The sequence below is a fragment of the Streptomyces sp. NPDC056373 genome (assembly GCF_042262425.1).
Taxonomy (GTDB): domain Bacteria; phylum Actinomycetota; class Actinomycetes; order Streptomycetales; family Streptomycetaceae; genus Streptomyces.
Genome location: NZ_JBHJPX010000006.1, coordinates 111,796 through 158,397, shown reverse-complemented (window position 1 = coordinate 158,397; position 46,602 = coordinate 111,796). Strand labels below are relative to the sequence as shown.

At 71.1% G+C, this 46,602-nt stretch carries 46 protein-coding genes and 1 pseudogene (1 of these 47 only partly in view); 17 read left to right on the top strand and 30 right to left on the bottom strand.

The window, feature by feature from the left end:
• Positions 1 to 191 precede the first annotated feature (191 nt).
• A complete protein-coding gene (locus ACFCXS_RS14345) occupies positions 192 to 875 on the top strand; it encodes a hypothetical protein (protein WP_376643547.1) in 684 nt (227 codons plus the stop codon).
• A 44-nt stretch (positions 876 to 919) separates the two neighbouring features.
• Positions 920 to 1,369, top strand: a pseudogene (locus ACFCXS_RS14340) (MarR family winged helix-turn-helix transcriptional regulator); the annotation flags it as partial.
• Positions 1,370 to 1,587: 218 nt separating this feature from the next.
• On the opposite strand, the gene ACFCXS_RS14335 reads toward ACFCXS_RS14340, so the two are convergent.
• Complete coding sequence (locus ACFCXS_RS14335; protein WP_376643546.1) at positions 1,588 to 2,793, bottom strand: MFS transporter; 1,206 nt, start codon at positions 2,791 to 2,793, stop codon at positions 1,588 to 1,590.
• Positions 2,794 to 2,926: 133 nt separating this feature from the next.
• Between ACFCXS_RS14335 and ACFCXS_RS14330 the strand changes: the two genes are divergently transcribed.
• From ACFCXS_RS14330 to ACFCXS_RS14320, 3 genes are all read left to right on the top strand, one after another.
• On the top strand, positions 2,927 to 3,919 hold the full coding sequence (locus ACFCXS_RS14330) for an ArsR family transcriptional regulator (RefSeq protein WP_376643545.1): 993 nt from the start codon (positions 2,927 to 2,929) through the stop codon (positions 3,917 to 3,919).
• A 9-nt stretch (positions 3,920 to 3,928) separates the two neighbouring features.
• On the top strand, positions 3,929 to 4,432 hold the full coding sequence (locus ACFCXS_RS14325) for a glutathione peroxidase (protein WP_376643544.1): 504 nt from the start codon (positions 3,929 to 3,931) through the stop codon (positions 4,430 to 4,432).
• Positions 4,433 to 4,509: 77 nt separating this feature from the next.
• Positions 4,510 to 5,394, top strand: coding sequence for a MerR family transcriptional regulator (locus ACFCXS_RS14320; RefSeq protein WP_376643543.1), 885 nt, complete (start codon positions 4,510 to 4,512; stop codon positions 5,392 to 5,394).
• A gap of 107 nt (positions 5,395 to 5,501) precedes the next feature.
• Here ACFCXS_RS14320 and ACFCXS_RS14315 read toward each other — a convergent pair whose 3' ends face one another.
• The 3 genes from ACFCXS_RS14315 to ACFCXS_RS14305 all read right to left on the bottom strand — a co-directional run bounded on the left by ACFCXS_RS14315 (position 5,502) and on the right by ACFCXS_RS14305 (position 7,754).
• Positions 5,502 to 5,693 (bottom strand): DUF397 domain-containing protein, encoded by a 192-nt coding sequence (locus ACFCXS_RS14315; RefSeq protein WP_376643542.1) that lies wholly within the window; start codon positions 5,691 to 5,693, stop codon positions 5,502 to 5,504.
• 197 nt (positions 5,694 to 5,890) lie between these two features.
• Positions 5,891 to 6,748, bottom strand: coding sequence for a helix-turn-helix transcriptional regulator (locus tag ACFCXS_RS14310; RefSeq protein ID WP_358952697.1), 858 nt, complete (start codon positions 6,746 to 6,748; stop codon positions 5,891 to 5,893).
• A 250-nt stretch (positions 6,749 to 6,998) separates the two neighbouring features.
• Positions 6,999 to 7,754, bottom strand: coding sequence for a GPP34 family phosphoprotein (locus tag ACFCXS_RS14305; protein ID WP_376643541.1), 756 nt, complete (start codon positions 7,752 to 7,754; stop codon positions 6,999 to 7,001).
• Positions 7,755 to 7,990: 236 nt separating this feature from the next.
• Between ACFCXS_RS14305 and ACFCXS_RS14300 the strand changes: the two genes are divergently transcribed.
• Together ACFCXS_RS14300 and ACFCXS_RS14295 are read left to right on the top strand one after the other, a co-directional pair.
• On the top strand, positions 7,991 to 11,107 hold the full coding sequence (locus ACFCXS_RS14300; protein WP_376643540.1) for a D-alanyl-D-alanine carboxypeptidase: 3,117 nt from the start codon (positions 7,991 to 7,993) through the stop codon (positions 11,105 to 11,107).
• 162 nt (positions 11,108 to 11,269) lie between these two features.
• Positions 11,270 to 13,330: an MFS transporter gene (locus tag ACFCXS_RS14295; protein ID WP_376643539.1), complete on the top strand. Its 2,061-nt coding sequence runs from the start codon at positions 11,270 to 11,272 to the stop codon at positions 13,328 to 13,330.
• A 3-nt stretch (positions 13,331 to 13,333) separates the two neighbouring features.
• Here ACFCXS_RS14295 and ACFCXS_RS14290 read toward each other — a convergent pair whose 3' ends face one another.
• A complete protein-coding gene (locus ACFCXS_RS14290; RefSeq protein WP_376643538.1) occupies positions 13,334 to 14,173 on the bottom strand; it encodes a hypothetical protein in 840 nt (279 codons plus the stop codon).
• A gap of 85 nt (positions 14,174 to 14,258) precedes the next feature.
• Between ACFCXS_RS14290 and ACFCXS_RS14285 the strand changes: the two genes are divergently transcribed.
• Together ACFCXS_RS14285 and ACFCXS_RS14280 are read left to right on the top strand one after the other, a co-directional pair.
• Positions 14,259 to 15,044: an SDR family oxidoreductase gene (locus ACFCXS_RS14285; RefSeq protein WP_376643537.1), complete on the top strand. Its 786-nt coding sequence runs from the start codon at positions 14,259 to 14,261 to the stop codon at positions 15,042 to 15,044.
• A gap of 126 nt (positions 15,045 to 15,170) precedes the next feature.
• Positions 15,171 to 16,739, top strand: coding sequence for a sodium:solute symporter family protein (locus tag ACFCXS_RS14280; protein WP_376643536.1), 1,569 nt, complete (start codon positions 15,171 to 15,173; stop codon positions 16,737 to 16,739).
• Positions 16,740 to 16,743: 4 nt separating this feature from the next.
• Here ACFCXS_RS14280 and ACFCXS_RS14275 read toward each other — a convergent pair whose 3' ends face one another.
• The 5 genes from ACFCXS_RS14275 to ACFCXS_RS14255 all read right to left on the bottom strand — a co-directional run bounded on the left by ACFCXS_RS14275 (position 16,744) and on the right by ACFCXS_RS14255 (position 20,368).
• Entirely contained in the window at positions 16,744 to 17,859 is a 1,116-nt protein-coding gene (locus tag ACFCXS_RS14275; RefSeq protein ID WP_376643535.1) for an ADP-ribosylglycohydrolase family protein, read from the bottom strand.
• Between the two features lie 280 nt (positions 17,860 to 18,139).
• A complete protein-coding gene (locus ACFCXS_RS14270; protein WP_376643534.1) occupies positions 18,140 to 18,277 on the bottom strand; it encodes a hypothetical protein in 138 nt (45 codons plus the stop codon).
• Positions 18,278 to 18,394: 117 nt separating this feature from the next.
• Positions 18,395 to 18,742 carry a DUF6247 family protein gene (locus ACFCXS_RS14265; RefSeq protein ID WP_376643533.1) on the bottom strand — a complete coding sequence of 116 codons (348 nt, stop codon included), beginning with the start codon at positions 18,740 to 18,742 and terminating at the stop codon, positions 18,395 to 18,397.
• Between the two features lie 101 nt (positions 18,743 to 18,843).
• Positions 18,844 to 19,665: a helix-turn-helix domain-containing protein gene (locus ACFCXS_RS14260; protein ID WP_376643532.1), complete on the bottom strand. Its 822-nt coding sequence runs from the start codon at positions 19,663 to 19,665 to the stop codon at positions 18,844 to 18,846.
• Positions 19,666 to 19,933: 268 nt separating this feature from the next.
• The gene (locus ACFCXS_RS14255) at positions 19,934 to 20,368 is read right to left on the bottom strand and encodes an ATP-binding protein (protein WP_376643531.1); all 435 of its coding nucleotides are present in this window, start codon (positions 20,366 to 20,368) and stop codon (positions 19,934 to 19,936) included.
• A 113-nt stretch (positions 20,369 to 20,481) separates the two neighbouring features.
• On the opposite strand from ACFCXS_RS14255, the gene ACFCXS_RS14250 reads away from it, so the two are divergent.
• A complete protein-coding gene (locus ACFCXS_RS14250) occupies positions 20,482 to 21,294 on the top strand; it encodes a helix-turn-helix transcriptional regulator (protein ID WP_376643530.1) in 813 nt (270 codons plus the stop codon).
• The gene (locus tag ACFCXS_RS14245) at positions 21,291 to 21,482 is read left to right on the top strand and encodes a DUF397 domain-containing protein (protein ID WP_376643529.1); all 192 of its coding nucleotides are present in this window, start codon (positions 21,291 to 21,293) and stop codon (positions 21,480 to 21,482) included. Before ACFCXS_RS14250 ends, ACFCXS_RS14245 begins: the two co-directional genes overlap by 4 nt.
• A 357-nt stretch (positions 21,483 to 21,839) precedes the next feature.
• Here ACFCXS_RS14245 and ACFCXS_RS14240 read toward each other — a convergent pair whose 3' ends face one another.
• The 9 genes from ACFCXS_RS14240 to ACFCXS_RS14200 all read right to left on the bottom strand — a co-directional run bounded on the left by ACFCXS_RS14240 (position 21,840) and on the right by ACFCXS_RS14200 (position 28,535).
• Complete coding sequence (locus ACFCXS_RS14240; RefSeq protein WP_376643528.1) at positions 21,840 to 22,220, bottom strand: thiol-disulfide oxidoreductase DCC family protein; 381 nt, start codon at positions 22,218 to 22,220, stop codon at positions 21,840 to 21,842.
• Entirely contained in the window at positions 22,217 to 23,056 is an 840-nt protein-coding gene (locus tag ACFCXS_RS14235; protein WP_356525230.1) for a serine hydrolase domain-containing protein, read from the bottom strand. The genes ACFCXS_RS14240 and ACFCXS_RS14235 overlap by 4 nt, the downstream gene beginning before the upstream one ends.
• Entirely contained in the window at positions 23,053 to 24,045 is a 993-nt protein-coding gene (locus tag ACFCXS_RS14230; protein ID WP_376643527.1) for an HTTM domain-containing protein, read from the bottom strand. Before ACFCXS_RS14230 ends, ACFCXS_RS14235 begins: the two co-directional genes overlap by 4 nt.
• 8 nt (positions 24,046 to 24,053) lie before the next feature.
• On the bottom strand, positions 24,054 to 24,695 hold the full coding sequence (locus tag ACFCXS_RS14225) for a DUF5819 family protein (RefSeq protein WP_356525233.1): 642 nt from the start codon (positions 24,693 to 24,695) through the stop codon (positions 24,054 to 24,056).
• Positions 24,692 to 25,033 (bottom strand): hypothetical protein, encoded by a 342-nt coding sequence (locus ACFCXS_RS14220; protein ID WP_351338842.1) that lies wholly within the window; start codon positions 25,031 to 25,033, stop codon positions 24,692 to 24,694. The genes ACFCXS_RS14225 and ACFCXS_RS14220 overlap by 4 nt, the downstream gene beginning before the upstream one ends.
• Before the next feature lie 20 nt (positions 25,034 to 25,053).
• Positions 25,054 to 25,338 carry a hypothetical protein gene (locus ACFCXS_RS14215; protein WP_351338839.1) on the bottom strand — a complete coding sequence of 95 codons (285 nt, stop codon included), beginning with the start codon at positions 25,336 to 25,338 and terminating at the stop codon, positions 25,054 to 25,056.
• Positions 25,339 to 25,402: 64 nt separating this feature from the next.
• Complete coding sequence (locus ACFCXS_RS14210; protein ID WP_376643526.1) at positions 25,403 to 25,690, bottom strand: helix-turn-helix transcriptional regulator; 288 nt, start codon at positions 25,688 to 25,690, stop codon at positions 25,403 to 25,405.
• 425 nt (positions 25,691 to 26,115) lie between these two features.
• On the bottom strand, positions 26,116 to 26,718 hold the full coding sequence (locus tag ACFCXS_RS14205; protein ID WP_376643834.1) for a tetratricopeptide repeat protein: 603 nt from the start codon (positions 26,716 to 26,718) through the stop codon (positions 26,116 to 26,118).
• A complete protein-coding gene (locus ACFCXS_RS14200) occupies positions 26,631 to 28,535 on the bottom strand; it encodes a hypothetical protein (protein ID WP_376643525.1) in 1,905 nt (634 codons plus the stop codon). The genes ACFCXS_RS14205 and ACFCXS_RS14200 overlap by 88 nt, the downstream gene beginning before the upstream one ends.
• 100 nt (positions 28,536 to 28,635) lie before the next feature.
• On the opposite strand from ACFCXS_RS14200, the gene ACFCXS_RS14195 reads away from it, so the two are divergent.
• Entirely contained in the window at positions 28,636 to 29,148 is a 513-nt protein-coding gene (locus ACFCXS_RS14195; RefSeq protein ID WP_376643524.1) for a DUF2165 domain-containing protein, read from the top strand.
• 25 nt (positions 29,149 to 29,173) lie between these two features.
• On the opposite strand, the gene ACFCXS_RS14190 is transcribed toward ACFCXS_RS14195, so the two are convergent.
• Positions 29,174 to 29,728: a hypothetical protein gene (locus ACFCXS_RS14190; protein ID WP_376643523.1), complete on the bottom strand. Its 555-nt coding sequence runs from the start codon at positions 29,726 to 29,728 to the stop codon at positions 29,174 to 29,176.
• A gap of 89 nt (positions 29,729 to 29,817) precedes the next feature.
• Positions 29,818 to 30,816: a glycosyltransferase family 2 protein gene (locus tag ACFCXS_RS14185; RefSeq protein WP_376643522.1), complete on the bottom strand. Its 999-nt coding sequence runs from the start codon at positions 30,814 to 30,816 to the stop codon at positions 29,818 to 29,820.
• A 138-nt stretch (positions 30,817 to 30,954) separates the two neighbouring features.
• On the opposite strand from ACFCXS_RS14185, the gene ACFCXS_RS14180 reads away from it, so the two are divergent.
• Both ACFCXS_RS14180 and ACFCXS_RS14175 read left to right on the top strand, forming a co-directional pair.
• Positions 30,955 to 31,425 (top strand): GtrA family protein, encoded by a 471-nt coding sequence (locus ACFCXS_RS14180; protein WP_376643521.1) that lies wholly within the window; start codon positions 30,955 to 30,957, stop codon positions 31,423 to 31,425.
• Between the two features lie 36 nt (positions 31,426 to 31,461).
• Positions 31,462 to 32,874: a hypothetical protein gene (locus ACFCXS_RS14175; protein ID WP_376643520.1), complete on the top strand. Its 1,413-nt coding sequence runs from the start codon at positions 31,462 to 31,464 to the stop codon at positions 32,872 to 32,874.
• Between the two features lie 3 nt (positions 32,875 to 32,877).
• Here ACFCXS_RS14175 and ACFCXS_RS14170 read toward each other — a convergent pair whose 3' ends face one another.
• The 3 genes from ACFCXS_RS14170 to ACFCXS_RS14160 all read right to left on the bottom strand — a co-directional run bounded on the left by ACFCXS_RS14170 (position 32,878) and on the right by ACFCXS_RS14160 (position 36,704).
• Positions 32,878 to 35,463: a bifunctional FO biosynthesis protein CofGH gene (locus ACFCXS_RS14170; RefSeq protein ID WP_376643519.1), complete on the bottom strand. Its 2,586-nt coding sequence runs from the start codon at positions 35,461 to 35,463 to the stop codon at positions 32,878 to 32,880.
• 44 nt (positions 35,464 to 35,507) lie between these two features.
• Positions 35,508 to 35,714: a hypothetical protein gene (locus tag ACFCXS_RS14165; RefSeq protein WP_376643518.1), complete on the bottom strand. Its 207-nt coding sequence runs from the start codon at positions 35,712 to 35,714 to the stop codon at positions 35,508 to 35,510.
• Positions 35,715 to 35,858: 144 nt separating this feature from the next.
• On the bottom strand, positions 35,859 to 36,704 hold the full coding sequence (locus ACFCXS_RS14160) for an LLM class F420-dependent oxidoreductase (protein WP_376643517.1): 846 nt from the start codon (positions 36,702 to 36,704) through the stop codon (positions 35,859 to 35,861).
• A gap of 218 nt (positions 36,705 to 36,922) precedes the next feature.
• On the opposite strand from ACFCXS_RS14160, the gene ACFCXS_RS14155 reads away from it, so the two are divergent.
• A complete protein-coding gene (locus tag ACFCXS_RS14155) occupies positions 36,923 to 38,446 on the top strand; it encodes a CehA/McbA family metallohydrolase (RefSeq protein WP_376643516.1) in 1,524 nt (507 codons plus the stop codon).
• Between the two features lie 175 nt (positions 38,447 to 38,621).
• Here ACFCXS_RS14155 and ACFCXS_RS14150 read toward each other — a convergent pair whose 3' ends face one another.
• The 4 genes from ACFCXS_RS14150 to ACFCXS_RS14135 form a co-directional block, all read right to left on the bottom strand.
• Entirely contained in the window at positions 38,622 to 40,073 is a 1,452-nt protein-coding gene (locus tag ACFCXS_RS14150) for an aldehyde dehydrogenase family protein (protein ID WP_376643515.1), read from the bottom strand.
• The gene (locus ACFCXS_RS14145; RefSeq protein WP_376643514.1) at positions 40,070 to 41,800 is read right to left on the bottom strand and encodes an amidohydrolase family protein; all 1,731 of its coding nucleotides are present in this window, start codon (positions 41,798 to 41,800) and stop codon (positions 40,070 to 40,072) included. Before ACFCXS_RS14145 ends, ACFCXS_RS14150 begins: the two co-directional genes overlap by 4 nt.
• Positions 41,801 to 41,888: 88 nt before the next feature.
• A complete protein-coding gene (locus tag ACFCXS_RS14140) occupies positions 41,889 to 43,007 on the bottom strand; it encodes an LLM class flavin-dependent oxidoreductase (protein WP_376643513.1) in 1,119 nt (372 codons plus the stop codon).
• A gap of 98 nt (positions 43,008 to 43,105) precedes the next feature.
• Complete coding sequence (locus tag ACFCXS_RS14135; RefSeq protein WP_376643512.1) at positions 43,106 to 43,876, bottom strand: SDR family NAD(P)-dependent oxidoreductase; 771 nt, start codon at positions 43,874 to 43,876, stop codon at positions 43,106 to 43,108.
• Between the two features lie 175 nt (positions 43,877 to 44,051).
• Here ACFCXS_RS14135 and ACFCXS_RS14130 point away from each other — a divergent pair, with 175 nt between their 5' ends.
• Positions 44,052 to 44,795 carry a hypothetical protein gene (locus ACFCXS_RS14130; RefSeq protein ID WP_376643511.1) on the top strand — a complete coding sequence of 248 codons (744 nt, stop codon included), beginning with the start codon at positions 44,052 to 44,054 and terminating at the stop codon, positions 44,793 to 44,795.
• Positions 44,796 to 44,845: 50 nt separating this feature from the next.
• Positions 44,846 to 45,637, top strand: coding sequence for a hypothetical protein (locus tag ACFCXS_RS14125; protein WP_376643510.1), 792 nt, complete (start codon positions 44,846 to 44,848; stop codon positions 45,635 to 45,637).
• Positions 45,638 to 45,657: 20 nt separating this feature from the next.
• Here ACFCXS_RS14125 and ACFCXS_RS14120 read toward each other — a convergent pair whose 3' ends face one another.
• Positions 45,658 to 46,296: a LuxR C-terminal-related transcriptional regulator gene (locus ACFCXS_RS14120; protein WP_376643509.1), complete on the bottom strand. Its 639-nt coding sequence runs from the start codon at positions 46,294 to 46,296 to the stop codon at positions 45,658 to 45,660.
• Positions 46,297 to 46,398: 102 nt separating this feature from the next.
• A protein-coding gene (locus tag ACFCXS_RS14115; RefSeq protein WP_376643508.1) for an LLM class F420-dependent oxidoreductase crosses the window boundary here: on the bottom strand, positions 46,399 to 46,602 show its 3' portion. It continues 702 nt past the right edge of the window; the window shows 204 of its 906 coding nt (coding positions 703-906); its start codon lies beyond the right edge, outside the window; its stop codon occupies positions 46,399 to 46,401.

Here is a 46,602-nt window from a genome sequence, read left to right as displayed (position 1 = left end):
ATCCAACGGCTCGGGGCCCGTCGTCTTCGGGTGCCGCGCCGTGGGGGCCGGGCGCGCAGTTCCCCGCGCCCCTGGGGTGGGGCCCGTCCCGGAGCGTCGACGCGGGCCCGGGGAGGGGCACGTGGTCTGGGGTGTCACTCGTCCGGGTCGGTTGTCTCAGGGGGGTTGTTCGGTCACGCGATAATCAGGGCATGGCCGCCTCTCTGCCCGTTCCCGAGCCTGTCGGTCGGCTGCTCGGTGATCTGCTGGCCGTGGGGGAGGGATACTCCCTCCTGCTCGCCGGGAGCTACGCGGTGCTGGCGCACGGGCTGGTGGAGCGGGCCGGGTGGGACCTGGACGTGGCCACCGGGGATCCGGCGGCGACGGAGGCCGTCGCGGACGCCGTGCGGACCGGGCTGGTCGGACGCGGCCGGCTCGTGCAGACCCTGGAGGCCGGGCCGCTGTCCGCGCAGTTCCTCGTGACCGACGCGCCGAGCGGCGCGGAGTGCGAGGTCACCCTGCGCAAGGAGGTGCTGTGGCGCCCACCCGTGGCGACGGAGCTCGGGCCGGCGCTCGCCCTCGACGACCTCGTCGGCACCCGCGTGCGGGACCTGGCCGACCGGGGACTCGCGCGCGACCTCGTCGACGTGCACGCCGCCTCGGCCCGCTGGAGCCACCCCGAACTCGAGGAGCTGGGCCGCCGCCACGCTCCCGACACGTTCGACCTCACCGACCTCCAGGCCCGGCTGACCGGCACGGACTGGCTCGACGACCGGGCCTTCACCGCCCACGGCGTCGACGCCGCCTCGGTCGCCGGGCTGCGCCTCTGGGCTCAGGAGTGGGCCGACGACATCGCCGAACGCCTCATCGAGGGCGAGGCCCCGGACGAGGAGTGACCCGCAGCCCCGCACGGTGACCTACCGGTCGGTACCCTGACCCGATGGGGAACGGGGCAGCCGGGCAGGTGGGGTTCGTCGCCGCGCTGGTGCGCACGGCGTTCCTGGTCGACGGTGTGTACGCGGAGGCCGGCCGGGCCTACGGACTGACGCCGCAGCAAGGGCAGTTGCTCTGCGTGCTGCTGGACCGGCCGTACGGGATGAGCGAGTTGGGCGAGACGCTCGGGCTGGCGAAGTCGAGTCTGACCGGGCTGGTGGACCGGACGGTACGGCGAGGGCTGGTACGGCGGGAGGCCGACCCGCGCGACGGACGGGCCGTGCGGGTGGGGCTGACGGACGAAGGCACCGCGCTCGCCCGGAAGTTCCACGCCGAGACCTGCCGTCGGGTGGAGGCCCTGCCGTCCGGGCTGAGCCGCGTCGAGCGGGACCGGCTGGCCGTCCTGCTGTCACGGGTCGTGGCGGACAACGAAGTCCCCGAGGTGTTCGCGGAGGTCACGAAGGTCACGGGACGCCCCGAGCCCGTCCCCGACGGCGGCCATCCGCAGCCGAGTCCCGGCGTCGACCAGCCCGAGCGGGTCCCTGGTGTCGACCGGCCGATCCCCGACGGCGGCCGTCCCGAGCCGATCCCCGACGGCGACCACCCCGAGCCGGTCCCCGACGGCGGTCGGCCCGAGCTGGTCCCGGGCGTCACGCAGCAGGCCCCCTGCGTCGACTAGCGGATCCCGTCACCGGTCGGACGGCAAACCTCCACCGCCCCGGGCTCAACCCGCCTCCCCGTGCTCATCAGCGACAACGTCACCCCCGCCGATCCCACGGCCATCACCGTCATCGCCGTTGCCGGGGAGGCCAGTTGGGCCACGGACCCGGCGAGCGCCGCCGCCACCCCCTGCATCGTGAGCATCCCCGCCGAGTGCAGCCCCAGGGCGTGCCCGGTGAGCGCGTCGGGAGTGAGGGCCACCAGTCGCTCCTGCTGCACGAGGCTCGCGCCGAACCCCACGGAGGCCAGCGTGACCGCGGCCGCCGCGAGCGGCGGCGCCGGGTGCAGGAGGAACGGCACGTACGGGACGGCCAGGAGCAGCAGGAGCGGGAAGCCCAGGCGGCGGCGAAGGCGCGCTGGGAGCACGCGGCCGACCAGCACGTCCCCGGCGAGCATGCCGAGCGCGGCGCAGGCGAAGAGGGTGCCGGCGGAGTCGGGGGCGTAGGAGACGTAGAGGGATTCGCAGCCGACGACCAGGCCGTTGGGGATCCACAGGGCCAGATAGACCTGGCGGCGGGGCGGGGAGGACCAGAGCAGGGCGTTGGCCCGCCAGGTCGCCGAGACCGAGGGGCGGCCCGTCGTGCGGGGCGGGCGGCGGGTGAGGCCGAGGCGGACGACGACGGCCGCCAGGAGGTACAGGGCGGCCGCCGCCAGCAGGGACAGCCGGGGGGACAGCAGGGCCACGAGGGCGCCGCCGGTGGCGTAACCGGCGATCTGCATCAGGCCGCTCATCATGTTGAACACCGAGCGGCCGAGCAGATAGCCGTCCTTGGAGAGGATCTCGTTGAGCAGGCCCCAGCGCACTCCCCCGCCCACGGACTCCACCAGGCCCTTGGCGAAGACGATCGCGAAGACCGTCCAGACGGGCAGGCCGGGCAGTGCCAGGGCGGCGGTGGCCGCGGCGAAGAGCAGAGGCAGGGCCGTCAGGGCCGTGCGCGGGGGCAGCCGGTCGGCGGCGGAGAGCAGGAGGGCCGCGCCCAGCACCTGTACCAGCGACGAGCCGAACATGCTCACCGCGGACAGCAGCGGCGACTCGGTCGCCCGGTACACCAGGACGCCCAGGGCGAGTCCGCCCATGGTCTGGGCGACCGTCTGTGCGGACGCGGCCAGGAAGAACGGGCTGAACTCGGGGGTGCGGAACAGATCGCGGTAGCTGCGCATACGCGGAGTCTTCGATGCCCCTGTCCGCGTGGTTATTGTTTCGCGCAGACGCGAAACCTGGCGGAGCGGGGACCAGCGAAAGGGGCTCGCGGAGCGGGGGCTCGCTGATCTGTCCGCGGAGAGGGGGCCGCTTGTGGGCTGGTGGCAGATCAATGCCGACACCCTGGCGGAGAGCCGGTTCGTGATCTCGCCGTTCGCCGAGACCTTCGCGAGTCTGCGCCTGCTGAACGCGGCCGAGGCGGCGCATCCCGGCGAACGGCGGTGGCTCGACGCCCATCTGCCGGACTACCGGCGGCGCCTCGCACGGGACCCGGTGACCGCGCAGCTGATCCGTGCCGGGATCGGGCGGGAGTGGACGGCCGACTTCCTCTCCCCCGCCCCGCGCGACGGGGAGACCTTCGAGCAGGGGGTGGCGCGGGTGCGGGCGGCGGACCCGGAGTCGGCCCGCGCCGACCTCACCGTCTCGCTGCGCGGCCCGGTCCCTGCCCGGCTGCACCGGGGCGACCTGCCGGAGCGCGCCGCGGACCTGCTGACGTACGTCTGGACGACAGCGGTGCTGCCGTACTGGCCCCAGCGCCGGCGCGTCCTGGAGGCCGATGTGGTCGCGCGGACCGCGCAGGTCAGCCGGGGCGGCTGGGCGAGCGCGCTGGACACGCTGCGACCGGGCACGCAGTGGCTGGGGGAGAACCGGCTCCAGGTCAACGCCCACGAGTACCCGCCGCGCGAGCTGTCCGGCGCGGAGCTGGTGTTCGTGCCCATCACGACGCAGCGCATCGGCTGGGTGGCGTGGGAGGGGTCGGACCGGTACGCGCTGGTCTACCCGTGCGCGGGGGCGCTCGCCGACCCCGGGGGCAGCCCCGTGCCCGCGAGCCTCGGCGTGCTGCTCGGCGCCGCCCGCGCCGGTGTGCTGGTCCGGCTCGGCTCGCCGCTGAGCACCAGCCAGCTGGTCGCCGTGACGGGGCAGGGGCTCGGCTCGGTCGGGCGGCACCTGCGGGTGCTGCTGGACGCCGGTCTGGTGGAGCGGCGGCGGGCGGGCCGGTCGGTGCTGTACTCGCGGACGGCGGCGGGGCAGGTGCTGGTGGAGGCCACCGAGGCCCGCAGCCGGCCCGGCACCGAGCGGAGCTAGGGTCTGCTCATGACGACTAGCAACGGTTCCTCTCCCCTCGACGTCGAGATCGGTGCGCTGCAGGGCGGTTCCGCCGACCTGTCCCAGTACGCGGGCAAGGCGGTGCTCGTGGTGAACGTCGCCTCCAAGTGCGGCCTGACCCCGCAGTACACGGGCCTCGAGAAGCTCCACGAGCAGTACGCGGCACGCGGCTTCACCGTCCTCGGCGTGCCCTGCAACCAGTTCCTCGGGCAGGAGCCCGGCAGCTCCGACGAGATCGCCGAGTTCTGCTCGGCCACGTACGGCGTGACGTTCCCGCTGACCGAGAAGGTCGAGGTGAACGGCGAGGGCCGGCACCCGCTGTACGACCGCCTGACCGGCTTCGCCGACGCCGAGGGCCACAGCGGGGACATCCGCTGGAACTTCGAGAAGTTCCTCATCGGCCGGGACGGCGGCGTCGTGGCCCGCTTCTCGCCGCAGACCGAGCCGGACTCGGCGGAGGTCGTGGCGGCGATCGAGGCCCAGCTGGCCTGAAAACGGTCCCGCGGCGCGTTGACCTTGCCCCTGGGGCAAGTCCGAGTGTCCTCGTCGTCGGGCGGAAGAGCCGCCCGGTGACGGAGGATGCCGTGGTGGACGGACCGGAAGCGCACCTGGAGCTGCTCACCATCGGGGCGTTCGCCGCGCGTGCCCGCCTGTCTCCGAAGGCCCTGCGGTTGTACGACCGGCTGGGCCTGCTGGCCCCGGCGCATGTCGACGAGGCGACCGGCTACCGCTACTACCGCGCCGGCCAGGTCGAACGGGCCCGGCTCGTGGCGATGCTGCGGCAGCTGGACATGCCGCTCGCCCGGATCGCCGAGGTGGTCGGGGCGGGCGACGGGCCCGCGGCGGCCGGGCTGCTCGGTGCCTACTGGGCGGACGTCGAGGCGCGGGTGGCGGGGCAGCGGACGCTCGCCGAGTACCTCCGTGGACGACTGTCGGGGAGGAGCTCCGAGATGTACGGGAAGTTCACGGTCGAGACGGTGGAGGTGCCCGCCCAGGTGGTGATCTCCGAGAAGCGGCACACGCTGGCGGACGAGCTGCCGACGTGGATCGGGGCGTCGCTGGGCCGGCTGGAGGAGGCGGCCCGGGAGTGCGGGGGCGTGGCCGGGGTGCCGTACGTCGCCTACCACGCCGAGGTCTCGATGGAGAGCGACGGTCCGGCCGAGGCGTGTGTGCCGGTGGCCGACGAGGCGGCTGCCAGGGCCTGGGCGGAGGGGCGGGGCCGGGCGTGGGAGACGGCGGTGCGGGTGGAGCCGGCCCGGCGGCTGGCGTACACCAGGATCACCAAGGCGCAGGTGGCGTACCCGCAGATCCTGGCCGCGTTCGAGGCGGTGGAGGAGTGGGTGGCGGCGCGGGGGCTGACGGTGACCGGCCCCTGCCGGGAGCTGTACTTCGCGGACTGGGAGGCGTCGGGATCCGGGGACCCGGTGTGTGACGTGGCGTTCCCGGTGAGCTGATCTCCCTCGGAGATCTCCGGGCACGAGCGGAGCCCTCTCGGCTAGGACGGCGATGCTGGTCGAGAGGGCTCTGTCGGTGGTGCTTGTGGTGCTGTCGATCGCGGGGGTCAGGCCTTGACCGAGTCCACGAAGGCGTTCCACGCGTCGGCGGGAAACGCGAGTTTGGGGCCCTCGGGGACCTTGGTGTCACCGAGCTCCAGGGCAGCGTCGACGGTCGACCTGACCATCACGCAGGCGCCGTTGTTGTTGGTGTAGGAGGAGGTCGTCCACGTCTCCGTGGCGCCCAGACGAATTGCCATGTTCGCTCCGTTGCGAGTTGCGTTTACGCCAACCCGTGCTGGTGGTTGGCGTGATCGACGCTACTCGCCACCCTCCTCGTTCGGCGCAGCCATTCACTCGACCGGATGGCATATTCCAGGGGAGTCTTCCAGTCAGACCTGTCAGGGGTGTAGCATCCCGCGCCCTGCCCGGCGGAAGGTCATCCTCCGGCTCTGTCTCAGCGCGCGTACTCCTTCGCCACGCGCTCGATGAGCTGCCGGGACTGGTCCACGTTCAGCGACTGGGCGCGCAGGTGCTCGTACATCACCGTGTACTTCTGCACGTCGAGCGGCTTCTCCAGGTACAGGTCGCTGGTGACGCCCTCGATGTAGACGACGCTCGAGTCGGCCGCGTCGGCGAACTCCAGGATCGAGTACTGGCCGTTGATGCCGGCGTGCGCGCCGACCTCGAAGGGCAGGACCTGCACGGTGATGTGGGGCAGCTGGGACATCTCGACGAGGTGCTCCAGCTGTTCGCGCATCACCGGCCGGCTGCCGACGATCCGGTGCAGGGACGCCTCGTCCAGCACCACCCACAGCCGCAGCGGTTCGGTGTCGGCGGTGATCCGCCCCTGCCGGCGCAGCCGCACCTCGACGCGCTTGTCGTTGTCCGCCTCCGACGCCTCGGGCGAACCGCCCCGGATGATGGCCTCGGCGTACGCACGGGTCTGCAACAGGCCGGTGATGATCTGGGGTTCGTAGACCCGCAGCGACTCGGCGTCCGTCTCCAGGCCGATGTAGACGCTGTAGGGGATGTCCCCGAAGGCGTGCCACCAGCCCTGCTGCCGGGAGTCCTTGGCCATCTGCATCAGCGAGTCGACGATGCGCTGGTCCTCGACCTCGTAGACCCCGCACAGGTCGCGGACGTCGCGCTGGCTGATGCTGCGCCGGCCGTTCTCCAGCCGACTGATCTTCGACTGCGACACCAGCAGCCGCTCGGCCACCTCTTCGGCCGTCATGCCCTTGAGCTCACGGAGCCTGCGGAGCTCCTGGCCCAGCCGGCGCCGCCTGACGGTGGGATTGACATTGGACGCCACGGGACGTGCACCTCCGGCTGCGTGCCTCTACTTTGCGTGTCTGCTGCTGAGCAGACTGCCACCAAGGTGCTTACTACCGCTGGGAAACGGTGGATATGCGACGGGTACACGCCAGTTCGGGCACGGCACGCCGAGCGGGGCGAAGAGAGTGTGCGCTCTCTTCGCCCCGCTCGGACAGCGGCTCCCGTGACCGGGTTCGTGGGTCCCGTGATGCGTGCCGGTCGTAGGTGTTGCGGGCGCGGCGGTCGGCTCAGTGGGCCACCGCGCGCGCCATGGTTCCGTGGCGCGGTTGCATCGGAACGCCGCGAGCGGGTTCCGATGCGGGCCTGGTTCCGCCGGCGGCCTGACGGCCGGGCGGGGCCGGGTTGCGGCGCGGCTGGGCCGCGACGCCGTTCTGGACGTCCATCACCGCGTGCGCGACGAGACCGCCCATGGGGTCGTGCCGGATCAGGTCCCTGAGCCGCGAGCGCGAGGAACGTCCCTCGTTGCCCGGGTACAGGTGCTTGCCGAGGCCGACCGCGTGAGCGAGGGCGGCGAGTGCCGCGGTCCGCGGGTCCGGCGGTACGCCGGTGCGGATCGCGGAGTCCAGACGGGACCTGATCTCCCGGCTGATCTCGGTGTCCGTCGCCTGGTAGCGAGTCGTCGGCAGCACTCCGCACATCTGGCCGGCCACGGCATGCACCATGCCGCACCGCTCCAGATGCGAGAGGTAGGTCTGGCGCAGCCCCAGTCGCGGCCCGCCAATCCAGTTCACTGCCCGCACGGGAGCGCCACGCCTTCGCAGCAACTCCAACGCGCAGTCCAACGTTGGGTCTCCAGTCGGCCGTGGTGCCACCACGGCGATACGATCCCCGTCTGGGGCTATCCGTCCGGCCAGCGCCAGCTCTACTAGCTGTGCTCCGGCCAGACCGAGGTCGAGCGACTGCGGCTGTGCGGTGGTACCCGTGGTCGGGTCCAGCGCCAGCAACAGAAGCTCCTCCGGAAGTGTTCTGCGGCTCCTGCCCATCCATGCCTCCCCGCGTGGATGAAAGACAGGGTGACCCCTCTCACATTGGTCTGTCGAGGGTGCGTGACCGGTTCGTAGTGGAACCAGTAGGTATGTCGTTCTCGTCTACCGGATGGGTTTGGCCCGCGCACAGGACACTGGTACATGGTTCGGACAGCGCCGGAGCGGTGTCACGGGCGGCGGTTCACGGTTCGGTACGCGCACGCGGGGAGCAGCGGCGCGAGGAGGAGGCATCGGTGGCGGGCGAGTCCCCCGACAGGTCGAAGCAGCGCGAGTCGTCGGCACGAAGGACGTCGGGGAGCGCGAGTCCGGTTCCGGAGGCCAGGAGCGAAGCCGCCGACCCGCGGCTCGCGGTGGCCCGGGACGCGGAGAAGTCCTCGGCACGAGGGGGCGCCGACACGGCGACCCGCGTGCTGTCCACGCGGACGGCTCAGGAGCCGAAGGACTCCGAGCGGCCCGAGAGCGACCCGGACGCGGGCGCCGAGGGTGCCGCGGACGCGGAGGGGGCCGTGAGCGACTCGGGCACCGAGGACGCGGCGGCCGACGCCGGGCGGGGCGCTTCCGGCTCCGCCGAGGGGGCCGGGGGCAGTGGGTCCTCCGACGGCGAGGGCGGTGACGGGCGGCTGCGGGACGCGGTGGCCGCGTGGGTCGCGTCGGCGGACGGCGAGCAGGAGGCTGCCGCCGAGGCCGACAAGGAGGCTCCTGAAGCCGAGCGCGCCGAGAAGGCCGGGAAGGCCGACGCGGACGCCCGGGACGGGCAGGGCGGGGTCAAGGACCCGGGACCGGACGCGGACGCGGACGACGAGAGCGACGGGGCAGCGGCAGGAGCGGCTTCCGAGGGCTCCGAGACGGACCGCGCCGATGCCGACGACGCCGAGGCGGACCGTTCCGCCACGGCGGACGGCGGGGACGCCGCGGACACGGAGGCGAAGCGGGACGAGCGGGCCGGCGACGCGGAGACGGCGCCGGCAGCGCCGGCAGCCGACACCGAGGACGACGCCGAGGACGACGGCACCGCCGAGGGCGAGTCCGGCACGGGCAAGGACCCGAAGGCCACCGGCGCCGCAGTGAGCGACAAGACCGCGCCCGGGGCCGACGAAGCCGACGACAGCGCTGCCGAGAGGGCCGACGACAAGGGCCGCGCGCCCGCGGACCCGCGTGTGTCCGCCGCCGCCGAGGCCGCGCCGGAAGCCGGTTCCGAGGCTGCCGACGCCGCGACGAAGGCCACCGCCAAGACCGACGCCGCCGAGGACGACACCCCGGCCGACAGCACCGCCAAGGGCAAGTCCGGCACGGGCAGGGCCCCCCGGTCCACCGGCAAGACCGCGAAGGCCGACGAAGCCGACGGTGCCGCGGCCAAGCCCGCCGGTGCCCCCGCCGACAAGCCCGGCACGAAGGAGACCGCGAAGGCCGACGAAACCGCCGGCACCGCCGCCAAGCCCGCCGGTGCCCCCGCCGACAAGCCCGGCACGAAGGAGACCGCGAAGGCCGACGAAGCCGACGGCACCGCCGACAAGCCCGCCGGTGCCCCCGCCGACAAGCCCGGCACGAAGGAGACCGCGAAGGCCGGCGAAACCGCTGGTGCCGCGGACAAGCCTGCCGGTGCCGCCACGAACAAGCCCGGCACGGACGGGACCGCGAAGGCCGGTGACGCCGACGCCGCGGGCGACGACGGTGACGCTCCCGCCGAGCCTCCCGTCGACCAGCCCACCGCCGTCTTCAAGGCCCTGCGGCCCCCGGTCGATCAGCCCACCACCATGCTGAAGCTCGGGGGCGCGGCCAAGGACCTCCCGAAGTCGGACCTGCCGAAGTCGGCCGCTCCGAAGACGGACGGCGCGAAGACGGACGGTCCGAAGCCGGCCGCCTCGAAGACGGACGGCGCGAAGACGGATGCCCCGGAGAAGGGCGCTCCGGAGAAGGCCGATCCGGAGCGGGACGCCGAGCGGACCAGTAAGTTCGTCGCGCTCAAGCACCTGGACGACCCGGCGACCAGGAAGCCGCCCGCCCCGCCGGAGGCCACCGCGCCCGTCCCCACCGTCGGCCCCGAGCGGACCACGCAGCAGCCGCTGCCGCCCAGGCCGCCGCTCGACCTGCTGGCCGAGCTGACGAACACCCCGCCGCCCCCGGACACCCCGCTCCGCACGGCGGCCCGGCGGGTGAAGATCTGGACGCCGCTGGTGCTGCTGCTGGTGGTCGTCTTCGCGGTCGTGCAGAGCGTGCGCCCGCTCCCCACGCCCACCCTGGAACTCACCGCCAAGGACAGCTACACCTTCGAGGGCGGCAAGGTCGACATCCCCTGGCCCGCCGACGGCCAGGCCGCGCTGGACGTCCAGGGCATCGGCACGTTCGGGTCCTCCGGCGAGCAGAAGCCCGTCCCGATCGCGAGTGTCGCCAAGGTCATGACCGCCTACCTCATCCTGCGCGAGCACCCGCTCAAGAGCGGTGAGGACGGCCCGAAGATCGACATCGACCAGACCGCCCAGGACCAGTCCGACGCCGGCCAGGAGTCCACCGTCGACGTCACCAAGGGCGACAAGATCACCGAGCGGGAGGCCCTGGAGAGCATCCTGATCGCGTCCGCGAACAACATCGCGCGACTGCTCGCCCGCTGGGACGCGGGGTCCGAGAAGGCGTTCGTGCAGAAGATGAACGACGCCGCCAAGGACCTCGGCATGAAGAACACGACGTACACCGACCCGTCGGGCCTGAACAACACGACCGTCTCCACGGCCGTGGACCAGGTGAAGCTCGCCCGGGCCGCCATGGAGCAGCCCGCGTTCCGTGAGGTCGCGGCGATGATGTCGTACGTCGACTACAAGGGCACCAAGCACGACAACTGGAACCGCCTGGTCGGCTCCAACAACGTCACCGGCATCAAGACCGGCACCACCACCTCGGCGCTCGGCAACCTCGTCTTCGCGGCCAAGAAGGACGTCGACGGCGAGACCCACCGCGTCATCGGCGCGGTCGTGCGCCAGCCCGCCGGCGGCCCGGACAACACGATCCTGGGCGCCGCCCTGTACGAGGGCGACAAGCTGATCCGGGCGGCGCAGGGCGCGCTGGAGTCGGCGACGATCCTGAAGAAGGGCGACGTCGTCGGGTACGCCGACGACGGTCTCGGCGGCCGCACGCCGGTCGCCGTCACCGAGGACGTCACGGCCGTCGGCTGGGCGGGCCTGTCGGTCAAGCTGACGTTCGCCGGGGACGACCTGCCGCACACGGCCAAGGCCGGCACGAAGGTGGGCACGCTCACCGTCGGTGACGGTACGACCAGCGCGGTGAAGGTCCCGGTCGCCCTCCAGAAGGATCTGGTCGAGCCGGGCTTCGGGGCCAAGCTCACGCGCATCGGCTGACCCGGGGCACGACCCGCACCACCGCACCCCGCCGGTAACGGCCCGTCCGGGCGCCGCCCGGCGGGGTGCGTGCTAGCGTCCCGAACCGGGACAGGTCGCCGCTCGCGGCGGCGCGGCGGCGGAAGCCGAGAACAGAAGACGGGACACGGGGAGTGCCTTCGAGTGGCCACTGCGGAGCCGACACGCGCAGACGACGCCGAACCGGGCTCGGTACCAGGCCCGCGAATACGCCTGCCCGAAGCACGGGAAGACAGCTCGTCGAACGCCGCGGTGCGTAACGTAATCGCGCAGGACACCGGCGCGCCCGAGGGCGGTTCACCCGCAACCGGTCCGTCCGCAGCCGGTCCGTCCGGAGCCGACTCGTCCGAAGGCGGCTCCCTCGACGCCGGCCCGTCCGAACGCAGCCCGGCCGAACCCGGCCCGGCCGAACGCGGTCCGGCCGAACGCGGTCCGGCCGAAGCCGGCCCGTCCGCGGAGCGCGGGGCCGGGTTCGAGTGGCCCGCCCCCGTACTGGCCCTGCGCGAGCGCATGCTGCGGCACCCGGTCCTGTCCGTCACGGGTCTGGCCGCGGCCCTGCACATTCTCTGGTTCTTCACGTTCGCGAACAGCGGCGGCGATCTGGCCGCGCAGGACGCGTGGGCCGAGTTCGTCGGCCGGCACCCGGACTCGGCGTACAACCTCGCCTGGTACGGCGGGATGCACCCGGTGTCGTACAGCGTGGTGTCGCCGTATCTGATGTCGGTGCTCGGCGTGCGGACGACGATGATGATCGCGGGGACGGTCTCGGCGGGCCTGCTGACCCTGCTCCTGCTGCGCAGCCGCTCCGTGCTCAACCCCCTGTGGGCGTCGATGGCGGGCGTGTTCGGCCTGTTCTGCAACGCGGTGTCGGGGCGGGTGACGTTCGGTCTCGGCATGATGTTCGCGCTGGGCGCGGTCGCCGTCGTGTTCTGCTGGCCCTACCGGTGGCGCTACAAGCGCTGGGCGAAGGCGCTGAGCGCGGCTCCGCTGGCCGCGCTGGCCACCATGGCCTCGCCGGTCGCGGGCCTGTTCCTGGGCCTGGTGGCGGTGGCGCTGTTCCTGCAGAAGCGGCGGCCGGGCGCGTGGGCGCTGGGCCTGGCGCCGACCGCGGTGGTGGCGGTGTCGGCGTGGCTGTTCCCGTTCTCGGGCACGCAGCCGATGGTGATCGGCTCGGTGCTGCTGCCGCTCGCGTTCTCGGTCCTCGCCTATGTGCTGGTGCCGCAGGAGTGGAAGACGGTCCGGCTCACGGCCGCGGTGTACGGCCTCGGGGTCGTGCTGGTGTGGCTGATCAGCTCCCAGATCGGGTCGAACATCACGCGGCTGGCGATGCTGTTCGCCGGGGTCGCGCTGGTCGCCGCGCTGCCGTTCACGGTGCCGCGCAGCCGCCGGTGGTACGCGGCCGTCGTGGCGCTGTGCGGTTTCGGGGTGTGGATCGGCTTCAAGACGGTCGACGACATCGTGCACACGGCCCCGGCGGCGTCCTGGTCGCGTGAGCTGGCGCCGCTCGTCAACGAGTTGCAGCAGGTCGGTGCCGAGAAGGGCCGGGTCGAGGTCGTTCCCGCCCGCTCCCACCGCGAGGCCTCCGCGCTCGCCCCGTACGTCAACCTGGCCCGCGGCTGGAACCGCCAGGCCGACATGGAGCGCAATCCCCTCTTCTACGACGACACGCTCAACTCGGCGAACTACCACGAGTGGCTCAAGCGCTGGGCGGTGCACTACGTCGTGCTGCCGAAGGGCGAGCCGGACGGTGACGGGGGGCAGCGGGAGCGGGCGCTGGTGCAGCGGGGGCTGCCGTATCTGACGCAGATCTGGGGCAACGACACCTGGCAGCTGTTCCAGGTGAGCGCGCCGACCCCGCTGGCCGAGCCGAACGCGGTGGTCGACCGGGCCGAGCAGGGCGAGATGATCCTCCAGGTGAAGAAGGCGGGCCGGATCCTGGTGCGCATTCCGTACTCGCCGTGGCTGAGCGTCGTCGACGCCCAGGGCAAGAGCCTGAAGCCGCCCCAGGAGACCGAGGAGTCCCGGAACCGTCCCGACGACGAGCCGAAGACGTACGTGAACGTCAACGGCTGCCTGGCGGAGACGGAGGAGGACGCGCAGGGCGACAAGTGGACGGAGCTGCTGGCGCCGAAGGCCGGGACGTACCGCCTGGCGGCGCCGTACCAGCTTCCGCGGGGCACGCCGTGCCCGGAGGAGCTGCGCTGAGTCTCAGCGCAGCCGGTCCACGTACTGGTCCGTGCCCGGCACCGTCGGCACGAACGGCGCCACCAGTTCCACCCTGCCCAGGCCCGATTCCGCCACCGCCGCGTCGAGGCCGGTGAAGAAGGGGTCCCAGCACTGTCTCGGGTCGGTCTGGAGGAACCACAGGAGCGTCAGGCGGGTGTCGACGCCCTCGACCTGTTTGACGTAGGTCATGCGGTCGCCGGGGAGGGGTGTCGGGCGGAAGGCCGTGACCAGTGCGGCCGGGGAGCCCGCCAGGCGCCTGGGGAGGTGGCGGGTGCGCAGCCACCGCAGGAGCGGGACGCGTTGCTCGGGGGTGTCCGCCTCGACGACCTGGAGGACCAGGCCCGCGTAGGGGTGGTCGAGGGCGTGGACGTCGCGGGGGCCGGCCGCTCCGTCGCGGTACACCGTCGCCTCGTGGTCCTGGAACGCCGTGAGGACGTGCGTGCGGTCGTGGTAGACGCGGGCGTCCCGGTTGAGGCGCTTGTTGACGGCGACCGTCCAGCGCATGTGGTCGTCGTAGCGGCCGGCGGTGATCCAGTACGTGGAGAGGTAGCAGCCGGCGGTGACCGGCTGGGCGATCGCCGACTTCCCGGGGTAGCGCAGGAGCTGGAGGTCCCGGGTCGCCACCCAGCGGCGGCCCGCCTGCATCCAGGGCATGGCCATCGCGCCGGCGTAGTAGTGGTCGTCCTCGTACCAGCGGTTGTAGGCGTACTCGTGGCCCGGGTGCGGCTCGACCATGGTGATGAGGGCGTGCCCGGGGTGGGTGCCGTAGGGGCCGACGGCGGCCAGTTCGGCGTACAGCTCGCTGCGGGTGTCCTCGCTCATGCCCTTCCCCTTCGTCGGTGACTGACCCATACTCTGACGCTCCGTCAGATAGAGCGCCAGGGTTCCGGTCCGGGGAGGTCCTGCCATGTCACTGCTCGCGGGGAAGACGGTCGTGGTGTCGGGGGTCGGGGCCGGGCTCGGACGGCAGGTCGCGGCGGCGGTCGTGCGGGACGGCGGGCGGGCCGTGCTCGGGGCCCGCACGGAGGCGAGCCTGGCGAAGACGGCCGCCGAGATCGACCCCGGCGGGGCGTGCACCGCGTACCGGGCCACGGACATCTCCGACGAGGCGCAGTGCGAGGCGCTGGCCCGGCTGGCGCGGGAGCGGTTCGGCGGGATCGACGCGGTCGTCAACGTGGCCGCGCTCGACAGCTACTTCGGCGGACTGGAGGACGCGGACTTCGAGTCCTGGCGGTCGGTGCTGGACGTGAACCTGCTGGGCACCCTGCGGATGACGCGGGCCTGCCTGCCGTCGCTCTGGCAGGGCGGCGGGGCCGTGGTGTTCGTCGGGACGCAGTCGGCGGTGGCCGCCCCCTCGCAGGTGCGGCAGGCGGCCTACGCGGCGTCGAAGGGGGCGCTGACGAGTGCGATGTACTCGCTCGCGCGTGAGCTCGGGCCGCACCGGATCCGGGTCAACACCGTGCTGCCGGGCTGGATGTGGGGGCCGCCGGTGCAGGCGTACGTGCAGTTCGCGGCCCGGTCGGAGGGCGTGCCGGAGGCGGTGGTGCTGGAGCGGCTGACCGGGCGGATGGCGCTGCCGGATCTGGCCACGGACGCGGATGTGGCCGACGCGGTGGCGTTCCTGGCGTCGGACAGGGCGCGGGCGATCACCGGGCAGTCGCTGCTGGTCAACGCCGGGGAGCTGATGCGTTGAGTTCATGTCTCTGAACTACAACCAGCACACAGAACTTTTTTGCCTCCCTTTGACCTGACGATCACTTGTCGTGTTCACGCGGTAGCGCCCACGATGAGCGCCGGGCTGATCCCTGGGAGGGCGCACATGAACGGTCTCGACTGGGCCGTGCTCATCGGCTACTTCGCCGTGATGGTCGCGATCGGCGTCTGGTCGCACAAACGCGTCGACGACGTCAGCGACTTCTTCACCGCCGGCGGCAAGATGCCGTGGTGGCTCTCCGGCATCTCGCACCACATGTCGGGCTACAGCGCGGTGATGTTCACCGGGTACGCGGGCATCGCCTACACCTACGGCGTCACGTCCTTCGTCACCTGGTCCTTCCCCATCGCCCTCGGTATCGCCATCGGCTCGAAGCTGTTCGCCCCGCGCATCAACCGCTTACGCTCACGCCTCCATGTGGCCTCCCCGCTGGAGTACCTGAAGAACCGCTACGACCTGAAGACGCAGCAGGCGCTGGCCTGGTCGGGCATGCTGCTGAAGATCGTGGACGTGGGCGCGAAGTGGGCGGCGATCGCCACGCTGCTGTCCGTCTTCACCGGCATCTCCCTCAACCAGGGCATCCTCATCACCGGCGCCATCACGGCCGTCTACTGCACGATCGGCGGCCTCTGGGCGGACGCGCTGACCGAACTCGGCCAGTTCATCATCCAGTTGCTGGCCGGCGTCGCGATGTTCGTGGCGGTCTTCGTACGACTCGACGACCACGGCGGCTTCTTCGGGGTCTGGGACTCGCCGGAGCTCCAGGGCCACGGGAAACCGCTGGTCGGGCCGTACGGCACGGTGTTCCTGCTCGCGTTCCTCTTCATCAAGCTCTTCGAGTACAACGGCGGCATGCTCAACCAGGCGCAGCGCTACATGGCCACGCCGAACGCCAAGGAGGCCGAGCGCTCCGCCCGGCTCTCGGCGATCCTCTGGCTGGTCTGGCCTCTCGTCCTGTTCTTCCCCATGTGGATGTCGCCGCTGCTGGTCGAGTCGCAGAAGCAGGACGGCTCGGACTCCTACGCCCTGATGACCGAACAGCTCCTGCCGCACGGTCTGCTGGGGCTGGTCATCGTCGGCTTCTTCTCGCACACCATGGCCATGTGCTCCTCCGACGCCAACGCCATCGCGGCCGTGTTCACCCGGGACTGCGCGCCGGTGATCTGGGCGCGGGCCCGGTCCTGGAACCAGAGCCAGGGCCTGCGGGTCGCCCGTATCGCCACGGTCGTCTTCCTCGGTCTGTCCATGGCGGCTGCGACGCAGGTCAACTCCCCCGCGTTCAAGGACATCATCACGGTGGTCATCAAGTGGGTGGCCGGTCTGATGGGCCCGATGGCGATCCCGATGATGCTGGGCCTGCTGCGCGCGTTCCGCCGGTCCGGCCCCACGGCGGCCCTCATCAGCTGGTCGATGGGCCTGCTGGCGTTCTGGCTGGTGAACTACCCGATCCACTGGAACGTCGAGGGCGGCGTGCCGCTCCAGTACCAGGTGTCGATCCCGCTGGCGGTGTCCCTGGTCCTCTACATCGTCGTCGGCTTCATCCGGCCGGAGGACACACCGGAGCGGCTGGCACTCATCGAGAAGATCAACACGGACGGGGACGGGGCGGTATCGGCCACGGTTCCGACCCCGGCCGGTCCGGCGGACGAGGTGGTGCGCACCGGCAAGGACTGACCGCTCAGGCTCTCGGATAGCGGGCGAGCCAGCCGGGGGACGAGCCGCCCGGGCCGTGCAGGGCCGGGCCCTGGGTCATCTCCATCGCGAAGTCGTCGGCCAGCTCCAGCATCGTGGGACGGCCCTCCAGCTCGGCCAGCCAGGCCGGGGGGAGGGCCGTCTCGCCGTGCAGGGCACCCAGCAGGCCACCGGTCAGCGCGGCGGTGGCGGCGGACGGGCCGTCGTGGTTGACGGCGAGACACAGCCCGTGCCGGACGTCGGCGGCGACGAGGGCGCAGTACACGGCGGCGGCGACGAGCCCCTCGGCCGTACCCGCCCCGCCCAGCTCGGCCACGCGCTCCGGGCCGGGCATGCCCTGGCGCACGGCGCCCAGCGCGTGCTGCAGCGCGTCCGCCACCGGCTGGTGGCCCGGCCAGGCGGCCAGCAGCCCGAGGGTCCGCTGCACGGCCGAGTCGAGGCTCTCGCCCAGTGCCAGCGCATGGACGATCACGGCGTACGCGCCCGCCGCGAGGCAGGCCGTGGGATGGCCGTGGGTCTGCGCGGCGCACTCGACGGCGAGCTGGGCGACCAGCTGCGGCTCCCAGCCCACGAGCAGCCCGAAGGGCGCCGACCGGGCGGCGGCCTCGGGCCCTGCCTCACCGGGGTTCTTCGGCGCCTCGGGCGTCCCCATGGTCTCGTCGCCGAGCCCCAGCAGCAGGGTGCGGCTCGGGTCCCGGCGCGCGTACAGCCACTCCTCGCGCGCCAGCCACCCGTCTTCCTTGCGGCGCTCGTCCGGCCCCCAGTCGCGCTGGGTGGCGGCCCAGCGCAGATACGCCCGGTGCAGGTCGGTGGGCGGGTGCCAGGCGCCGGTGTCCCGTCTGACCTGGGCCCGGATCAGTCCGTCGACGGAGAACAGGGTGAGCTGGGTGAGGTGCGTGACGGCACCGCGTCTGCCGTAGGCGGGGGCCAGGTCCACCAGGCCCTCCGCCCCGTGCGCCTCCCGGATCCCCTGCAGGGTCAGCCCGTCGACGGGCGTCCCCAGCGCGTCTCCCACGGCCACGCCGAGCAGGGTCCCCCGCACCCGGCTGCGGAAGTCCTGCTGCTCCGTACGGCCCCAGACGGCGCCGGCAGTCGCACCCACCTCGACCTCCCTGGGACCGTCCACACGTACGACGCCCTGCACTGTAATCGAACGCGGACGGGGGGTTCGGAGGGCGGAACGCCGCCTTCACGGGCCGCTCACGGGCCGTAGCCCTGAGCACCCGAGGGTATCGGACAGACGTGCGAGGATCCCGGCGTGAACGGGACACCCAAGTCCTCCACGCTGCTGGAGAAGGAACTCGGTCGGGCTGACTGAGAACCCTCCGAGGGCTTGCCGGACTTCGGCGTCATCGTGCGGTCGTGATCAACATAGGTCGACGTCAGCCGTACCAGATCACATTGCAGACGTAGACACACTCGTGGCGTGGTAGGGCCAGAAAGCTGATGAAGCCGCGCCCGCCCAGCAGGTCGAACTCCCGCAGTCCGGCCTCCCGGTCGAACGGCCTACGGACACGCACCGAGTCATGGCCCAGCGCGGCCAACTCGGCTGCGAGTCGCTCGACCTCCGCCACGACTCCGGGCGGCAGCCCCCGTCACGTACTCGGCACTCGGGTTGTACTCCCAGGACCAGTCGGTCACAGCCCTGCCTCTGCCTCTGCGGCCTCGCGGATGGCGCGGATCTCGGCGACGGCGTCAGAAGGGTCCTGTTCTCCGGCCTCCACGATCCGTTCCAGCTCCCGCAGCCGCTCGGTCCGCACGGGGTGCCGTTCGATCGCGACGAAGACCGCCCAGGAATGCACGAAGGCGCGCAGGGGGGCGAGACTCTGGGTCTGCTGTGCGTTGGTGGTGGCCTCGAAAAGGTGCTGTGTGAGCGCGGGCAGCCGACTCGGGGCGATCCGGGCGACGGCATCACGCAGGGCGTCCGGGGTCAGCTGAGGCATGGGGATCAGCGGTGCGTACGGGCCTTCGCTCCGAGCACTCACGGTGACCTCCGGTGCTGGTGCTTCGCTCCTCGTACGGTACCGGCGAACGCCCCGGGGCACCGTGGCGACGGCGCGGGCCGCACGACTCGTTCCCGGCATGCCTAGGCCGCGTCCCGCTCGGCAGGGCGGCAGTCTCGGCATCGACCGGGGTGCGCCGACCGGAAGGCTCGTTCGCAGCCGTCGCAGGTCTGGAGCGGGGCCGGACGCGGGGTGGGTGCCGGGTGGGGCCGGGCCGCGGGGAGGGGCGGTGGGAGGAGGGTGGTCAGGCGGTGCGAGAGGAGGGCCGCCGGGTGCTTGATCGGCACTTGGGGCAGGTCCGACGTCAGCGTCCGTTCCACCGCCGTGACGGAGACGCCCCGCTCCAGCCACGCCGACACCTGCGGGGCCAGGCGGTGTACGTCGCGTTCGCTCAGCAGCAGGCGGGAGTCGGTCGCGCGCAGGCCGGTGAGGAGGTCGGCGGCGGTGCGGCAGGGTTTCGGGGCCGGGGCTTCCGTCCGGGGCGGAGGGGAGGCTGTCCGCGGCGGTGGGGAGACCGGGCGGGGCGGAGGGGAGGCCGGGCGGTGCTCGGGGATCGTCGTCGGGGGCTTGTTGTACGAGACCGTGCGGGTTACGACTCGGCCGGATTGAAGACGCTCCCTGGCGCGCGTGAGGTAACCGTGGGTCTCCAGTTCCCGCAGGGCGGCGGCGATCCGGATCTCGCCCTCCTGGAACTTGGCCGTCAGCGCCTTGATGCCGATCGGGGTTCCGGCGGGGAGCGACTGGATGTGGACGGCCAGGCCGATCGCGGTGAGTGACAGGTCCGGGTGCTGGGCCAGGTGGTTGCCGACCACCGTGAAGTTGTCCTCGTGGCGTACCGTCACGTGCTGGACACCGGAAGTGCCGGACTGCGCGCGTGCGGGCGCGCTAGGGTGCTGGTCAGTCATCGGGAAGGCTCGACTTCCTAGGTGATCAGGCCCTCGCAGTGGGATGGCAGTCCCGGCGGGGGCCGTATTCGTTTGTGGGGGTTGTCTGCGCTGACGCTGCACCATCGACTGCCCTCCACGCCAGTTGAGTTGGTGATGTTCACCCCTGGGGGTGAGTCGCGGGGGCGGTGGGGGCGGGGTTGGTTCTTTCCCCGGTTCTTTGGTCCTTGACGTCGGGACCGGCCGGGTCATGACGGCCCGCGATCCGGCCCGTCGAGTCTCCACTCCCTCAAGTCACCTTGGATCCCGGTCCCAGTTCGGCCCACACCGTCTTGGCGTGGGCAGGCGCCTCCTCCACTCCCCAACGGCTCGCGTACGCCGCGACGATCCACAGGCCCCGCCCGAACTCCGCGTCCTTGTCCGCCGGTTCCGGGACGTCCGGGATCCGGTCGCCCCGCGCGTCGGTGACCTCGACGCGGAGCGTGCGGTCGGCGTGCAGCTTCAGCCCGAGACGGAAGTCCCTGCCCCGGACATGGCCGTGCAGCACGGCGTTGGACGCCAGCTCCGCCACCACCTGCGCGGCGGCCTCGTAGGGCTCACCCCACTCGTCGAGCTGGCGTTCGGTGAGCAGCCGGGCCAGTCGAGCACCTCTTCGAGTGGCGGACAGCTGGATCGTGAAGTGGCGCACGGGGACGCTGATTTCAGCGAGGGATTTCCGACTCATGTCACCCAGCGTGGTCGCCCGTCCCTACTCTGAACAGCGACGACCTCGGTACGGAGCGTGACTGTCCGGACGCGTGGCGGGGTCGTACGGCTCGTACGTCAGGAGGGGAACGCGTGGAGGACGAGGAAGCGGCGGCCGCGCTGCGGACGGTCGGACGCCAGATCAAGATGTGGCGCGAGGCCGCGGGGCTGAGGCAGGCCGAGCTGGGGTCGGCCATCGGGTACGGGGAGGAGATGGTCTCGTCCGTCGAGCGGGCCCGGCGCATCCCCAAGCCGGACTTCTTCGACAAGGCGGACGAGGTGCTGGGGGCGGGCGGCAAGATCTCCGCGATGAAGGAGGATGTGGAGAGGGCTCGGTATCCGAAGAAGGTGCGGGACCTCGCCAAGCTGGAGGACGAGGCCCTCGAACTCGGGGCTTACGACACCCACCAGATCAACGGGATGCTCCAGACTCCCGAGTACGCCCAGGCGTTGTACGCCATGCGCAGTCCCGCCTTCACGGAGGACGAGATCGAGCGTCATGTCGCCGCCCGCATGGCACGGAAGTCCGTCTTCGATCGCCTGCCGCGACCGCTCATCACCTTTGTCCAGGAAGAGTCGACGCTTCGGCGGCCCATCGGCGGCAAAATGGTGCTGCGCCACCAGCTCGAACACCTCTTGGAAGTCGCCACGTTGCGGCATGTGTCGATCCAGGTCATGCCGGTCGACCGGGAAGACCACGCGGGCATGGCAGGCCCGTTCCGGCTCCTGAAGTTCCAGGACGGCAAGACGCTGGGGCACTGCGAGTCCCAGCTGCACCACCGCGTGATCAGCGACCCCCGGGACGCCCGGATCCTCGACATGCGCTATGGAATGATCCGGGCGCAGGCCCTCTCACCCCGAGAGTCCCTGGCCTTCATTGAGAAAGTTCTGGGAGACGAGACGTGACCACTGAACTCGCCTGGTTCAAGAGCAGCTACAGCAGCAATGACGGACCGGACTGCGTCGAGGTCGCCATACCCCCGGCCCACTCCCCGGCCATCCACATCCGCGACTCCAAGAACAAGGATGGCTCTCGACTGTCGTTCACCGGCGGTGCCTGGTCCGAGTTCTTGAGGTCCGCGGCGGAAAACTGATCCTCACCCCTCCGGGCATTTGGGTCACTCAAGGCGCCCAGGAGATCATGGGGGCATGAGTCCTGCATTAAGTCGTGTCGTCGGCGTTGCGACCATGTCGGCCGGCATTGCCATCGCGTCATGGGTGGTCTTCGGGGCCCCCCATGATTGGGAAGGTGGCATGAGGTGGCTGCGTTACGGCCTCGCTCTGGGGTCCCTGGGAGCTGTCAGCGCAGGGGCCAGGCTCATGTTTCCGGACACCCAGACAGCGTTGTCCGGCACCGAGTGAGGCCCAAGGAGTTGCTGGGGCGGATTCACTGAGCACTGACTCCGCCCCGGAGGGCTCGCAGCGCCCGAGTCAGCGGCCCGCCAGCGGCCTCACCGTCGTGGCACTGCACAGGCTGCGGTCCCGCCGGGCATGCGGTGCCGGTTCTTGGCAATGAGCCGGTATGCGCCAGCTGCAAGCCACCTCGTGGGCGGAGTTCGCAGCAGCAGGTCAGTTACGCGCCACGGGCCGCCGAGATGGCGAAACAGGTCCGCGAAGGCCATAGAACCGCCCGTCACTCGTCCGTCGCGGTGCACCCACAGCATCTCCCGCATGGCTCGCGATCGGTCCGTGCCCAAATCTTCGAGGTCGCTCTCCTGCCACGTCCGCACGTTCACCGGTCGGCGGGGCGAGGCGAGAAGAGTGGTGATAGTGCGGGTGCAGAACCCGCAGTCTCCGTCGTAGAGGAGAACTGGGAGCCGCGTATCGGTCATCGTTCCTCCTGGTGTCCTTCAGTCTTGAACCATGCGATCGCAGCCTCGTCGGTCTTGGACGGGGAACCGTGGAGGCGGTGCATGAGGAGCCAGCGTCCGTCAGGTAACGCCCCGGCGAAGACTGACGAGGCGCGAGTGGCGCCGTTGTGCCACGTCAACGGCCCGGAGTGCCGCCACGTCGGCGCCGGATCGCCGAGGGTCCGGTCGGTGACCAACCTGAGCAGTGCGGCCATGGTGCGCGGGGTAGCCCAGAGGCCGGCGGCGGGCAGGATCGCACCGTCGAGCGTCCAGGGTTTGACTGGGCGGCGTAGGAGCCCGCGCCGTACTGACCTGTGCTCAGGTGGCCGGGGTGTCATCGCTGAGGCCTCCATGCCGAGCGGTGCCAAGACGTACTCGTCAACGAGTTCCTCATAGGAGCGGCCGGCTGCGGCCACCAGAGCGGCGCCGAGAATGGCGTAGCCGAGGTTGGAGTACTCCTCTTCCTCCCCTGGCGGGCGGGTGACGAGGGCGTCCAGGTTCGGCAGGAGGGCTTGCAGTGTGTCGTCGCCGAAGGACCGGTAGGGGTCTCTGAAGCGGATATCGGGTGGCAGGCGCGGCAGGCCAGAGGTGTGGCGTGCCAGATGATCGAGCGTGATCTTGGTGTCGGCGGCGGTCGGCAACCAGGTGCTGAGCGGATCGTGCACGTTGAGCGCGCCGGCTTTGGCGAGTTGAGTGAGGATGGTGCCGGTCACCACCTTGGTCAGGGAGCCCATCTCCGCGAACACGTCCGGATCGTGCCCCGGTGTGGTGTGCGATCGGATGCCCTCACTCGCCAGGACGCAGGTGGCGACCTTCATCGGGGCACTCCTTCCGCCTCGGGCGCCGGCAGCACGGCTGTATCGGCTGCGGTCACTCCGGCACGCGTGGCGCGCCATTGATGTGTCGCACGTCGGCGCACGAGTTGGACCCAGGACAGGGCACGATCCAGGAAGGCGGACAGGAAGACGAGGTCGCAGGCGACCATTGTCAAAGCGAACCCGGTCAACCCCATGAACACGGCGATCGAGATGTGGAAGCCGATGGACATCACAGCAGTCCAGGGCCGCAGCACCGGGACGAGGATTCCGAGCGGGAAGTAGACCATGAACAGAACCGTCGCGTATGTGCCCAGGTAGACAAGCCAGTCGTTTCCGTACACGAGGCTGGAAACGCCAGGCAGCTCGAATTCAGGCACCCGCATGATGTAGAAGAGCGCTGTGCCGTCCTGCCATACGTCCCCCATCACCTTGTACAGCCCGCTGACGACGTAGACCAGGCTTATCTGTGCGGCGATGGCCAGGACGCCGAGATTATGGAGGGGCGTCGACACCGCCCGGACCGCACCCGGCAGGCGGGTCTTCAGCCGGTCCACCAGTCCCACGGAGAGGCTGAAACGGTCGTAGCAACGCGTCAACAGCAGCATCGGAATCACTACGTAGGCGAGATTGTCGCCGCCGTCCAGCAGGGCGGGGTGACGCTGATAGACCGACCACAGCAGCGCCCAGTGCACCGCCAAGCCGGCCCGACCGCCGATACCGAGCATCACCGCCAAGGCGGCCAACGCTCCCGCGTGGAATAGGATTTCGGACCAGGCGGACGAGTCGCTCCACGCGTAAAGATTGAATGTGCCGGCGATCTGCTCGGTGAAATCACGGTGCGGCAGGACCCCGTCCGGGCCGAACAGATACTGGCGGTCGGCGTACTGGCTCGCGTAGTACATGAAGCCCACGAAGCCGAGCAGGCATCGGGTTCCCGAGGCGCCGAGGACACTCACCGGACGGATGGACCATCGGTCGACCGTCGCCATGAAATTACTCATCGCAGTCCCCTCACGCTGTTCCAGGGGAAGTCCTGGACGCTGACCTTTCCTTCCGCCCTGGAGTCGTTCCGTTTGGACCACGGAGGCAACTCGTGGATGTACATACGGATCTGTACTTTCTCGGGGTCACCCTGGCACGCGGAGGACATGTGATCCAGGGCGAAGCGAGACACGAAGGTGACGGCCTCGCTCTGCGACCGCCTCTCGTGCGGCAGCAGTGGCATGACCGGCTTCTTGTCGTTTCTGGCCTCCTTTCGCAGTCGCATCAGCAGTTCGTCCCCGTTGCTGAGCTGCTGGACACTGGCTGTGACAATGCGCGACATCCGCGACGGAAAGAATCTACTGGCGCGCACCTGCTCCACGAACGGTGTCGTGACGTCGTAGAACTCGGTTGTCTTCCCGTCCGCACACCGTGCACGGGCAAGGATCCCCCGGTCGTCCATCAGCGGATCGGGTGCGAAGAGCATCCAGTTCTGCGTGAAGTATGGGTCGAGGTAACCGGAGACCGTGTCGTAGTAGCGCAGCTTTGCGGGACTCAAGGGCGCCTGTGAAAGAGCGGACATGAGCATGTGGACGCCCAGGAGGGCGCCGCCGATGAGCAGCGCCGCCCTCCTGGCCTTGCGGTGCGTGTGGGTCACTTGTCGAAGGCCACGTCCACGGAGTCCACGCCGCCCTGCGGGGCTCCGTTGGCCGGCGGGGCCCCGAACAGGCTACCGATCTCGCTGATGTTGCCGAGGCTCTTGCCGGCACCCGACTTGGCAGCAGCCTTCGCGTGCACGGCGGCCTTCTGGGCCGCCTTGGTCACCGCGGACAGGATCGCCTGGGGCTCCTCGGCGTTGGCCGCCGCCGGCTGAACAGCCGCCGGTGCGGAGACCGGCTTCACCGGCGCAGCCTGGGCCGAGCCCTGGGCCGCAACGGCAACGGCAGCGCCGGCCACCGCGATACCCACAGCGGCAGCAGTCCTCTTCATCTTCATGGTTGCCTCTCCCGTTTCGTCTACTGATCGAACGCGCGGTCAACAGGTACGTCCGGGACAGCGACCGGCGATACGTTGTCGCCGCCGGCCAGGTTGCGCGTCACTGAGCGCGCCGCCTTTGCGGCCTTCGCTGCGACAGAAAGCAGCGCCTGTGGCTCGGCGTCATTTCTGCCCGCCATCTGCGCAACCGCGTTTTCGGACGCCAGTCGGGCATCAGGCGTCTCCTGGGCCCACGCCTGAGTGGACACCATGAGAGCGGCGCCGCATACGGTCATGCCGACGACCGCAGCCAATTTCCTGTTCACCGGACAACTCCCTTCCATAACAGACATTGAGCAGCTGTCTGCTTATGCCTGCCGGTGTTGACCCCTAGGAGCCTGGCACATGCGCTCCGGAGCGGGATATTGCCTCTTCAGGCGTTGCCGCATCAGGCATGTCGCCCATTCCCAGGAGAATGTCGCGATGCCTGTCCGCGACCACAGCCGCAGCCACCCGCGACTCCACGTCCAACTTCCGCACTATGTGTGCCAAATGTGCCCGAATCGTCCGCTCGGCAACACCGAGTTCCGCCGCGAGCCTCCGGTTGGTCATGCCGGTAGGGAGCAGCGAGAGAACTTGCCGCTCACGCGAGGTCAGCGTTTCAATACGGATGGGCATGTCTCCCTTGTGGGTTAACACGGATCCCCCGGGTGTAGAGATTTTGCAACTTCTTGGGTGCTCGGAGACTGTAACCAACTAGAACTCTTCAAACCCGCACACTGCGTGGAACGCTGTCCTCCCATTGCCTTGCCTGCGCGCCGAGGGAGCGATCAATCGACCGGTCGCCGCCCGGCGGCCGCTCACGCTGCACCATGAACGCCCAGGAAGATCGGCATGCAAGGCAGGCACAGCGCCGGGGTCTACCAGCGCTGTTTCCCTGGCGCCCTCTCGGCACTATGGCCAAAACTGATCTGCACCTGGGGTGAAGCCTGCTCGGCAACCGCACATCCCGCCACAACAAAAAGAAGGCAGCTGCTGAGACAGGAGACCGGTCGATCGTCCGCCTCAGCAGCCGCCTTGAGCACCTTGGCTTGTGTACTGCTTCAGCCCTGGCCGAGGGGTTTTTCAGGCGCGGTATCGCTGCCCTCCGTCTCGGCGGTCTCCTCGCCCTTCTTCTTTTGGGCGAGTTCACGCGCCAGCCTTTCCGAGTACAGCCTCCTTTCCGCTTCTTTGCGCTCGTCGAACACCGATAACTCGACCAGACCACAAGCCTCTTGGCCCGAAGACGTGGGGTCCAGAGCCAGTGCGACGTCCAGGTCGGCGACCGCTTCCTCGTCACGGCCCGCGGCACGCAGCGCGTCGCCGCGTTCGCAGCGGGCCCAGGGCCAGTCGGGACTCTGGGCCAACGCATGGTCGAGGGCGGCCAGTTGGCGACGGGTGTCACCCAGGGCCCGCCACACCCGGGCGCGGCGGGCGAGCGCCCACGCGTAGTCCGGGTCGAGGTCCAGTGCCCGCCCGAGGTCGGTGAGGGCCGCGTCCCGTTCGCCGACACGCTCATGCGTGGCGCCCCGGGAGGCCCAGGCGAACGCGGAGGCGGGGTCGAGGCGAACCGCTTCGGTCAGGTCCCGGATCGCCTCCGCGTCGCGTCCGGCGATCCGCTGGTGCTCCCCCCGCAGTGCGACGTACCAGGCGTTGTCCGGGTCCAGCGCGACGGCCCGGTCCAGGTCGGCGATCGCTCCGTCGTGGTCGCCGAGGTCGCCCCGGATCCCGGACCGGTGCCGGTAGGCGGGGGCCAGTGCCGGATCGAGCTCGACGGCCTGGTCGTACTCGGTGAGGGCCTGCGCGTGCGCGCCCTCGCCGCGCAGTTCGTCGCCCCGTACGAGGCGGGCGCGGGCCTGGGCCGGAGCGTCGAGTACGCCCCGCGCAGGAGCAACCCCAGCGCGGCGGCGATGCCCTCCGTGTCGAGTGCCGTCGTCAGGTCGGTTCCCCACTCGGCCACCGGCTGGAGTTCCGCGTCGTGCCCGGCGTCCACCAGCACGCGTGCCCACCGCACGGCCATGACCTGGCCGGCGCCGCAGGCATGGACGAAGTCCCGCAAGGCCTGGGGCAGCGCCCTCCGTTCACCGGCGCAGAGCAGGTGGTAGCACTCGGCCTGGCGCAGGTCCCTCCAGGTGTCGTCGAGCCAGAGATCGGCCACGTCCCGTCCGGCTTCCTCCCGCCAGTGGCGGAACGTGCCCGCCAGGCGCCGCTGCCGCTGCGCCCACTCCCGGGGCGCCCTGCGGCGTTCCGCGCGCAGCATCGGCGCCCGTACGACGTCGTGGTAGCGCAGTCGCCCCCTGCCGCGCACGCTGACGAACGGCATCGCCCGCAACCACGCGTAGAGGGCATCCAGGTCCTCCGGTGGGCAGTCGACCGCCGCCCGGAACACATCGCCGTCCAGCCACCTCGGCACTGCACAGGCCAGCGCGGCGGCCCGGCGGACCGGGTCCTCCTCCCACCTCAGGAAGCGGTCCACGGCTGTCGCGCTCGGGTCGCCCACGTCGTCCGGAGCGGTGGGGCGCGACTCGGCGAGCGTGGAGACCAGGACGGGGAGGCCGCCGGTGAGGCGCAGCACCTCCTCGACGACCGGTTCGGCCGTCACGCCCTTGGCGGCCAGCAGACCGCGCGCCTCCCGCTCCGTGAAGGGGGCCAGCGGGAAGTCCGCCACGAAGTCCGCCAGCCCGCCCCAGCGCGCCGGGTCCAGGGGCGTCCTGTCCGCCGTGGTCACCACCGTCGTGGCGGGCACGCCGCCGTGGCGGTCCGTCGTCATCGTCTCGTGCAGCCAGGGGTCCAGGTACGGGCCCGTCCGCTCGTAGGTGTCCAGGAAGAGAGCGATCCACGGCGTGTCCGAATCCGTCAGCTCGCGCAGGAGCACCGGGGTGAGCACCTGCTCGGGGGCGAGGACCAGCCGGAGGTCCTCGTGGTTGCGGAAGCGGGCCACGAGGCTCGCGCGCAACCGGTCGGCGACGTGCGCGAGTTGCTCCGCGTCCAGCATCCCGGCCAGCGGCCCGACCACCGGCACCATCCCGGCGGCGACCACCCCCGCCCGTGCCACCATCCGGCCTCCCGTGGACGGGCCGATCTCTTCCGGCGCGCTGTCCAGGACGGCCAGTGCGGCCAGTTCCGCCTCGTGCCGGTGTTCGCGGTGGGCGGCGAGCAGGCGCTCCAGCTCCTTCAACCGCCGTCCCCGGGCGGCGAACTGGCGGCAGATCTCGGCCATCACCTCCGGCACGCTGCCCGCGCCGTCGTCGACGAACGCCGTCAGCGCGCCCTGTTCGCGGGCGATCTGCTCCAACTCCCGCAGCAGGAAGGTCTTTCCGACGCCCGCGTTGCCCTGCACATGGAAGCGGAAACGATGGCGTTCGTCGTGCGGGGCGGTGCCGAAGTTGGCGCGGAAGGCGGCGCGTTCGGCGGAGCGGCCGACGAAGCCGGCCCGGCCGCGCTGCCGTATCAGCTCCTGCATGGACGATTGCGGCTGCGCCATCCGTACGTTCCCCTCGTCTCGCGCGGTCGGCCCCGGCCGTCATTGTCGCTCAACCGCCACCGGGTACATCGGATGCCCGTGTGCGGGGAGAATGATCGTCATGGCCACCTCCACAACTCCACGCGGCGGGCTGTCCCTTGCCGCCATGCTGCTCACCGCGACCATCGCCCTCTACATGGCGCTAGTCGCCTTCGGGAACATCACCGACTTCGGGACCAACCAGCAGTTCGTCCGGCATGTGCTCGCCATGGACACCACGTTCAAGGACGAGGACCTGATGTGGCGGGCCGTCACGAGCCAGGGTCTCCAGGACGCCGCCTACGTCGGGATCATCGCCTGGGAGACCCTCGCCGCGCTGGTCCTCATATTCGGGAGCTGGCTGTGGGCCAGACGCGATGAGCAGCGCGCCCGGCAGTGGTCCACGTACGGGCTGCTGATGGTGATGCTGCTGTTCGGGGCCGGGTTCATCGCGATCGGCGGTGAGTGGTTCTCGATGTGGCAGTCGAAGAGCTGGAACGGGCTGGACGCCGCGACCCGGATCTTCCTGTTCAGCGGGATCGTGCTGGTCGTCAACCAGCTGTCGGGCCGGCGGGCGGACGTGTCCGCCTCCTGAGCTCCGTTCCCGCGCGACCGGGCCGTTACTTGACCACGGTCACGGTCGTGCCGACCGTGCCGAACGTCCACAGGGCCGTGCCGTCCGCCTTCCGCATCCTGACCCCGCCCGTCGAGGTGCCGGAGGCGGGGGGCGGCGGTGAGGCCCCGTCGACCGCGTTGGAGAAGGCGACCGAGACGCCGGACTTCGCGGCGAAGTACAGGATGTGCTCGATCTGGACGCCGTCCGAACCGGTCGTGGCCGGGTTGCGCGAGGACACCGTGTAGCGGCCCGGGTCGGGGCTGACCGAGCCCGGCCAGACCGTGAACGTCCGGCGGGTCGCCTCGCTGGCGTCGACCAGCCAGAGCCGCTTCTCGCCGAGGGAGTAGACGATGCGCCGGCCGGTGCCGGAGCCGTCGGGCACCCGCGCGGGGGCCGACGCCGTCGGGGTGGGCTGCGCCGAGGCCGTGGCCTTCGGCTTGGCCGAGGCCGCGGTGGGGTGTGTGCCCTTGTCCGCCTGCACGCCCAGGACCGTCACCGCGGCTATCGCTCCCACGGTCAGCCCGGTCACCCAGGCCCACGAAGGAAGTCGGGCAGGCACCGGCACGCATCTCCTCAGTCACGGGACCCCGCGTCGAAGCGGGGCTCCGATCATCGTACTGCGCGCCCGCGGTCCCTCGGTTCCCTCCCTCAGCCGCCTCCGGCGGTCTTGCGGACCGGCACCGGGCCCGTGCCCGCGCCGCGGGCGGCGTACCGCGGGGTGCGCACCGGGGCCGGGTAGGAGAGGTGCACGAGCCGGGTCTGCTCCTGGCGCATGTGCATCAGCGATTCGAGGATGTAGCCGACGAGCAGTACGAGTGCCGCGATGGTCATGATCGCGGCGGCGAGGATCGCCGTGGGGACCCGGGGCACGGTGCCCGTCTCGACGAAGTCGGCGATGACAGGGATGCCGAGGATGACAGACACCAGGGCGAGGACGCCCGCGAGCACGGTGTGGACCAGCGAGGGGCGCTCGCGCCGGGCCAGGTCGAGGATGACCCGCAGGATGCGCCAGCCGTCCCGGTAGGTGCGCAGCTTGCTCTCGCCGCCGGCGGGCCGGACCCGGTAGTCGGTGAGGACCTCCGCGGTGGGCAGCCGCAGGTGCAGTGCGTGGATCGTCATCTCGGTCTCGGTCTCGAACTCGCGGGCCAGCGCCGGGAAGGACTTCACGAAGCGCCGCGAGAAGACCCGGTAGCCGCTGAGCATGTCGGTCACGTCGTTGCCGAACAGGGACCGCACGGCCCCGGTGAGCAGCTTGTTGCCGACGGCGTGCCCGGCCCGGTATGCCCCGTCGTCGCTCACCCGGCGGGCACCGACGACCTGGTCGTAGGGGCCGTCGAAGAGCAGGTCGACCAGGTCCCGGGCGCGGGAGGCGTCGTAGGTGTCGTCGCCGTCGATGATGAGCAGCGCGTCGGCGTCGACGTCGGCGAAGGCGCGGCGGATGACGTTGCCCTTGCCCTTGCGGCTCTCCTGCCGGACGATCGCGCCGGCGGCCCGGGCGATCTCCACGGTCCGGTCGGTGGAGGCGTTGTCGTACACGTAGACGACGGCCTCGGGCAGGGCCGCGCGCAGGTCGCGGACCACCTTGCCGACGGCCGCCTCCTCGTTGTGGCAGGGCACGACACACGCGATCGTCGGTTCCACGACCACTCCTCACTCGACCGGTTCCTCACACCGCCGGCACCCCGGACATCAGCACCTCATACATCAGCACCTCATACAGTCGGACATAGTGCGATATGAGCGCGCCTGACCGGATGGGGTGCGCCCGGTCGTTACGCTCGCCGTGTGCCGGTCCTCGACTCTGTGACGCTGCGTGCGCGTGACGCCATCAAGGGCATCTGGCGCGAGGCCGCCAAGTTCGGCGTCGTCGGGGTGCTGGCCTTCGTCGTCGACAACGGCGGCTACAACCTGCTCGTCTTCGGCCTGCCGGGCGGCGCGGAGGGCGGGGTGATGCGGACCGCCCCGGTGCAGGCCTCCGTCGTCGCGACGGCCGCCGCCGCGCTCTTGAGCTGGGTGGGGAACCGCTACTGGACCTACCGCGGCCGGCACCGCGCGAAGGTGACCCACGAGCTCGCGCTGTTCCTCGTGGCGAACGGGGTAGGGCTCGCCATCACCGCGGGCACGGTCTTCGCCTCCCGGCAGCTGCTCGGACTCGACTCGGCGCTCAGCGACAACACCGCCCGCATCCTCGGCTGGGTCCTGGCGACCCTGTTCCGCTTCTACGCGTACCGGCGCTACGTCTTCGTCGCACCCTGACCGGCCTGCGCCCACCGACCCGTTAGCATCCGGCATATGGGACAAACAGGATGGATGCGGCGGGTGCAGCGGCACTGGCCCTGGGGGCTGGCCGCCGTCGCCGTGGTCTGCTGCCTGGCCACGATCCTCGTCTTCGCCCCCGGCTACCTGAGTCCCGACAGCCTCGACCAGCTCCGCCAGGCCGAGGGGAAGAAACCCCTGACCGACTGGCACCCGCCCGTGCTGAGTCTGGTGTGGCGGGCGCTCATCGCGGTGACCGGCTCGATCGCGTCCATGCTGGTCCTGCAGTGCCTCGTCCTCTGGGCGGCGCTGTGGGTGCTGGCCCGGTGCGTGTGGCGGCTCACCGCGAGCCGGGGCGGTTCGCTGGCGGTGCTGGGCCTCGGACTGGTCCCGTTCGTGCTGACGTTCGCCGGGGTGGTGTGGAAGGACGTGCACGCGGCCTTCGCGCTGCTCGCCGCCTGCGCGGTCGCCTTCACCGGCCTGCTGCTGCGGGACCGCGACCCCCGCCCCGCCGTGCGCTGGGCCCTGCTCTGGCTGGGCGTGCTGTTCCTCGCCTACGCCATGCTGGTGCGCAAGAACGCCTTTCTCGCCGCGATCCCCGTCTTCGTCATGCTGGTCCTCGCGCTGTGGGGTGCCCCCGGACGCCGTACGTGGGTGATGTGCACGGCGGCCCTCGCGGCCGGGCTCGTCGTGCCCGCCACCGCCGTCTCCCTGTTCGCCGCGCCGCTGCAGACCGAGCAGGGCGCGCAGATCATGCTCGACGACCTCGTCCATGTGCTGACCGTGGACGAGCTGCGTTCGGCGGACGTGTCACCCGCCCTGCGGGACCGGCTCGTGGCCTCCGCGCGGGAGTGCGAGCGCGTCGGCGCGCTCTCCGACGCCTACTGGGCCTGCTACCGGCGTCCGGCGGACGGGCTGCGGGGGGACTCGGGCGAGATCACGTCCCTGTGGCTGCGGGAGATGAGCGGGCACGTGCCGAAGTACCTCCAGTACCGCCTGCTGCTCTTCACGACCCTGCTGTTCGAGACCGACTATCCGTACAAGGCCGGGATCACCCGCAACGACCTGGGCGTCGAGGTGGCGCACCCCCGCCTGGAGGACATGCTCGGCACCTACGTCCAGGGCACGGCGCGGGACCTGCCCTGGCTGTTCCGCGGCTGGTTCTGGCTCGCCGTCGCGCTGGTGCTCACCCTGCGTCCCGGCAAGGGCGCGTTCGCGATGCCGGTCCGGGCGCTGGGCATCAGCTCCACGGCCTACATCCTCGGCTATCTGCCGATCATGCCCGCGACGGACTACCGCTACGTCTACTGGCCCGCGATCGCCTGCGCCCTCGGCCTGCTCCTGCTGTGGCTCGGCCGGGGCACCCCTCCCCCGCCGCGCAACAGCCCCGGCGCCACGGCCGGCCGCACCCTCATGGAGCATCAGCCGGCGGACGCCGGGGGCCAGTGAGCCTCAGTCCAGCACCGGCAGCAGCTCCGGAAGGTGCCCGTCCGACGCCGTCGCCGCCCGCTGCCGCTCCTCGGGGACCTCGCCGTAGAGGGTGTTCCGGGGCCTGGCCGGACGGCCCGCCGCGTCCGCCACGGCGATGAGGTCCTTCACCGACTTGTACGAGCCGTACGACGAGCCCGCCATGCGGGAGATGGTCTCCTCCATGAGCGTCCCGCCGAGGTCGTTCGCGCCCGAGCGGAGCATCTCGGCGGCGCCCTCGGTGCCCAGCTTCACCCAGCTGGTCTGGATGTTGGGGATGTGCGGGTGCAGCAGCAGCCGGGCCATGGCCGTGACCGCGCGGTTGTCCCGCATGGTCGGGCCCGGCCGGGCGATCCCCGCGAGGTAGACCGGGGCGTTGGTGTGCACGAACGGCAGCGTCACGAACTCGGTGAAGCCGCCCGTGCGCTGCTGGATGCCGGCCAGGGTGCGCAGGTGCCCGAGCCAGTGCCGCGGCTGGTCGACATGGCCGTACATCATCGTCGAGGACGAGCGGATGCCCAGCTCGTGGGCCGTCGTGACGACGTCGATCCAGTCGGCCGCGGGCAGCTTGCCCTTGGTGAGGATCCAGCGGACCTCGTCGTCGAGGATCTCGGCGGCCGTGCCCGGGATGGTGTCCAGGCCCGCCTCCTTGGCGGCGGTCAGCCATTCGCGGATCGACATGCCGGTGCGGGTCGCGCCGTTGACGACCTCCATCGGCGAGAAGGCGTGCACGTGCATGCCCGGAACGCGTTCCTTCACGGCCCGCGCGATGTCGAAGTACGCCGTGCCCGGCAGGTCCGGGTGGATGCCGCCCTGCATGCAGACCTCCACCGCGCCCACGTCCCAGGCCTGCTGGGCCCGGTCGGCGACCTGGTCCAGGGAGAGGGTGTAGGCGTCGGCGTCGGTGCGGCGCTGGGCGAAGGCACAGAAGCGGCAGCCGGTGTAGCAGACGTTGGTGAAGTTGATGTTGCGGGTGACGATGTAGGTGACGTCGTCACCGACGGCCGACCTGCGCACGTCGTCGGCGACCCGGGCGAGGGCGTCCAGCGCCGGGCCGTCCGCGTGCAGCAGGGCCAGCGCCTCGTCGTCGGTCAGCCTGGTGGGGTCGTCGGCCGCCGTGCGCAGGGCCTCGCGTACGTCGGTGTCGATGCGCTCGGGTGCCATGCCCGGGGCGGCGGCCTCGCGCAGGGCGCCCCAGTCGCCGTACACCTCGTCGAAGTCGTCCCGGCGGTCGGAGGTGCGGCCCTCGGTGTCGATGGAGCTGTGCAGGTCGGTGCGGCCGGACGCCGTGAAGACCTCCTCCGGCTCCTGCCACGGCAGGCCCTGCGGCAGGGCGTCGGGGCGCGCCAGGCCGGTCTCCGGGTCGGCCAGCGCCGCCACGTGCGGACGCAGCCGCGGGTCCAGCCAGGGCTCGCCGCGCCGCACGAACTCCGGGTACACGCACAGCCGTTCGCGCAGCTCGAAGCCGGCCGCCCGGGACTTCTCGGCGAGCTGCTCGATCTGCGGCCAGGGGCGCTCGGGGTTGACGTGGTCGATGGTGAGCGGGGAGACCCCGCCCCAGTCGTCGATGCCGGCGCCGATCAGCCGCTCGTACTCGTCGTCGACGAGGTTGGGCGGGGCCTGGATGTTGCCGCTCGGGCCCATGAGGAGCCGGGCGACGGCCACCGTGGCGACCAGTTCGTCCAGTTCCGCGTCGGGCATGCCGCGCATGGCGGTGTCCGGCTTGGCGCGGAAGTTCTGGATGATCAGTTCCTGGATGCCGTGGTAGGCCCGCGACACCTTCCGCAGCGCGAACAGCGACTCCGCGCGCTCCTCGTAGGTCTCACCGATGCCTATCAGGACACCCGAGGTGAAGGGGACGGAAGAGCGCCCGGCATCCTCCAGGACGCGCAGGCGGACGGCGGGCTCCTTGTCGGGCGAGCCGTGGTGGGGGCCGCCCGGCTCCGACCAGAGCCGGGTCGCGGTCGTCTCCAGCATCATGCCCATGCTGGGCGCGACCGGCTTCAGACGCTGGAAGTCGGTCCAGCTCATCACGCCCGGGTTGAGGTGGGGCAGCAGGCCCGTCTCCTCCAGGATCCGGATGGAGATGGCCCGTACGTAGGCGAGGGTGTCGTCGTAGCCGTGCGCGTCGAGCCACTCGCGCGCCTCCGGCCAGCGGTCCTCGGGCTTGTCGCCGAGGGTGATGAGGGCTTCCTTGCAGCCGAGGGCCGCGCCCTTGCGGGCGATGTCCAGCACCTCGTCGGGCGACATGAACATCCCGTGGCCCTCGCGGCGCAGCTTGCCCGGGACGGTGACGAACGTGCAGTAGTGGCACTTGTCCCGGCACAGCCGCGTCAGCGGGACGAAGACGCTCTTCGAGTACGTGATGACGCCCGGCCGCCCGGCCGCCGCCAGGCCCGCGTCCCGCACCCGGGCGGCGGAGGCCGACAGGTCCTCCAGCTGCGCGCCCCTGGCCTGGAGCAGCACCGCCGCCTCGGCGACATCGAGCGAGACACCGTCCCTGGCCCGTTTCAGGGCACGACGCATGGAGTTGTCGGTCGGGCCGGTTCCGGAGGTCGCAGGAGTCGTCATCCTTCGAGCATACGAGTGCGCTGATCACCCTCGGGAAAGCCCCGTCAGTGAAAGGCCAGCCACCCGATGCCCAGGGCCGAGACGAGGCCGGCGGCGGCGACGGCGGCCGGTCTGTTGCGGTGCAGGGTGAGCCAGACCAGCGCGGCGGTCACCAGTACGGCCGTCGTGCCGATCGCGGCACGGAGCAGCCCCTGGCTGTAGCCGTACTCCGTGAAGTGACGCAGGAGCCAGGAAAACCACCAGAGCCTCAAGACGCTCTCCCCCGTGGAATCGGTGAGCCGGGCCGTCACCCCGTTTCGTGCGCGGTGGTCAGCCGCGCACCGGTGTGCGCCGGCCCGGTTGTTGACCGGGAGTTTAGTAGGGAGCGTCAAAGAGCCCGTCGCACAGGGGAGTTGTCAGAGGTGCTCCGCGAGGCCGTCCAGGCTCTTCAGCACCTCCGCCTCCCCCGCCGGGGGCAGCTGCGCCACGACCTCCTCGATGCCCAGGTCGGCGTAGTGGGCGAGCTTGCCCGGGGTGGGGTGGACGGCGTAGGGGACGACATGGAGGGCGTCCGGGTCGCGGCCCGCCTCCGCCCAGGCCGTCCGCAGCAGGGGCACCGCATCGGACAGGCCCCGGCCGCCGATCGGCAGCCAGCCGTCGGCGCACTCGCTGATGTGGGCGAACAGCCCGGGTCCGGCGGCCCCGCCGACGAGCGTGCGCGGGCCGGTGACCGGGCCGCGCGGCTTCTGCACGGGCTTGGGATGCGCATGGCTGGCCCGGACGCTGCCGAACTGCCCCTCGTACGCGGTCGGGGCCTGCGACCACAGGGCCCGCATCAGCGCCATCCGGTCCTTGACCAGCTCGCGCCGGGTGCTCCAGCGCACGCCGTGGTCGGCGGCCTCCTCGACGTTCCAGCCGAATCCGACCCCGAGGGTGAACCGGCCGCCGGAGAGATGGTCCAGGGTCGCGACCTGCTTGGCCAGGGCGATCGGGTCGTGCTGGGCGACGAGCGTGATGCCCGTGCCGAGCCCGAGCCGCCCGGTGACGGCGGCGGCCTGGCCGAGCGCCACGAACGGGTCCAGGGTCCGGCCGTACTCGGGCGGCAGCTCACCGCCCGCCGGGTACGGGGTGGTCCGCTCGACGGGGATGTGGGTGTGCTCGGGCAGGTACAGGCCGGCGAAACCGCGCTCCTCCAGTTCCCGGGCGAGCCGGGTCGGAGTGATCGTCTCGTCGGTGAGGAAGATCGTCACGGCGATGCGCATGAGGTATCTCTACCGGAGGGCGGCCCGGCTGTCGATACCGACCGGTCGGACTTTCGGATGACCGCCATGACGGCCGCCCGGCCGCTGCCGACGCCCCGCCGCGCTTCCCTGATCGTCGCCGTCCAATTCCCGTCTCTTGCACGTCTGTTCACGGCTGACTACAAGGATGCACACGCACCACCCGTGCACGTCACCGACGACACCAGGGGAGCAGCAGCATGTGCGAGGACAGCCACGGCGGGTTCGGCCGGCGCGCCCTGTTCGTGACGGGAGCGGCGGCCGCGCTTACCTTGGGACGCGTGAGCTTCGCTTCAGCGGCCGACGGGGGCCGGGACGACGCGGGCCAGGTGAGCAGGACCGTGCGCGGCACGCTGCCGCCCGGCTCCCCGGACTTCGTGTACGTGCCCGTCGAGGTCCCGGCCGGGGTCCGGGAGCTGAGGGTCGCCTACACCTACGACCGGCCGTCCGTGCCGGCCGGCACCATGGGCAACGCCCTCGACATCGGCGTCTTCGACGAGCGCGGCACCGAGCTCGGCGGCCGGGGCTTTCGCGGCTGGTCGGGCGGGGCGCGCACCGAGTTCTTCCTCCGTGCGGACGACGCGACGCCGGGCTACATTCCGGGCCCGGTGCGCGAGGGCACCTGGCACATCGCGCTCGGCCCGTACACCGTCGCCCCGCAGGGCCTGTCGTACGAGATCACGGTCACGCTGACGTACGGGGAGCCGGGCGAGGCCACCGAGCCGGTGTATCCGCCGGAGCGGGCGAAGGGCCGGGGCCGGGCCTGGTACCGGGGCGACTGCCATCTGCACTCCTGGCACTCCGACGGCCGCCGCACCCCCGCCGAGATCGGGGAGCTGGCCCGGGCGGCCGGCCTGGACTTCATCAACTCCTCCGAGCACAACACGCACGCGGCGCACGCGCACTGGGCGGATGTGGCCGGGGACGACCTGCTGGTCATGCTGGGCGAGGAGATCACCACGCGGAACGGGCACGTCGTCGCGCTGGGCACCGAAGCGGGCACCTTCGTCGACTGGCGCTACCGGGCCCGCGACAACCGCTTCGGCCGGTTCGCCCGGCAGATCCGGCGCGCCGGCGGCCTGGTCGTCCCGGCCCACCCGCACGCCACGTGCGTCGGCTGCAACTGGAAGTTCGGCTTCGCCGAGGCGGACGCCGTGGAGGTGTGGAACGGCCCCTACACGCCCGACGACGAGGTGGCGCTCGCCGACTGGGACAGCATGCTCGTGGCGTCCGTGCGGGACGGGCGCGGCTGGCTCCCGGCGATGGGCAGCAGCGACGCCCACCGGTCCCCGGACGCGGTGGGCAGCCCCCAGACGGTCGTCCTGGCCGACGACCTGACCCGGGAGGCGATCCAGGAGGGCATCCGGGCGGGACGGTCCTATGTCGCGGAGTCCGCGCGCATCACGCTGTCCTTCCGGGCGTCGGGCGGGCGCGGGGAGCACGCGGGCATCGGCGAGCGGCTCTCCGTCGGCCGCGACACCCCGGTCACCGTCCGCCTGGAGGTCACCGGCGCCCCGCGCTGCACGGTCCGCATCGTCACCGACCAGGGCGTCCTGCACACCGGCGATCCGCTGCCGGTCGCCGGCTCGGGTGTCGTCGAGTGGCGCACGACACCGTCGTACGCGGTGTACGTACGGGCCGAACTGCGGCACGAGGCGGCCGCGGGACCTCTGCCCGGGCCGCTGGCGGCGTTCACCAACCCGATCTTCCTGGGGCGGGTCTGAACAGCGCCCGCCAGGTAGGCGACGACCGCCGCGTGGTCGCAGGGCCACACCCCGTCGACCGGGCCGTCGCAGGCCCGCCCCACGTCCCGGACGCGGCCGAGTCCGCCGGGGCCGGGCGGGCCCGGGCGGGCCCGGGGGATGTGGTCGACGCGCACGCCGGGTCCGCGGGCGGGCGTCACCCCGGCCAGACGATCGACTGCACCTCGCTGTAGGCGTGCAGGGCGTACGAGCCGACGTCGCGGCCCACTCCGCTCTGCTTGAACCCGCCGAAGGGCGCCTCCATGTTGCGTCCCACGGTGTTGATCCCCACCCCGCCGGCCCGCAGCCGCCGGGCCACCCGGAAGGCCCGGGCCACGTCGCCCGACCAGACGTAGTCGATGAGGCCGTAGTCGGTGTCGTCGGCGAGCGCGATGCCCTCCTCCTCGTCGTCGAAGGGGATGACGACCACCACCGGGCCGAAGATCTCCTCGCGGGCCACGCGCATGTCGCTGCGGCAGTCGGCCAGGAGGGTCGGGGCGACGTAGAAGCCGGTCGGCAGGTCCGGGCGTTCGCCGCCCGCCACCACCACCGCGCCCTCCTTGCGGCCCAGTTCGACGTACGACTCCACCCGGTCCCGGTGCGCCGCCGAGATGACCGGACCGACGACGGTGTCCGGCTCCCGCGGGTCACCCACCTTCAACCTGCGTGCGTAGGCCGCCAGTTGCTCCACCAGCCGGTCGTGGATACCGCGCTGTGCCAGCACCCGCGTCGGTGCGGTGCAGATCTGCCCGCTGTAGAAAGAGAAGGTGGTGCCGATCCCGGCCACGGCCGAGCCGAGGTCGGCGTCGTCGAAGACGAGCGCCGCCCCCTTCCCGCCCAGCTCCATCAACTGCCGCTTCATGTCCCGCCCGCACACCTCGGCGATCCGCCGTCCCACGGCCGTGGAGCCGGTGAAGCTGACCATGCCGACGTCCGGCGACGCCACGGCCGCCTCGCCCACCTCGGTGTGCGACCCGCTGACGACGTTCACCACACCCGGCGGGGCGCCCGCCTCCTGGAGCGCCTCGGCCATCCGGTAGACCGACAGCGGATCCTGCGGGGCCGGTTTCACCACGACCGTGTTGCCCATCGCCAGGGCCGGGGCGACCTTTCCGGCCGGGTTGGCCCAGGGGTTGTTGTACGAGGTGATGCAGGTGACGACCCCGACGGGCTGCCGGACGGCCAGGGCGCCCATCACCCCGGCCCGCCCCATCGGCCCGGCCGCGTTGATCTGCGGCGGTACCGGCCACTCGGCGGGCTCCACACGCGCGTAGCGCCGGAAGCGGGCGGCGGCGACGCCGACCTGCATGGCGCGTGCGGTGCCGAGGGTCGCTCCGGTCTCGGCCCGGGCCAGCTCCGCGTACTCGTTCAGCCGGCCGGCGATGATCCCCGCCGCCCGTCCGAGGACCGCGGCCCGTTCCTCGGGCGTGGTGCGCGACCACGGCCCGAAGGCCTCGCGGGCCGCGGCACAGGCCGCGAGCACCTGGTCCCGCGAGGCCTCCGGCGCCCACCCGACGGTCTGCTCGCCCGCCGGGTCGATCACCTCGTGGTGGCCGCCGTCCGGCTCCACCCAGGAACCGCCGACGAACAGGGACTGGCGTGCCGTCACCGCGTGCTCACCGTCTCCGTGTCCCGCCCGGAGCGCAGCACCCGGCCCGGTACGGCCCCGGTCACCACGTCGTCCCGGATGGCCTCGACGCCGTTGACCCACACGGCCCGCACGCCGAGCGCCCGGGAGTCCAGCCGCGGGCTGTCACCCGGCAGGTCGTGCACCAGGGTGGCCGGGCCCGCGTCGATCCGCTCCGGGTCGAGCAGCACCAGGTCCGCATGCCAGCCCTCCCTGATCCGCCCCCGCTCGCGCAGCCCGAAGAGCCGGGCCGGGTCGTCGGTCAGCATCTTCACGGCCTGCTCCGGACCGACCAGCTTCCGGCCCCGCAGACAGTCCCCGAGGAACCGGGTCGTGTACGGCGCCCCGCACATCCGGTCCAGGTGGGCGCCCGCGTCGGACCCGCCGAGCAGCACGTCCTCGTGCCGCCAGGTCTCGGCCCGCAGGGCCCAGGACGCCGGGTCGTTGTCGGTCGGCATCGGCCACAGCACCGTGCGCAGCTCGTCGTCGGCGCAGATCTCCACCAGGCACGCGAAGGGCTCCTGCCCGCGCTCCTCGGCGATGTCGTTCACCACGCGCCCGGTCAGTCCGGCGTTCGCCTCGCTGTAGGTGTCGCCGATGACGTACCGCCCGAAGTTCGCGAGCCGCCGGAAGACACCCGCCTCCTTGGACCGGGCCCGCCGCAGCAGTTCGGCCCGCACCTCCGGGTCCCGCAGCTTCTCGATCCGCTCCGGCACGGGCAGCCCGAGCACCGGTCCCCAGCCGGGGATCAGGTTGAGCGCGCAGAAGGTCCCCAGCGACATGTTCATCGGCGTGAGGATCGGCATGGTCAGCGCCACGACCCGGCCGCCGGCCTTCCGCGCCTGCTCGCTCGCGAGCAGTTGCCGGGGCACCCGCTCGGGAACGGCCGCGTCGATCGTCAGCACGTTCCAGTTCAACGGCCGCCCCGCGACCGCGCTCATCTCCACGAACAGATCGATCTCGGCGTCGCTGAACTGGTCCAGACAGCCCGCGACGATCGCCTCGATCTGCGTGCCCTCGCACTCCCCGACGGCCCGCGACAGCGCCAGCAGTTCGGCCGGCTGGGCGTGCCGCGAGGCGACGGGCTGACCGTCCCCGTCGGAGTGGCTGCTCGACTGGGTCGTGGACAGCCCCCACGCCCCGGCGTCCATGGCCTCCCGCAGCAGCCGCACCATCGCGGCGAGCTGCTGCTGAGTCGGCTGCCCGCCCACCGCGTCCGGCCCCATCACGTACCGCCGCAGCGCACAGTGCCCCACCATGAACCCGGCGTTGACGGCGATCCGCCCCTCCAGGGCGTCCAGGTACTCCCCGAAGGAATGCCAGCTCCAGGGCGCCCCCTCCTCCAGCGCCACCAGCGCCATGCCCTCGACCCTGGACATCATCCGCCGCGTGTAGTCGGCGTCCTCGGGCCGGTCGGGATGCAGCGGAGCGAGTGTGAACCCGCAGTTCCCCCCGGCGACGGTGGTGACCCCGTGGTTGAGCGAGGGCGTGGCGTACGGATCCCAGAAGAGCTGGGCGTCGTAGTGGGTATGGGGGTCGACGAACCCGGGGGTGAGGACGAGCCCGGTGGCGTCCTCGGCCGACCGTGCCTCCTCGGTGACGGTGCCGAGGACGGCGATCCGCCCGTCTCGTATGCCGACGTCGGCGGTAAAAGCCGGGGCACCCGTCCCGTCCACGACGGTGGCGCCCCGGATGACGTGATCGAGCATGACCACTCAACTCCCTGAGCTGCATGTCCCTCAGGGGCGCGGGGAACTGCGCGACAAGCCACGAGGCACCCGCACCCGCCAACGACGCTCAAACACCCCGGCGGAACCGCGAAGTCCGATGCACCGGATCCGTATCGATCTTGGGAATCACGTACTCCCCGACCAGCCGGATCGTCTGCAGCGTCTCCTCCTTCGGCACCCCCACCGGCAACCCGAAACTCAGCTGATCCGCCCCGGCCCGCTCCCACCGCTCACACTGCCGCAGCACCTCGTCCGGATCCCCGCAGATCAGCAACTCCTCCTCGATCAGCACCTCCACGAACTCCTCGGTGTACTCCGGCAGCGTCTCCGGCCACACCGGGAACCCCTCGGGCCGCGGGAAGGTGTCGTGGTACCGGAACACCAGCGACGGCAGATAGTGCAGCCCCCCGCTCGCCGCGATCCGCACGGCTTCCGCATGGGTCGGCGCACAGATCGCCGTGGTCGTCACCATCACGTTGTCGTTCACGAAGTCCCCGACGGGCTCCGCGTCCAGGATCGCCGTCTTGTACTGCTCCAGCACCCACTCCATGTCGGAGACCTTCTGCACGCTGAAGCCGAGCACGCCGAGCCCCTTCTTCGCGGCCATGGCGTACGACGGCGGCGACCCGGCCGCATACCACATCGCCGGGTGCGAGCCGCCGTACGGCTTCGGCAGGACCTTGCGCGGCGGCAGTGACCAGTGCTTGCCCTGGAAGCCCTGGTACTCGTCCTGGAGCCACATCTTGGGGAACTCGGCGATGGTCTCCTCCCAGAGTTCCTTGGTGTGGTTCATGTCGGTCACCCCCGGCATGAACCCGAGGATCTCGTGGGATCCGGCGCCCCGGCCGCTGCCGAACTCGAAGCGGTTGCCGCTGAGGTGGTCGAGCATGGCGACCTTCTCGGCGACCTTCACCGGGTGGTTGACCGGGGCGAGCGGGTTGAAGATCCCCGAGCCCAGGTGGATCCGCTCGGTCGCGTGCGCCAGGTAGCCGAGGAAGACGTCGTTGGCGGACAGGTGCGAGTACTCGTCCAGGAAGTGGTGCTCGGAGGCCCAGGCGTACTTGAAGCCGGACTTGTCCGCCTGGATGACGTACTCGGTCTCCTCCATCAGCGCCTTGTGCTCGGCCAGCGGGTCGGTCTCGGCCCGTTTGCCGACGTATCCCTGAACGAAGATGCCGAATTCCAAGGAGGTTCACCGCCCCACGGTCAATTCTGACGATGCGTCAGATTCATGGCTCCGACTGTTCCACCGGGCCTCCGGGACCGTCAATACCTGATGGTGCGTCAGATGACGGTGACCCCGGCCAGCCACCCGCCGTCGATCACGAACGGCTGCCCCGTGATGTACGAGGAGTCCTCCGAGGTCAGGAACAGCGCGAGCCTCGCCACCTCCTCGGGCCGCCCCATCCGGCCCAGCGGCACGAGCTTGCGGTACAGCCGGTCGAGACCCTTCGCCGCCCGCTCCGGGTCGGCGTCCGGGTCGAGCCGGGCCGGATTGGCCATCGCGGTGTCGATCGCCCCCGGGCAGACGGCGTTGACCCGTATCCCGCGCCCCGCCAGTTCCAGCGCGGCGACCCGGGTCAGACCGACCACGGCGTGCTTGGTCGCCGCGTAGGAGCCCACCGCGGCCATCCCGGTCAGGCCCGTGCAGGAGGCGGTGTTCACGATCGTGCCCCCGTCGGCCATCTCCGGGGCGACCGCCTTGATGCCGAGCAGACAGCCCACCTGGTTGACCTGCACGACCCGCATGAACTCGTCGAGGGGCGTGTCGAGGAGGCTGTTGAAGCGCAGGATGCCGGCGTTGTTGACGAGCCCGTCGACGTGGCCGTACGCCTCCTTGGCCGCGGTGACGGCGGCCTGCCAGTCGTCCTCCCGGCCCACGTCGAGATGGACGTACCGGGCGCCGATCTCCTTGGCCAGGGCCTCGCCCCGGTCGTCGAGGAGGTCCGCGACGACCACCCGGGCGCCCTCGGCGGCGAACAGTCTGGCCTCCTGTTCGCCCTGGCCGCGTGCGGCGCCTGTGACGATGACGACTCGTCCGTCGAGCTTGCCCATTGCGGCCCCCTTGGAGCGGCGACTGGATGAAAGACTCAGCGTACCCGCATATCTGATGGTGCGTCAGGTACGTGTTCATCAAGTTCCACACGTTGCTGAGGCGAATGTCACACGACTGGCGAGTAGGGACGTTTGACCCTGTCGAGGGGGGCCGAGGGCTTCCAGAATCCGACTCATGGCCAAGAGAAGACTGAAGAACAAGAAGGTCAGGATCGCGGCGGTGGGGGCGGCTGTCGTGACAGGTGGCGCCATAGCCGCAGTACTGCTGCCCTCCGCGAATGCCGCCGAGGAAAAGACGCCCGAGCAGATCACGACGATGTGCCAGCGCGCCAAGGTGCTGAACGGCAAGCAGCAGTCCATCGAGGATTTCGGTGGCCATCCGATCGCCGGTCCGGGCTTCGCGTCCGACAACTGCGATTTCGTCGAGACGAAGTTCGAGACGTTCGACGGGCCCACGGAGAAGGCGTCGATCGACTTCCCGAACTGTGAAGGGAACGCCACCGAACCGGCGAAGGTGTCGGTCACCTGGTCGGCGACGGCGGCCCAGGGCAAGGGCAAGTACACCGTCACCCAGCAGGGCGGAGGAGGAGGGATCTTCGGGGCGCTGTCCGGATCCTGGCTCAAGCACAAGGGCACCCTCGACATGACCATCAACTCGGCGACCGCCGGTGAGACGGAAGAGCGTCAAGTGCCGGTCGGCAAGGTCCTCCACATGGAGTTCACGCCGAAGATGCAGCGCATGACCGGCGAATGGCGGGTGCGCATCGACGCCCGCGAGGCGACCACCACCACCAACGCCACCCCGGAACAGAACTTCGTGGCGCCCGAGGTCGTGGAGGGCCCCGCCCTCCTGCCGGGCGCGGCGGGCGCTCCCGGCGTCATGGACGGCACCTCCAAGGCCGTACTGACCGACTGCTGAGCCCCGTGCACCACCCCCCTGCCGCCCCCCACACCCCCTGGGAGAACCCCATGACCCGCACCGGCCGCGCGAGAAGCCACCGGAGCAAGAAGAAGCGCATCACCCTCGCCCTGTCCCCGCTGGTGGCCGTCGCGGTGGCCGTACCGCTGATGAACCCCGCGGGCGCCGCCACCCCCTCCGAAGTGACCGCCGACTGTGCGGCGGACTCCGGCAAGCTGGAGAACTGCGAGTTCGTCGACGTCCAGTTCAAGCGGGACAACCTCGGGCCCAACCAGCGGGTCTCCGCGACGAGCGACAACTGCGGCTCGACGGGCACCGCCTCGAAGACGTTCAACGTGAGCACGTCCGTCACCCGGGTCATCCAGCTCGAGGACGGGTTCGTCGCGGACGCCGGCACGAAACTCGGCAATTCCGTCTTCGAGATCGGCGTGAAGTTCAACACGTCGGAAATCGACATCACGCGTGACGACAAGACGACCACCCTGGCGTTCAGCAGGACGGACACCGTGCAGCCGGACAGCATCGGATTCTTCATGTGGTCCGCCAAGCGCACCGACGTGAGCGGGTTCCTGCGGGCCACGTACAAAGAGCCGCAGGACGGCCAGAAGGTCTTCTTCGCTCCCGGCGAGGGCAGCACGAGCATGCATGTCTTCTATCCGCAGATCCTGAAGAACGGCACTCCCGACGGCCGCCTCTGGCTGCGCAATGTGAAGTGCGGAACTCCCGAGGCGTCGGGGTTGCGCAATTCCACGCGCGCCCTGAGATCGGAGCCCGGATTCGGTGAGGCCGGCGAGAACGTCACCGACGTCGAGATACCGCTGTCGGAGGTGCCGCCGCAGTAGGCCGCCGGTTCCGGAGGTTCTCAGACGCGAAGCACGGGCGCGGCTCCCAGCCACCGCAGGACCGCGTCCGTGCTGCCGCGTGCGTCCAGCTTGGCGTAGATGTTGCTGAGGTTGTTGCGGACGGTCTTCTCGCTCAGCGTCAAGCGCAGCCCGATCTCCTGGGCGCCGAGACCGGTCGACAGCAGTTCCATGATCTGCCGCTCGCGGCGCGAGAGCAGACCGCGCAGCCGCTCCGTCGCCGCGTCGTCGGCGGACACCCGCAGGGTCCCCTCGCGCAGGACCGTACAGGCCGCCGGGGAGAGGTGGGGGTGGCCGACGGTGGCCCCGACGACGGCCGAGGAGAGCATGCGGGTGCAGTAGTCGCCCTCGACGAGATACCCGGCACCGCCTCGGAGCACCTCCATGACGGTCTCGTCGTCCCGGCGCGGCGCGACCACGATCACCGGGACACCGTCGGCCCGCAGTTCCCGCAGCCGGTCGACGGGATCGACGCAGTGCAGGACGACCACGTCCACGCCGTCCGGGACGCGGAAGGGCGAGGGCGGGCGGAGACGAACCACCCGCCCCACGTACGGGTCGTCCGAATCAGGCCAGTCGGGATGCGGCCAGGGGCCCTCGGGGCAGGCGAGGGCGACGGAGAGTTTCCGGGAAGCGCGCACGTCGAAGTGTCCTTCCACCGAAGCCGTACGTGTCCGTACGTGTCCGTACGTCCGTGCATACGGAGCCCGGCGTGGACATGTTCAAGCTTTCAATGAATACGCTCACGACAGCAGCGGGGCGACCTGCTGCCCGAACTGCCTTATCTGGTCCGTGAGTTCGTCGCGGCTCCGGCTGCGGAACCGCACCTGGATCCGGTGCACGCCCATCGTCCGGTACGCCCGCAGCGACTCGGCGAGCCGCTGCGGCCCGCCGGTCAGGGTCCGGCGCCCCACCTCCCAGCGGGGTGTGCCGACGTACAGCGGCTC

Excerpts from the sequence above, each read along its gene's own strand:
- ACFCXS_RS14345 (WP_376643547.1), top strand. The coding sequence starts at position 192 with ATGGCCGCCTCTCTGCCCGTTCCCGAGCCTGTCGGTCGGCTGCTCGGT.
- ACFCXS_RS14335 (WP_376643546.1), bottom strand. The coding sequence starts at position 2,793 with ATGCGCAGCTACCGCGATCTGTTCCGCACCCCCGAGTTCAGCCCGTTC.
- ACFCXS_RS14325 (WP_376643544.1), top strand. The coding sequence starts at position 3,929 with ATGACGACTAGCAACGGTTCCTCTCCCCTCGACGTCGAGATCGGTGCG.
- ACFCXS_RS14315 (WP_376643542.1), bottom strand. The coding sequence starts at position 5,693 with ATGGCAATTCGTCTGGGCGCCACGGAGACGTGGACGACCTCCTCCTAC.
- ACFCXS_RS14305 (WP_376643541.1), bottom strand. The coding sequence starts at position 7,754 with ATGGGCAGGAGCCGCAGAACACTTCCGGAGGAGCTTCTGTTGCTGGCG.
- ACFCXS_RS14290 (WP_376643538.1), bottom strand. The coding sequence starts at position 14,173 with ATGAGCGAGGACACCCGCAGCGAGCTGTACGCCGAACTGGCCGCCGTC.
- ACFCXS_RS14285 (WP_376643537.1), top strand. The coding sequence starts at position 14,259 with ATGTCACTGCTCGCGGGGAAGACGGTCGTGGTGTCGGGGGTCGGGGCC.
- ACFCXS_RS14280 (WP_376643536.1), top strand. The coding sequence starts at position 15,171 with ATGAACGGTCTCGACTGGGCCGTGCTCATCGGCTACTTCGCCGTGATG.
- ACFCXS_RS14260 (WP_376643532.1), bottom strand. The coding sequence starts at position 19,665 with ATGACTGACCAGCACCCTAGCGCGCCCGCACGCGCGCAGTCCGGCACT.
- ACFCXS_RS14255 (WP_376643531.1), bottom strand. The coding sequence starts at position 20,368 with ATGAGTCGGAAATCCCTCGCTGAAATCAGCGTCCCCGTGCGCCACTTC.
- ACFCXS_RS14240 (WP_376643528.1), bottom strand. The coding sequence starts at position 22,220 with ATGACCGATACGCGGCTCCCAGTTCTCCTCTACGACGGAGACTGCGGG.
- ACFCXS_RS14235 (WP_356525230.1), bottom strand. The coding sequence starts at position 23,056 with ATGAAGGTCGCCACCTGCGTCCTGGCGAGTGAGGGCATCCGATCGCAC.
- ACFCXS_RS14230 (WP_376643527.1), bottom strand. The coding sequence starts at position 24,045 with ATGGCGACGGTCGACCGATGGTCCATCCGTCCGGTGAGTGTCCTCGGC.
- ACFCXS_RS14220 (WP_351338842.1), bottom strand. The coding sequence starts at position 25,033 with ATGAAGATGAAGAGGACTGCTGCCGCTGTGGGTATCGCGGTGGCCGGC.
- ACFCXS_RS14210 (WP_376643526.1), bottom strand. The coding sequence starts at position 25,690 with ATGCCCATCCGTATTGAAACGCTGACCTCGCGTGAGCGGCAAGTTCTC.
- ACFCXS_RS14200 (WP_376643525.1), bottom strand. The coding sequence starts at position 28,535 with ATGGCGCAGCCGCAATCGTCCATGCAGGAGCTGATACGGCAGCGCGGC.
- ACFCXS_RS14195 (WP_376643524.1), top strand. The coding sequence starts at position 28,636 with ATGGCCACCTCCACAACTCCACGCGGCGGGCTGTCCCTTGCCGCCATG.
- ACFCXS_RS14175 (WP_376643520.1), top strand. The coding sequence starts at position 31,462 with ATGGGACAAACAGGATGGATGCGGCGGGTGCAGCGGCACTGGCCCTGG.
- ACFCXS_RS14170 (WP_376643519.1), bottom strand. The coding sequence starts at position 35,463 with ATGACGACTCCTGCGACCTCCGGAACCGGCCCGACCGACAACTCCATG.
- ACFCXS_RS14160 (WP_376643517.1), bottom strand. The coding sequence starts at position 36,704 with ATGCGCATCGCCGTGACGATCTTCCTCACCGACGAGACGATCACTCCG.
- ACFCXS_RS14155 (WP_376643516.1), top strand. The coding sequence starts at position 36,923 with ATGTGCGAGGACAGCCACGGCGGGTTCGGCCGGCGCGCCCTGTTCGTG.
- ACFCXS_RS14145 (WP_376643514.1), bottom strand. The coding sequence starts at position 41,800 with ATGCTCGATCACGTCATCCGGGGCGCCACCGTCGTGGACGGGACGGGT.
- ACFCXS_RS14135 (WP_376643512.1), bottom strand. The coding sequence starts at position 43,876 with ATGGGCAAGCTCGACGGACGAGTCGTCATCGTCACAGGCGCCGCACGC.
- ACFCXS_RS14130 (WP_376643511.1), top strand. The coding sequence starts at position 44,052 with ATGGCCAAGAGAAGACTGAAGAACAAGAAGGTCAGGATCGCGGCGGTG.
- ACFCXS_RS14125 (WP_376643510.1), top strand. The coding sequence starts at position 44,846 with ATGACCCGCACCGGCCGCGCGAGAAGCCACCGGAGCAAGAAGAAGCGC.